This is a genomic window from Microcoleus sp. bin48.metabat.b7b8b9.023, from assembly GCF_013299185.1.
GTDB lineage: Bacteria > Cyanobacteriota > Cyanobacteriia > Cyanobacteriales > Microcoleaceae > Microcoleus.
The window spans coordinates 57672-114780 of record NZ_JAAFKG010000010.1; the positions used below are offsets into that span (position 1 = coordinate 57672).

The window sequence follows — 57109 nt, forward strand, 5'->3', positions numbered from 1 at the left end:
GAGTTTACTGAAGAGGAGTCTCAAGTTCTGGTGATTGTATCAGATTGGTTAATGCCCGGGATGAAGGGGGACGATCTGCTGATTTACATCCACCAAAAATTCCCGAAAATCGTGAAAGTTATGCTAACAGGTCAAGCTGATGAAGCTGCTATTGCCAGGGTAAAAAAGGAAGCAAACCTTCATTCGTGCTTGTATAAACCTTGGTTGGAATCGGAATTAATTGAGATCATTAAATCCGGCCTGAAAAAAACTTGAACCCACAATTCAGTTGACAGTTGACAGTTGACAATTGACAACGAAATCTACCTAGAAGGAAGAGGATTGGAGTAATGAATCGTCTGATTTTAATTTATTCTTAAAAGGGAGAGGCTTTCAACCAATTATTTCTGGTAATTATAGGAGGTTATGGCAAGCAAACTACGATCGCAAGTCTGAATTAATATTCCGGGGAAGTATTACTACTTTGCGATCGCACGTCACATCCAAGTCTGGGTCAAACATTTAGATGAGGAAGGACTAAAGTCCTCACTACGAACCTTTTTAGAAGGACTAAAGTCCTCACTACGAACCTTTTTAGAAGGACTAAAGTCCTCACTACGAACCTTTTTAGAAGGACTAAAGTCCTCACTACGAACCTTTTTAGAAGGACTAAAGTCCTCACTACGAACCTTTTTAGAAGTACTAAAGTCCTCACTACGAACCTTTTTAGAAGTACTAAAGTCCTCACTACGAATCATAGCTCAAAACTTCGCTGTCCATTGCCAACAATGAAGTTTCGAGCAATCTCCTGCAACCGCAACAGCCCCCACGATATCTGAACAGGGCATTAATTCAATTAAAGACCATTTCGATGATTCTTCGGGGTTTTGTTCAACATTTAATAGTGCTGCGGGTTCTCCTGGTGCGAGGGTCACATCAAACTGATTCAGGGGAATAGATAGTCCTTTGCCGACTGCTTTGATGTAGGCTTCTTTCCGAGTCCAGCAGGTGAAAAAAGCAGGGTTTTGGAGATGTTCGGAGAGAGAACGCAGCACGGTGTTTTCTAATGGTGAGAAAAACTTTTCAGCAATCTCTAGACATGGAAAGTTGGGATTTATGCGTTCAATATCGACGCCAATATCTCGATTTTTGGTAATGGCAATTAGCCCAAGTTCGTGAGAGTGAGACAAATTGAAACGCAGGGTATCTCCACTTTGGGCGACGATGAGAGAGGGTTTGCCGTAGGGGTTGTATTCAAAGCTTAAATGGCTGGGATTTATGTGCAGGTAGCGACTCAGAATTTCTCTCAGCGCACCGCGAGTCACAATAAATTGCGATCGATCTTTTGGAAAGTGAAAACGCTCTGCTTTTGTCTGTTCGTCGGTAGAGAGAGTCTCTGCTAAAGTCCGCACGCAAGATGCCGCTTGAGCCAGAGAGACGCGCCAAACATGAATTTCGTTGATGTCTAATGTCAGGTTTTCTGGTGGGGAATTCCACGAAGGAACAACAGCAGTCATGTATTTGCGCTTTTTTTGGGCTTGGTGGGTCAAAATATCGTCTCTGGCGATGAGACTATCGATCGAACTATGGGGGCTTTGGGCGGTGGGAGTTGTTTGCTTGAGGGATGTGTTTCTCGACGTGAAATCGCCAATTACAAAGGATTGTAGCATGAGAGGTGCTAATTTTTTGCTTGAGTCTGGCGATCGCACTTGCACGATCGCACGAGTCTCGATATTATTTTGTATTAGGTAGATTTCACCCCAGAGCGATCGCACTTTTTTGTTGTCAGCGACCTGAAGAAGGAAAATTTAAGCCAATTGGCTTAAACAATTAAGACAAATTGCTAATGTATGTGTTCCGAAAGACGAATATCTTTATTTCAGCTATCAGGTAAAAAATCCGGAATATTTAGTGTTTGTTTTGCACTCAAAATCCGGATATCCGCTCCCAAGTTCCCTTTTACATAATTACGTTTTTCTGGTTTTTATAGCAAAAATTGCAGCTTTAGGGGGGGGGAAGGATATATTTATTTTTCCTGCGAGCCATCGGGGGCAAAGCTGCCGATAGGCTCGTATTTACAATTTAATAACTTAGGACTCAGCCTAAAAAGTGATTTTACACGCTACTGATAGCCGCAAGTAAGGTGATGCACGGCACACCCTACATCTAGAAGTTCTGCGTCTAGGACTGGAACTGCAACAAATTCCCAAATAATCCGGATATTCACTCTATTTGGTTGTAAAATTAATTACAGTTGTTTTCCTTTGATTCGTTTTGTCAAATAAACTGCGATCGTGATAGCAAATCTAAAGGATGTCTGCTTTTTTCTGTATGCGCGATCGCCAGGATAACTGCCTGCGTATTTACAGCATCATTTTTTTGACAGCACTGAGGAAAAAGGAAATACTGTCTGGCGATGCTTGCGAGTAGGCATCCAAATTTTTAAGGTGGATGTCGGCCACCTACAGTAGTACCTGTAACTAAAGTCAATCAAGAAGTATTAGATGGGGCGATCGCTGTTGCCGGACGATTTGCTTGCTATAATACAGCAAAAATCGCTTGCGTGCACTACAGCAAGGCCAAATTCACAATCAGGGTGCTGGGATAACAAATCATAACTTGTTGGGTGCAACTAATTAAATCCAGAAAGTGTTTTCTAAGCAACAAGTTTTTCCAAGCATGACTACTCCTTCAAACATCAAATTTTTACAACCAACCAAATCTGCTGGCAGATTAGTGGTAAAAGCAGTTCGCTCCCTCCCTTTGCGAACAGTTCTGGTAGTTCCATTCGTGGTGCAAATATTCGCAGCAGTCGGAGTTGTGGGGTATTTGTCATTTCGCAACGGACAGCAAGCTGTTAACGAAGTTGCTACCAAATTACAGGAAGAAATTAGCGATCGCATCTCCGAAAGAATCCAAGCATACATGGCATTTCCCCACCAACTAAATCAATTCAAAGCCAATGCTTTTGAACTGGGGGATCTCAACTTGCAAAACATTCCGCAAATACAGCGCCACTTCTGGAAGCAACTGCAAACTTTTGACACAGTAAGCGTTACATATATTGCCACTCCAGGCGGAGATTTTATTGCCGCGAGGCGCACTAATGAAGGAAATTTTTTATTGCAAGAACGCACCGAACTTACAGACGGCAACATGAATTATTATGCTGCTAACAACCGCGGCGAACCAACGAACTTAGTTAAAGTAAAACCTAAATTTGACCCGCGAGTTCGTCCCTGGTACACAGCAGCAACCGAAGCACAAACGGCAACTTGGAGCAAAATTTACGCCGACTTTACCAGCAAAGGATTGGGAATTACAGCGGCGCAACCGTTATACGACGAATCGGGGCAGTTGCAGGCAATTTTAGGCACTGACTTACTATTTTCGCGAGTTAACGAGTTCCTCCAAAAGTTAAAAATTGGCAAATCTGGGCAAACGTTTATTATCGAGCGATCGGGTGAATTAATTACGACATCAACGCAAGATCCAGTATATTTAATCAAGGGTGAAGAGACAGAAAGAATTCAGGCAACTGCCAGCCAAAACGCCACCATCAGCCTCACTACTAAATACCTGCAAGAACACTTTGGCAACCTCAACAACATTCAGCAAGCCCAACAGCTTAGGTTAAAGATTAAAGACCAGCTACAATTCATGCAAGTTACGCCCCTAAAAGATGACAAAGGTTTGAACTGGCTGATTGTAGTAATTATTCCCGAATCAGATTTCTTGGAACAAATTAATGCCAACAACAAAACTACTGTTCTGCTGTGTATTGCAGCTTTGGCAGCAGCTATAATTGTCGGTATACTAACAGCTAGATGGGTGACAAAACCAATTTTATACTTGAATGAAGCAGCAAAAAATATTACCAAAGGTCAGTGGGGCAAAACTGTAGAAATAAACCGGAATGATGAAGTTGGCGAACTTGCTAACTCATTTCAAACTATGGCACAACAACTGCAATTTTCTTTTGAGGAAATGCAAAGTTTGAATGCTGAATTATCCGAGAGTAAAAGCCGACTCAACCAAATTTTAGAAGCCGTGCCGGTGGGGATATTTGTAGCAGAACCCAGCGGTAAACCTTATTACGTTAATTCTCGAGCTCAATCTTTGCTTGGTAAAGACATGGTTGACGATATGAAATCTGCTGAAATTGGAGAGGTATATCAAATTTATCTCGCCGATAGCGGGGAAATATATCCTCAAGAAAAAGACCCGATAGTGTGTGCTTTTCGAGGGGCAAGTGTCAATGCTGACGATATAGAAATTCACCAGGAAAACAGGACTATTCCGCTGGAAGTTTGGGGAACGCCAATTTATGATGACAAAGGAAAGGTGAATTATGCAATCGCAGCTTTTACCGACATTACCCAACGCAAAGAATCCGAAAAATTAGTAGCCGAATACAACCGCACTCTGGAAGTTCAAGTTACCGAAAGAACCCAAGAACTTAGAACAGCATTAGAAGACCTACAAACCACCCAACAAGAGTTAGTTCATTCAGAAAAAATGGCTGCTTTAGGACAATTAGTAGCGGGAGTTGCCCACGAACTAAATACTCCGCTGGGTGCGATCCGTTCGAGTGCCGGAAATATGAGCAAATTCTTGGGACAAACCCTCTCCAACTTGCCCGAACTTTTTCAATCGTTTTCTCCCGAAGAAGCCGATAACTTCTTCATGTTATTAAATCAATCGCTGCAAAAAGATATAACTTTGACAGCCAAAGAAGAAAGGAAATTAAAGCGAACTTTGGTCGGTCAACTAGAAGATGAAAATATTGACGAAGCCGATGATATCGCGGACACCTTAGTAGATATGGGGATTTATGAAGCGGATGACTTTATGTCTTTGTTGCAAAAACCCGATCGCGAGCTAATCTTAGACATGGCTTACAAACTCACCGAAATCCAGCGAGGTACCCAAACAATTAATACCGCAACGGATCGAGCATCAAAAGTCGTCTTTGCTCTAAAAAATTATGCGAGGCATGACTCTTCAGAAGTGATGATTCAATCGGATTTAGTTGAAGGCATAGAAACCGTACTTACCCTTTATCAAAACAACTTGAAACACGGGGTAGAAGTATTGCGAAACTTCCAAGAAATTGAACCTGTACTCTGCTACCCCGATCAACTAAATCAGGTGTGGACAAATCTCATCCACAATGCCCTGCAAGCGATGGATAATAAAGGTACATTAACTCTGGATGTTTTTCAAGAAAGCAATCGTGTCAAAGTGGCTGTCACGGATAGCGGTAAGGGAATTCCTGAAGAAGTTATCTCGAAAATATTCCAGCCTTTCTTCACAACTAAGCCACCGGGAGAAGGCACAGGTTTAGGGCTTGATATTGTCAGAAAAATCATTGAAAAACATCGCGGTACAATCGAAGTTGCATCGGTTCCTGGCAAAACGACTTTTACCGTTTCTATACCCGTCAATCCCGGATAACCTCTTCGAGGGTAGGCATTGCTCTTATCGCTTCTGCAACTTGCGTTATGCGTTTTTTTGGGGACAGTGCCTGCCCAACAAACTAGAGGATACACTCAATGGCAAACAAAGAACGGCTGAGAATAAAAAAGTATGTCTAAACCTGTTATCCTGTGCGTTGACGACGAAAAAGTAGTTTTGAAAAGTCTCAAAACTCAACTCAAATCAGCCTTTGGCAATACCTACGTTTATGAATTAGCGGAAAATCCCGCCGATGCTTTAGAATTGATAGATGAATTTAATGACGATGATACAGCGATTATCTTGATTGTTTCTGATTGGTTGATGCCGGGAATGAAAGGAGATGAATTCCTAATTCGCGTCCATCAAAAGTTTCCGAAGATAGTTAAAGTGATGCTGACAGGTCAAGCAGATGAAGATGCTGTTCAAAGAGCATTTGACGAAGCTGATTTGCACCGTTGTTTGCACAAACCTTGGTCGGAAGAAGAGTTAATTGAAACCATTAAAACGGCTTTATCGCTATGAGCAAACAAGTGATTATTTGCGTCGATGACGAAACTACGGTTCTGAAAAGCCTCAAAGCTGAATTAAAAGATGCTTTAGGCAATACTTACCGGATTGAAATTGCGGAAGGAGGTGAGGATGCTCTAGAGTTAGTTGCCGAACTTATGGAAGACGGAGAAGAGATTCCTTTAATTATCTCCGACTACGTGATGCCTGATATGAAAGGAGATGAATTATTGAGGCGGGTTCACGAAATTTCTCCCAAAACTCTCAAGGTGATGCTAACAGGGCAGGCGACAATTGAAGCTGTGGGAAGTGCGATCAAGCACGCGAAACTCTACCGCTATATCGGCAAGCCTTGGCAAACTGAAGACTTGAAATTGACCGTGACAGAAGCCGTTCACAGCTACAGTCAGGATAAAAAACTAGCAGCACAAAATGCCGAACTGCGAAAAGTGAATGAGAGGTTAGAAATAGCCTTGGAACTGCAATCACAATTAACTAAGGCTGCCAGACGGTTTGTGCCGAATGAATTTGTCTCGCTACTAAGCCGTGAAAGCTTGGTTGATATCAAACTCGGCGACAGCGTGGAAAAGGAAATGTCTGTCTTGTTTTCTGATATTCGGGATTTTACGACTCTTTCTGAGGGAATGACTCCTCAGGAAAATTTCAAGTTTATTAATTCTTATTTGAGCCGCATGGAGCCAACGATTATTGAAAATAACGGTTTTATTGATAAATACATTGGCGATGCAATTATGGCTTTGTTCGGTCACAGTGCCAGCGATGCTGTGAATGCTGGAATTTCTATGCTACATCGTCTCGACGATTACAATCAACACCGCGTTAATGAGGGCTTTGCACCGATTAAAATTGGGATCGGTATCAATACGGGCAACCTGATGCTGGGAACTGTTGGGGGAACAACGAGGATGGATAGTACGGTGATTAGCGATGCGGTGAATTTAGCTTCCCGCGTGGAAACGATGACGAAAAGTTACGGGGTATCGATGTTAATTACTAACAATACTTTTTTACAGTTAAATGTAAGTGAATACCAAAAATATGCAATCAGAAATATTGGTAGAGTTAGAGTTAAAGGCAAATCTGAGTTGGTGACGATTCATGAAGTATTTGATGCCGATCCGCCGGAAGTTAAAGATGGCAAGTTAGCAACTTTTAATATATTTATAGAGGCTTTGTGGAACTATAGTGCGAGCAAACATAAGGAAGCGGCACAACTGTTTGCTGAGTGCGTTCGCAAAAATCCGCTCGATCGCGTAGCACAGAATTACCTGAAACGTTCTCAGGAAATGCAGTCACTATTAACTGAGGGTAGGTCGGATTTTTTTTGATTGTTTATTAGTCCTATCAGATGCGGTTTGATCGTTCGGAGTTTAGTCTTTAAATCCCAATACGCTTGAGATTATAAAGTCCGATCGGCAAAATGAGAGTGAAAAACAGATACTGTGATTGCTTCGTTCCTCTCTTCGGACAAATCCTAAGCCAAGCGTATTGCCCTTAAACCCAAGTTTGTAGAACTTTTCCGGCTATTTGCTGTCCCAACCAAGGCGTGTTTGCCGATCGCGATTTCAGACTGTGCCCCTCAACCGTCCAAGTCATGAGCGGGTCGAACAAAATTAGCTCAGCAGAGACTCCCGGCGCCACCTTCGCGGGGGTTTGACCGAGACAAACAGAGGGGCCTGTACTCAACACTCGCCACAGTTCTAAAGCGGAAAATTCACCAGTTTCTACGAGTCCGTGCCATAACAGAGGTAGCGCTAATTCCAAGCCGATCGCCCCTGGGGGACTATCCGCAAAAGCCACGGTTTTTTCTTCGTAAGTACGCGGATTGTGGTCGATCGCGATCGCATCAATCACCCCATCTTTCACAGCTTGAATTAAGGCTAATTGGTCGCTCAGATTGCCTAACGGCGGTTCGAGGTGTAAATTCGGATCGTAGGCAAACGAAGCAGTTAAAGCGTTCTTCCCGCCTGCGCCATCTTTGGTATTTCCTGAAATTGCGCCAACATTTAACAGCAAGTGCATCCAAGTCACACTCGCAGTCACCGGCAAACCGCGCGCTTTGGCATCTCGAATCAATTCCACGCTGCGGGCGGTTGAAACGCGCATGATGTGTACCGGAGTTCCCCCAGATGCCACTAACTCCAGGATTGTCGCCAAAGCCGATGTTTCTGCACTGGCGGGAATTCCTGGTAAACCCAAGCGCACGGAGACTGCACCTTCCCGCGCGGCGCCATTTCCGGCTAAAGTGCGATCGCACGGCCACAATGCCACGGACTTATTCAAAGGCTGGATATACTCAAGCAAACGCCTCACCAGAGCCGGATTAGACAGCGGGAAACCGTCGGCAAACCCCACCACCGGAGAGGAGGCCAGCTCCCCCAACTCGGCCATCTGCTGCCCTTTAATGCCCGCTGTCAGCGCGCCCCAAAAATACAAGCGCGGTAGGGAGGGCGACAAATTGCGGATATGTTGTTGCAACAAGGCTAAACCGGCCAAGTTGTCCACAGGTGGGGATGTATCGGGCAAAATTGCCACTCGCGTAAAACCGCCAGCCGCCGCAGCCTGCATTAAGGATTCGAGGGTTTCTCGTTCCTCAAAACCTGGTTCTCCGCTATGACTGTAGATGTCGGCTAATCCTGGCCCTAAAATTAGGCCTCGGCAATCCCGGACTTCTGTGTCGGCGGGAATTTCGGTGATGTTTTCTTCTATTGCTTGGATCTGATTTTCGGTAATTAGAATGTCAGCGGTGCGATCGATCTTTGAAACTGGATCGATTACTCTTATGTTTTGTAGCAGTTCGCGAGTCATATAGAGGGAAGTTCGGCAACGGATTTTTTAACGGATGTAACGGATGGATGGAGGATGGAACCGCGAAGACGCTAAGGACACGAAGGAAGAGGGGGGAAGGAAGAGGAATAAAAGCAAGGGTTTAAGCAGTTAAGAATGCTTGGTGGTTGCTATTAAAATTCAGATTTTTCTGCGGCGAAGCGTGGCCGAGGGTATTGGTATTGGTGTTAACTTAAGCTTTAAACGTGCGATCGATCTACTGTTTGATAATTAGGCCGGCCGATCCCCCCTTAGCTTGCCCCCTACTCCCCCTTAAGAAGGGGGGAACCGGAAGCAGTCAAAGTTCCCATGTTCTTAAAGAAGGTTAGGAATATTCTCAAAGTCCCCCTTTTTAAGGGGGATTTAGGGGGATCTAGACTACGCTAACAGCGAGATTGATCGAGGATTTTAGACTTAAGTTAACACCTGAAAAATTACAGTGCTCCGGCTGCTGTTTGGTCAAATACGCCGCCGCTTAAATGAGTTGTGATATTCATCGCCTGCAATACTGGCAAACCATCGGGGCCGTGGGGATAATCTATTACGCTAACGGCGCCGTTTCCTTGTTTGAATTTCCAGAAATGTTCGGGTTCTAAGTTGAATAGGTGGCAGAGAAGGGCTTTGTTGACGGCATCGTGAGCTACTACAATCCCGGTACCGCTAACTGATTTTACAATTTCTCGCCAAGCTGCGATTGCCCTTGTCCAAACTTGCTCTAAATTTTCTCCTTCTGGCATTTGCACTTTTTCGGGAGATGTTTTCCATTCTTCGAGCAAACCTGGATAGGATGCTTCTATTTCTGATTCAAATTTTCCTTCCCAAAGTCCGTGGCTAATTTCGCGCAATTCGTCGCGGAGTTCCAGTTGCAAATCGCCGTGATATTTCAGAATAATTTCGGCAGTTTCTTTCGGGCGCACCATGGAACTGCTGATGGCAAAATCTAATTTTACATCTTTCAGAAATTCTGCGGCTTGCCGAGCTTGTTCGCGGCCGTTATCGTTGAGAGGTACGTCTATTTGTCCTTGAAATTTACCTGCTCTATTCCAGTCTGTTTCGCCGTGACGCACTAGCAACAAGCGGGGGCCGCTGTGTCCGTCCCTCGGTTTGGGGAAGATTTCTCCGGTATGGGCGGTTAAATTTAGCGATTCTAATTGAACTGCAATTTTTGGTTTTGGCTCTGTTTGTTCATCGGCAGAGCCCAAATTGATGACACTAATTCCGCAATTTGATTGTTGAATTGATTGATAGTAATCTGGGGCGATTTCTGAAGCTGTGGCGATGAGGGCGCGGTTGATTCCGTTGTGACCTACTACTAGAATTGTACCTGAACTGTGGCGCGATATCAGCTCTTGCCAAAAATTGCGGGCGTTAGCAAAAATTGCCAATACTGGAAAGTGCTCGATTTCTCCTTCGGCTGAAGGTAGTTTCATCGAAAATTTGTCTGGCTGTTGTTGCCATTGCTGATATGCTTCGGGGAATTGGTCGATCGCCTCTTGACGCAGCATTCCTTCCCACAATGGCAAATCGATTTCCATCAATTTATCAGTTGGTTGGAGTTGTGGCGGATTTGTCAAGCGCGACAGGATGATTTCGGCGGTTTCTTTGGCTCGTTGCAGGGGACTTGTATACGCAGCATCAAAGGTGATACTGCTGAGGATGTCGCCTACTTGTTTTGCGCCGGCGCGGCCTGCTTCTGTCAAAATTGATTTATCAAGGCGGCCTTGGATGCGACGTTCTTGATTGTATGTGCTTTTGCCGTGACGGACTAAGATAATGCGGGTCATTCGATTTTAGATTTTAGATTTTAGATTTTAGCTAGGCAGACGGGAATCCCCACACTATACCGATCGAAGGTTAGTGTGGGATTCTCATGCGCGTGAGACGAGGATTCCACCTGTTCACAATCTCAAAGCTATGCTTTGAACCCTGGGCAGGTGGATGACGAGACGAACAAACTCTTATTCTACAGGTCTATCTTGCTCCTCAATGTATTTCTTTAATTGCTCAACCGTCACGCTGCCACAGGTCGCAATAAAATATCCATTTGTCCAAAAAACATCTTTCCAGTAAACTTTTTCAACTTCATCTACAAACTCTTTCCGCAAATAACGACTAGATACAGTCTTAAGATTGTTGATCAGCTTACTTGGTTCAGTTTGCGGTGTATATTGAAGCAACAAATGTACGTGGTCACGCTCACCATTAAATTCTACCAATCTTCCTTCCCATTTTTCCATCAAGTTCTTGAAAATATCCTCAAGCCTGGACAACATTGGATCGGTCAGAACTTTCCGCCGATATTTGGTTGTCAACACTAAGTGACACTTGAGATCGGAAACCCCTCTGGCTTTATGGATAAAATCTTTACTCACAGACTTGACACTAAACAACATCCTCTGATAAATTAACACTAATCGATGCCTATCGGCTGTGATGTAATGAAAGCAACCTACCAGTACCAATTCTATCCCGACACCAATCAAAAGTTAACACTTAACCAATGGATCAGAATTTGCCGTTATTGGTACAATCGCCAATTAGGAGATAGATTCGATTGGTGGGAAAGAAACCGTACTCCCATAAATGCTTGTCCATTAATTGCTAGTATCTCTGCGCCCCGCGCGCAGCCCAACTACTACTCCCAAAAACAACAATTACCCGTCATCAAAAAAGACCTAGTAAAAGTCTTTCACAGTGGTGAACTATTGGACTTTAAGCAGGTAGATTCAACTATTCTGCAAGATGTCTCTAAGCGAGTAGATAAAGCCTTTGAGCGGTTTATCGTAGGAGACAGTAAAGGCGGGCGATCGGGTAAACCCCGATTCAAAACTGAAGCGAATTACCGAACGATGACTTTTTGTACGGCTAACAGCGATTGGATTAAGTTAGTTCGCAAGAACTGGTTTTACATCCGACTGCCAAAGTTGGGCATCGTAAAAGTTCGGATGCACCGTCCAATTCCTGATGGGTTTATCGTTAAGCAAATTAGTGTAACTAGAAAAGCTGACGGTTGGTTCGTCCAGATAATGCTTGAAGATGTTTCGGTACCCCAATTTATTTCTGATAAAGTTACCCCAAACTGGGATAACTCGATCGGGCTGGATGCGGTACTTCATGAAGATGTTTACCTGGCAACATCATCAGGCGAAAAGCTACCTTCGTTAAAACCGCTTCGCAGAAACCAAGCTAAATTAGACCACATCTCAAAAAAGCGGAACAAACGGAAGCGCGGTTCTAAGTCCCGACGGAAATTAGCGAAAAAAGAAGCGAGACAGCACCAAAAAATAGCGCGTTCTCGCCAAGACTTTCATTACAAAACAGCCCACAAACTTGTCAGGTCAGGAGCTAAATTCTTTTTTCATGAGGATCTGAACTTAAAGGGCTTAACTAAACGGAATAAAGTCAAGCAAGATGATGAGGGTACTTACCTTCCAAACGGTCAATCAGCAAAATCAGGATTGAATAAATCTTGGTTGGATGCTGCATTCGGTCAATTTTTCAAGACACTGGAATACATAGCCGAAAAAGCTGGGTCAGTTGTCGTTCCGCAAAAACCTGCTTATACCTCAATGATTCTGTGCTATCGGAATGAAATCGTTTTCACCGATTGCGGTATGCGGAATTATTGGGATGAGCAGCATTCTTTAATAGTTGATCGTGATATTAATGCCGCGATTAATTTAAAGAGACTTGGGTTGGACATTTTTCCAAGTATAAAACGCCGTAGCGGGAATCTTTCTGTAGTAGGAACTATGGATGACAGTACCGTAAAGGAAATTTTGCATACCCTCGATCGGGCTGCAAAGATGCCCACGTCAAACTGAGTACAGTTATGACGTGGGAGTATGTCACCCTGTTACTGAGTCCGTGGGTGCTGGTGCGTACCTTACCCAGTCTTCGGGTGCGAGGCGAGTCAAAAAGATTAGCCAGTGAGATTTTACCAGTTGGCGGGATACTCTCGGCTGCAAAAGCCTATGATTAAAGATGGGAAAGACTTAGACACAGATTTGCGCGGGACGGAAAACTAGGAATGACACTGAAGCGGATAATTTTAGGTATTTTAACGGCGATCGCGATCGCCCTGGTCGGTTTATCTTTACTTGCTAGTTGGAGTGAACCCCAAATCCAAAGCCGATTGGAACTCTACCAGACTAATTTGCTGCTGCACGCCTCGGAGTGGCAGGGTGAAAATAATCAGAGTGCTAATTTAAGTTCGGCGCGCCAGAATATTATCGGTTCGGATCCTTTAAATACAGCTTTGACGCAGTATCAAGACGCGCGAGATTCGACTCAAAAAACTCTCGAAACAACTCAATCACAATTAAAACAAACTCCGCCGGCTCTCGTCTCAAAGTCGGAAAATCTGGCTCTCAAATCGGCACAAGAAAAGGCTGTGCAAGAGTCAATTAAGCAACAATCAGCGCTGCTAAACGAACTTGACTTGCGATTGGGAATTTTGCAGGCAAGCAGCGGAAAAACTAAGGCGGCGATCGAAACTTGGAAAAATTTAGTTGAGCGCTACAAAACTGAAATTGATGGCGATCCTTTAGCGACAACCGCTCAAGTTTTAACGGGAATTTGGAGCAATCCGCCTCAACTGCTGCCGGATGCTGAGCCGCGCATTCAAAAGTCTTTGGATGGGTGGTTTCGCTATCGCGCTCTAGCACAACTTTACAAGCTGCAAGAACGTTCTAAAGAGCTGGTAGCGCTGCAAGCAGCAGAGCAAGTAACGGCCCAGCAAGCTATAGAAAAGTTGGCAATTGTTGTTGGCGTTCCGGCTATATCTCTTTGTATCGGCACGGTTTTGCTGGTTGGTTTGAGCGTGCAGTGGCTGTTGCAGCGCCAGCAGTTAGATAAGGCAGGTTCGGGGCCGCTGTTGGCGCGCAATGCCAGCTTGACTTGGGATGTGCCTTGGGATGGCGAGATTGTTTGGCAGGTGCTGGTAGTCGGCTTTTTCTTTGTCGGGCAAATCTTGATTCCGTATTTGTTGCTGCCTGCTTCTCTAGCTGTTCTCAAACTGAGTCCTGCTACTTTTGACCCGCGCGAAAAGGCTTTTTATATCTTTGCTACTTATTTGTTGCTGTCGGCTGGCGGGCTGTCGGTACTGTATTTTTCGGTCAAGTCTTTTTTACCTTTACCTGATGGTTGGTTTCGGATTGATTGGCAGGGAAATTGGTTTTTGTGGGGGTTGGGTGGCTATTTTGTGGCTTTGCCTTTGGTGGTTGTGGTGTCGCTGATCAATCAACAATTATGGCAGGGACAAGGTGGCAGCAATCCGATTTTGCCGATCGTCCTTGAAGGTAGGGACAACGTGGCTCTGGCGGTGTTTTTCGGCACTGCTGCGATCGCCGCTCCGGTTTTTGAGGAAATCGTGTTTCGGGGCTTTCTACTGCCTTCTCTGACTCGCTATTTGCCTGTTTCCGGGGCGATCGCAGCTTCGGCTTTTTTGTTTGCGGTGGCTCACTTGAGTGTCTCTGAGATTCTGCCTTTGGCGACTTTGGGCGCGGTGTTGGGGTTTGTGTACACGCGATCGCGCAATCTCCTCGCCCCCATGCTTCTCCACAGTCTTTGGAATAGCGGAACTCTCTTGAGTCTGTTTCTTTTGGGCGGCGGCGCAGGTTAATTGGGGCGGTTGTTAATAATTGTTAATTAACCGGGCTTTTGTGACATCTACCGGCATTGTCTGCTGAGGTGAAATTTGGCGATCGCCCGGTTGCTGACTTTAACGGAAAAACTTGTTTTAACATGGAAGTAATATCTTGTAGGTCGATCGATGTCAGGTTAGCCCGGGCGATCGCACCCAACCGAGCGTGACCATTCTGCTAATTTTTATGTTAAATTTAAGTAAGGATGAGGTTTCAAACCCAATGAGCAATTTCAACAGCCACAAGTTAGAGAGAACGCCAAGTTGGATGCGTTTCGCACCCTACGCAGCCCTAGGCATTTTAATATTTTCTTTCAATTCCGGTAGCGAACTCAATTATTTCTTGAGAGGCTACTCGGTCATTCTACAGGCTCAAGCCGGTATAGTTCTGCTGTATTTTGCGATGTCCAAGTTTCGCAAAAACCCAAATAAATGAGTAAAAATTAGTAATATTGCTTGCCTCGATCGCATTCGTTGTCGATCGCGTTCGTTAAAGTAAAAAACTGGGGAAAGGGAAAAATGGTAAAAGATAAAACCGTAGCAGTTGTGTTAGCTTTCTTTATCGGAGGTTTCGGAGGTCACAAATTTTATTTGGGCAACAATGTAGCAGGAGTATTTTATTTGCTCTTTTCCTGGACATTAATTCCCTCACTGATCGCATTTTTCGATTTTATCGGTCTGCTGCTGATGTCGGAACAAGCTTTTCAGCTACAGTACAATGGCGGAATGTTGCCGTCTGGGTATGCCCTCAGAGGTGCAAAAGATGTCACAGGGGCGATCGCAGAATTGAAAGGACTTTACGATATGGGCGCAATTACCGCCGAAGAATATGAAGAAAAACGCCAAAAACTGCTGCGGGAATTGTAATTTAGAAGTTCGGCCACGGATTGTGTAACCGATTTAACAGATTTAACGTATCTAAGCAAGAATGGAAGCCACTATCAAAAGGCTGGGATTTAAACAAGAGTCAAAGATAAACCAATACGCTTCAGTTAAGCCCGGAGATCCCCCCTAACCCCCCTTACAAAGGGGGGGACAAGATATTCTCAAAGTCCCCCGACTATCAGGGGGATTTAGGGGGATCTCCGGGGAAGAAACATTTTTAAGTGAACCGTATTGAAATCTAAAGTCGAGCGAGGATAGAAATAAAGTGTCTCAAGAGTTATACTGGCTGCGTCAAACTCCAAACTGGGTGTGGTATTCTTTTATTCCCTACTTCGGCGGATTGGCGATCGCCTATGCAGGGCAAAAAACAAATATTCGCAGTTGGATGGGATGGGGTGTTTGCTTTACTTTAGCAGCACTAGCGCTATCTTCTTCAGCTAATTTCGGCACCCTCGTTTGGATAGCTCAAATTGTCACAGCCTTTTCTTTGAAAAAACGCTATCTGATCAAAACCGCACCCAGAGGCTTGCTGGTTCCTGCAACTGCGACAAATGCCGAAGAACTAGCCAACGTGCGCGGCAAAATAGATATTAACGAGTGCACCAAAGATGATATGGTCAAAATCTTGGGTTTGCCGATCGTCTACGCTAACGATATTGAATCTTTGCAAAACGAAGGCTACCTTTTTACCCACGCCGAAGAGTTATCGGAAATCGCCGGAGTTCCCGAAAGTCACGTCAGACGCATCGCCCCGATGATTTGCTTTAGCTACAATTATCAAAAAGAATCCCAATTTACTTGGAAACGGTTAAATATTCTTTCGCCCGAAGAGTTGATCCAAAGCGGTTTAGATCGGGTTGTGGCTGAAACCATAGTTAGAGAAAGGCAGATCAAAGGCGCATACAAATCAGTTGTTGATGTCAAGCGGCGGACGGGACTGCCTTTTGATTCATACCGCCATATTTGTTAGTTTGCAGTTTTCCTAATATAGCTAGTCGTAGGGTGTGTCGCTATCACAATTTTTAGGAAAAACAGACAATCTCAATAGCAACGCACCTCGGATATTGAATGAACCTAGAGTCGTAGGGTGTGTCGCTATCGATTATCTTTAAAAAAAACCGACAATCTCAATAGAGACACACCTCGGAACTTGAATGAACCTATCAGTGTGTGAGGTGCGTCGCCATGAGATTCGCAATTAAATCCGAGAGATTAAAAATGGCGACACACCCTACGAAGACTTAATGTTATGCGGATGCAGTAGAACAAGCAAGTGCTGAAACTGAATTGTCGATAGAGACGTTTCCGCAATTGTCCGTTTATACTTCTACTGAGGTTCTAGATTCCAACTTTTTGCCAGATGAAATAATCTCAAAGTAGCATAGTGTGAAAACCCGATCGCCAGATCGTAATTAATCCCATATCAAAAAATATAATACCCAGATTTCCGACAACTTCTCCCAAGTCAGGGATCTAAAAAATTGTGGACTAGACAATGCTTGGAATATTGGTGCTATTCTACAGAATTATTAAAATGCAAAACGACACAACAGCAGATTACCCCTAAAATCACACTTATGTCTGACTCTCCTCCATCCCAAACTCCCCCAGAAACCGCAGCAGACAGTCCTCAAGCAGACAGCCGCAGTGCCAAAACTCGGCAAATGTTGGGTATGAAAGGGGCTGCTAGCGGGGAAACTTCCATCTGGAAGATTCGCTTGCAACTGATGAAACCGATTACCTGGATTCCCCTGATGTGGGGCGTGGTGTGCGGGGCGGCTTCTTCGGGAAACTATGTTTGGAATTTAGAGAATTTTGCGATCGCCTCCGCTTGTATGTTGATGTCAGGGCCTTTGCTGGCTGGCTACACTCAAACTTTAAACGATTTTTACGATCGCGACATCGACGCCATTAACGAGCCCTACCGTCCAATTCCGTCGGGGATTATCTCGATTCCCCAAGTAGTTACCCAAATTTTGGTATTATTAGCCGCAGGCATTGCGGTGGCCTATGCTCTAGACTTGTGGGCTGGTCATGAATTCCCCATCATGACTGTTTTGACTCTCGGCGGTGCATTTTTGGCTTACATCTACTCTGCACCACCGCTGAAACTCAAGCAGAATGGCTGGTTGGGAAATTATGCCCTAGGTGCTAGCTACATTGCTCTGCCTTGGTGGGCAGGTCAAGCTTTGTTTGGTACACTAGATCCCACCATTATGGTTTTGACGCTGTTTTACAGTTTGGCAGGACTGGGAATTGCGATCGTAAATGATTTCAAAAGTGTCGAGGGCGATCGCCAATTAGGGTTAAAATCTTTGCCAGTGATGTTTGGCATCGGCACCGCAGCCTGGATTTGCGTGTTGATGATCGACATATTTCAAGCAGGCATTGCAGGCTACCTGATCGGCATTCACCAAAACCTTTACGCTGTCATTCTCCTGCTGTTGATCGTTCCCCAAATCACTTTTCAGGATATGTACTTTTTGCGTAATCCCCTGGAAAATGATGTTAAATATCAGGCAAGTGCTCAGCCTTTCCTGGTACTGGGTATGCTGGTAGCGGGTTTGGCACTGGGCCATGCTGGTTGAGAAAAATTTTGAGTTGGCAATTTTGAGTTAAATATTTTTAACCAAAAATAAAAAACTCAAGATTATGCACAGTTTTCTTGAAGAAAAAATGTCAAATTAAAAATTAAAAATTGAAGGGGGTTAGCCTTTTTAATTTTTAATTTTTAATTTAAATTGATGAGGTTTGAAGGTCTGAACGTGTCAGAATTTTTCTCAAATATCAAGGATAAATTGAGTAAAGTCACTAAGGGAGTAGGCGATAATTCCGATCTAGAATCGCCAAATGCTGCCAATAGCACCGGGCTAAACTCATCGCAATCCCCGCCTGAATTGTCGGGGCGGATAACTGGTGAGCGATCGGAGTATGTGATATCAGAAGATGCTGAACCTCCAGAAGAGTCAGAATTAGCATCAGAATATTCCGACTCAGAACAGGATGAATTTCCCATAGTCAAGCGCGATTGGGAAGGCTTGAGGCGCTTAATAGTTTGGTTGGAAATTGAACCTCAAGTTAGCAGCTTGCAAGAAAAAGGCAAGAGATTGTTGGGGCCGGGCTTGAGTTTGCTGGGAACTAAATTACCAGAACAATCTCATAGTAGCGAGTTGCCGGAAAGTATTGCACCGCCGAATACCAAACTGCAAATAAATACCGAACTACAGGAAAGTATTGCACCGCCAAATACCGAACTGCAAATAAATACCGAACTACAGGAAAGTATTGCACCGCCAAATACCGAACTGCAAATAAATACCGAACTACAGGAAAATAGCGCACCGACAAATACCGAACTACAGGAAAGTATTGCACCGCAGGAAGATAGCGCACCGCAGAAAAATACTAAAAAATGGATCTCCCGCCGCCCGAGATTTTGGATAGGTTTAGGTATTCTCAGTATAGGAAGTGGCGCTTTAATCTACGGTTTGTGGATTTTATATACCTTAGACAAAGGTTTGCCGGATGTTAACGATTTGTCGGCTTTTAACCGCGACGGGACGCTGACAATTAAGGCTGCTGACAATACGATTTTGTTGCAGTCGGGGCCGGCAACTAGAGATAAGCTGAAACTGAAGGAAATTCCCGAACTGTTGACTAAAGCTTTTATTTCGATAGAAGACCGCCGTTTTTACGAACATCGCGGGGTGGATTATCAAGGTATTGTGCGATCGATCGCTTCAAATGTGATAGCCAGAGATTTGGTGCAGGGCGGCAGTACAATTACCCAACAATTGGCCCGCGTGGTTTTTCTCAATCAGGAAAGAAGCCTTAAGCGGAAGGTTCGGGAAGCTCTTTTAGCTCAAAAAATAGAGCGGGAGTTGACCAAAGAACAAGTCTTAGAAAGATATTTAAATCTGGTTTATTTGGGCTCAGATGCTTATGGAGTGGCGGATGCAGCTTGGGTTTTCTTTAGCAAACCAGTCGATAAATTAACTTTGGCAGAGATGGCAACTTTGGCGGGTTTGCCGCCGGCCCCGAGTGAATATTCGCCTTTGGTAAATCCGAATATTGCTAAGGAACGCCGCAATATTGTGCTGCAACAAATGCAGGAAGCGAAGGTAATTACAGAGGCTCAGGCGAAGGAAGCCCAGGCGGAACCGATAAAAGTAAAACAAAGTCAGCCGAAACGATTTAAAGTAGTCGCGCCTTATTTTGCTAGTTACATTCGCAAGGAATTGCCGCGCTATGTTTCTAAGGATGCTTTGGAATCGGGCGGCTTGACTGTCGAGACGACGGTGGATTTGAAGTGGCAGAAAATAGCGGAAAAAGTTGTTAAAGATGCGATCGAGGTTGATGGCCGCCGTCAGGGTTTTGAACAGGCGGCTTTGGTTTCAATAGAGGCTAAAACAGGGGAAGTTAAGGCTTTAGTCGGTGGCGGAAGTTTTAAGGAAAGTCAGTTTAATCGCGCTACCCAGGCTTTGCGCCAGCCCGGATCGACGTTTAAAGGGTTGGTTTATGCGGCGGCTATGGGGGCGGGTTTTTCGCCTTACGACAGCTATGAAGATGCGCCAATTATTATCGACGGCTATCAACCGAATAATTACGGGAAAAAGTTTAGCGGTTGGCGATCGATCTCTGATGCTTTGACGAGTTCGGTAAATGTCGTAGCTGTCAGGGTGTTGATGGATGTCGGGTTTGAACCGGCAATCAAATTAGCCCACGATATGGGAATTAAGTCTAAATTAAGTCCGATTTATTCCCTGGCTTTGGGTTCGTCTGAGGTGAATTTGCTGGAGTTAACTAATGCTTACGGTACTTTAGCGTCGGAAGGTAATTTTATTGAAGCGCACGGAATTACTAAGGTGATTAATCAGCGGGGAGATGTGATTTATAAGGCTGATTTTAAACCGAAGCGGGTTTTGGATAAGGATAGTGCGGCAATTACTACTTGGATGTTGGAGGGTGTCGTGACTGGTGGTACGGGCGGGCCTGCTTCTTTGGGCGATCGCGCTGTAGCTGGTAAAACTGGTACTTCGGAAAAGGTGCGGGATTTGTGGTTTATCGGTTACATTCCGCAGGTGGTGACTGGGGTTTGGCTGGGGAATGATGACAATTATCCGACGGGGGGAACTAGCGGTACTGCTGCTTACAATTGGCGAGATTTTATGAATCAAGCTGTGAAGGGAATGCCGGTTCAGGAGTTTCCGAAGTTACCTAAGTTGGAGGGCCGCAAAGGCAGTATTAAGGCGAAACCCGTCGAACCGAAGGAGATTATTCGAGGGATGATTATGAATGACGATGGTGCGATCGTGCCTTACAATCCCAATCCCGAGCCCAAACACCGGGAACCGGCGTATCAAGAACCAGCTTATCAAGAACCAGCTTATCAAGAACCAGCCTATAAAGAGCCTGCTTATCAAGAACCAGCTTATCAAGAACCGGAACGTTATCAAGAACCGAGATATTAAACTCTTAAAGAAGACGGCGGTTGAAACCGCGTCTATACAAACAAAACCCGCCTCCGCGGGTTGAATTCTTCTTAATCTCGCTTGAGTTTCACCATAAAAATCCATAAGAAGACGGCGGTTGAAACCGCGTCTATACAAACAAAACCCGCCTCCGCGGGTTGAATTCTTCTTAATCTCGCTTGAGTTTCACCATAAAAATCCATAAGAAGACGGCGGTTGAAACCGCGTCTATACAAACAAAACCCGCCTCCGCGGGTTGAATTCTTCTTAATCTCGCTTGAGTTTCACCATAAAAATCCATAAGAAGACGGCGGTTGAAACCGCGTCTATACAAACAAAACCCGCCTCCGCGGGTTGAATTCTTCTTAATCTCGCTTGAGTTTCACCATAAAAATCCATAAGAAGACGGCGGTTGAAACCGCGTCTATACAAACAAAACCCGCCTCCGCGGGTTGAATTCTTCTTAATCTCGCTTGAGTTTCACCATAAAAATCCATAAGAAGACGGCGGTTGAAACCGCGTCTATACAAACAAAACCCGCCTCCGCGGGTTGAATTCTTCTTAATCTCGCTTGAGTTTCACCATAAAAAAGCCATCCATTTGATGCTTGTGCGGCCAAACTTTCACCCATCCTTCCGGTGACGGCTGAACGGGTAAATCAATAGTTGGCGGTTCGATTTGCCAGTTAGGATTGCTATCTAAGAACGATCGCACAACCTGTTCATTTTCCAAAGGATGAATCGTGCAAGTTGCGTAAACTAAGACGCCGCCGGACTTGACAAATGTCGCTGCATTTGCTACTAATTCCGATTGCAGTTGGGATTGTTGTTGAATATTTTCGGGAGTGTGCCGCCACCGGGCGTCAGCGCGTCGGTGTAGGGTTCCGAGGCCCGAACAAGGTGCGTCTAATAATACTCTGTCTGCTAGGTTGATAAATTCTGGGAAGTGGCGGCTGTCTCCGGTATGAATTTTAATAGATTTCATCTGGAGTCGATCGGCATTTTCAGCAAGTTTTTTTAGTCTGCTAGCGGTTTTATCGCAGGCGTAAATAGTGCCTGTATCCTGCATTAATTCGGCGCTGTGGGTGGTTTTCCCTCCCGGTGCGGCGCAGGCATCGATGATGGTTTCCCCCGGCTGTGGATCGAGTAAATGGGTGACTAATTGAGCGCTGCTGTCTTGGATTGTCCACCAACCTTCGCTATATCCGGGCAGGTTTTGAATTGCGCCGGTGCTGCCATTTAGTCTTAATGCTTGGGGTAAATGGGGGATTCTGCTGGTTGAGATGTTTTGGGATTTGAAGGCGGTTTCGATTTGGGCGATCGAGCTTTTTAAGGGATTGATTCTGAGGTCAATTGTGGGGGATTGGTTGAACCATTCGCAGAGTTGTTCGGTTTCGGTTTCGCCTATTTGTTCGTTCCACAATTCTACTAACCAGTCGGGAAAGCTGTGGAGAATTCCGAGGCGTTGGACTGGGTTTTCTGGTAATTTTAGGGGATTCAAACCCCCCCTAGCCCCCCCTTGGTAAGGGGGGGGATTAGAAGTGGTTTGAGTGTCTGGTTGTTGAGGGGAATTAGGACTACTCTTAGCCCCCCCTTGGTAAGGGGGGGTTGGGGGGGTTAAACGGATATATTGCCGCAGCAAGCCGTTAACAAAACTGCTGAGTCCTGATAATTTGTTTTCTTTTGCTAATTGAACAGTGGTGTTGACGGCGGCGGAGGGGGGAATGTGGTTGAGATATTGGAGTTGATATAGGCCTAAATGTAGGATTGTACGCAGATCTGGCGGTTGTTGGGAGGATTTTTTGGTGGCTAGTTTGTCGATGATAAAGTCGATCGATCGCATTCTCCTGACGCTACCATAGACTAATTCTGTGACTAAACGGCGATCGAGGTCGTTGAGTTGAGAGTTGCGTAAAGTGCGATCGAGCGCAGCATCTGCAAATGCACCGCGGCGGTGGACTTCCCGGAGTGCGATAAAGGCTATTTGGCGAGGATTTTGCATAGTTAAGATATGGGGGCCGAGAAACCGGGTTTTTTACGATAATACTTGGTTACAGCCCGCAAATTCGATAAAAACCCGGTTTCTGACTACTCGCTACAAAAGTCTCAAATGTCCTCTGGATTTATGCCCATTTCTCGGAGTTTTTCAGAAAGGCGATCGGCTTTTTGCTGTACCAACTCTTTCTCCTGTCTTTCTTGTTCCATTTGTCTCGACAACTCCACATAAGACAAAAACTTCAATCCGTCAGGACGATAAATTTCCAAGTCTCCTGATGCAGTTTCAAAACGGATTTCCAAACGCGGACTTACCCAACCCTCGATTGATTCAATATAGTTGAGTTTTCCCTCACTTCGCAGCCAACCTATTAACTCATTATCCTCTGGACTGTAGACATAATATTCTTCGACTCCATAATCCTCGTAGAACTTAAACAGCTTAAACATGGCTCCCATGCGGTTTCCAGGGGAGAGGATTTCAAAGACAACTTGCGGCGCAATATTATCTTCCAGCCACTGTTGGTAGGAACCTCTGTAACCTTTTGGTCTACCAAAGACTACCATCGTATCAGGTGCTTGGCGGGTTTTGTTATCTCCTTCGACGGGATACCACAGCAAATCACCTGCTACAAAGACATTTTCGTTGTCTTTGAATAAGGCATCTATGCCGCCTTGAATGGTTACGATTAATTGGAACTGTTTGGTATTGTCAGACATGGGTTTTCCGTCGCTGTCTGGGTAGATGATTGCTGGCAAAGTTTGAGTGGGAATTGTTGCTGTCATGGGGATGACTCCATTGCTAGTAGCATCAATTTCTATTTTATACCTATTTCAACAAAACCCGGCGGTTGAAACCGCGTCTACACAGACAAAACCCGCCTTCGCGGGTTGATAAAACCCGGCGGTTGAAACCGCGTCTACACAGACAAAACCCGCCTTCGCGGGTTGATAAAATCCGGCGGTTGAAACCGCGTCTACACAGACAAAACCCGCCTTCGCGGGTTGATAAAACCCGGCGGTTGAAACCGCGTCTACACAGACAAAACCCGCCTTCGCGGGTTGAATTTCATTTCTTCCGTCCGCGGAGGCGGACATCGTTTGTGTAGCCGCGATTTCCAATCGCCGGGGCCTCAATCGTCACCGTAATTTCTAATCGCCTATTCTACTTTTCCTGACACCAACGGTTCCAATAAATTGCGTTCTTCAATGGGAAGTTCTAGCAAAACTCGTCTGTCGCCCTTGGTTTGCTTATAGCGGACAGCGGCATTCAGCAGGCGCATGGGAATTTGGAATTGTTCGTAGTTGCTGGTTGTTTCTTGCCACAATTCTAACCAAGTGCGTGCGGCTTTGTCGCTGACCATTTCTGACATTAGCGCGGGGATATTTCGCACGATTCCCTGTCCTAAGATTGAGAGATGGTTGTGTTTTTCGTAAACTGTGATTAGGCTGGTGATGCGAGTTTGAGATATGGTTGTATCGTGGGTGTTCGCGAATAGGTTACGGATAATTAACTCGGCATCTTTAGAACTAACTTCATCGTCTGATTCGAGGCGTTGGAATGCGTCATCTAAGGCGGCAATCCCTTCATCCCAACGATTTAATCCGAGAATGGCAATGGCGCGATTGAAGAAGACAGGTGAATCTTGATAATTGAGTTCGATCGCTCGATCGCAAGATATTAAAGCTTCTTCATATCGCTTGAGGTTGTTGAGTAGATAGCCTCGTATAACCCAAACAAGCCGATCGTCATACTTAAGTTCGATCGCCCGATCGTAAGATGCTAAGGCTTCATCATAGCGTTTGAGATTGTAGAGTACATTGCCTCGGTTAGCCCAAGCCCAAGCATCATTAGCATCAAGTTCGATCGCGCAATCTAAGGATGCTAAAGCTTCATCATAGCATTTGAGATTATTGAGTACATTGCCTCGGTTAGCCCAAGCCGACTGATAATTGGCATCAAGTTCGATCGCCCAATCTAAGGCTATTAAAGCTTCATGGTAGCGTTTGAGGCTTTTGAGTACATTGCTTTGTAAAACCCAAATATGTTGATTATTATCGTCAAATTCGATCGCCCGATCTAAGGATGCTAAAGCTTCATGATCGCGTTTGAGGCTGTTGAGTACAATACCTCTTATAGCCCAAGCCAACTGATTATTGGCATCAAGTTCTATCGTTCTATCTAAGGATGCTAAAGCTTCTTCATAGCGTCCGAGGTTGTTGAGTACATTGCCTCGTAAAACCCAAAGTTCCTGATAATTAGCACCAAGTTCTATCGCTCTATCTAAGGATGATAAAGCTTCTTCATAGTGTTTGAGGTTATCGAGTGCATACCCTCGTAAAGCCCAAACAGAATGATAAGTTGCACCAAGTTTTATCGCCTTATCGAAAGATACTAAAGCTTCTTCATATCGTTCGAGGTGGTTGAGGACATTGCCTCGTAAAACCCAAACAGAATGATAAGTTGCACCAAGTTTTATCGCCTTATCGAAAGATACTAAAGCTTCTTCATATCGTTCGAGGTGGTTAAGTACATTGCCTTGTAAAGCCCAAGCAGGGTGATAATTAGCATTAAGATCTATCGCCCGATCGTAACATTCTAATGCTTCATCATAACGTTCGAGATTGTGCAAGCAACGTCCTTTTTCTAACCAATCTCGTGCCTTACCGCGAATTGCAACCAGTTTATTTGCTAAATTCAAAGCGGAAAAATAGTCTTTCTTCTCTTTGAAATTTTCAATTTCCCTCACGCAAGCCGCCACGCGAGAGTCTTCACAATCATCTGTTTTTCGTGGCTGAAGCGCGCGCAGCAAATATTCTCGCTCAGCTAAAGCATTAGGCGGTAGTGTTTCCAGACTTAGCTGATAATTCAACTGACTTTTTTCATAGCTACGATCGACTAGCTCTTTCCCGATTGCACTAAATCTTACTCCCAAGCGATCCAATCGCTGTTTTAACTCTTCTTGCGTGTACCACAACCGCAAAAAATCCACAATTAAACTAATCGGCTCACCGCGATGCTTCTTCACATCCATGCAAAAGCGCATCAGCACTTCTCGAATTTCATAATACGATTCGCGCCCGATCGACTCACTCGTTACATAACCCATTCCCGATAGTTGCTTAAGTTGGCTGGATGCTGTTTGATGCGTCATAAAACAGCGTCGGGCAATGTCTTTAACCATGACAGCCCCGCGCCGATTGCACAAAAATTCAATTATCTTTCGTTGCTGCGGCGAAAGCCACGCCATCCGCGCCTGATAGTATGGCGTCAATTCATCCAAGGTTTGCAAAAACGGTTTTACCAGTAGATCGAGCGAGTCGCGAGTCAAAAATTCCGCAAAAATCATATAAACGCGGTGGTTCCCTCCAGCCAAGTGATGGATTGCTTCAATTCGAGAACGTCCCTTTGCGGTTTCTATGAATAGCTCTAGTTCTTTGTTGTCCTCTAATTTAGCGATATTTTTCAACAAGCAGACAACTTGATCTAAATTTAGGTTTTCTAAATCGTGGCGATTGAAAAAATTATAGAATGGTGCTTTTTTATTGTCAATTCCTTTGAATAAATGCTGAGATGTCGCGAAAATCGTACAGAAATGAGTATTTTCTAAATAGTCTCGGAATTGCTGTTGCCCGCTGTCGCCCAATCCTTCAAATAAATCATCCAGATTTTCTACCAGTAAAAACAGAGTGCGATCGCCCGCAAAATCTTTCAGCAATTCTGCTGCTGTCTGTTGGGCAGTATCGGGCGATTCATTGTAAAGCGATTCTACGCGATCGAACAATTTAGCATTGTATTCATCCCGATATTCTGATTGGAGCGATCGCAAAATTCGCAGCAGCAAATCGAGAAACGACGTGACGCCCCACTCTTCCTCCCGCAACCAAGCAATCAGCACTTTTTCCCGCAAATCCTCCATTTTGGAAACGCGGTAATACATTAGCGAGACTAAGTGCGTCTTCCCAATACCTCGCATCCCAATTAATAGGTGATGCTGCTCGCTCTGCTTGAGGATGCTTTGGCGGATTGACTCGACTAGCTCGTTTGCAAAATCGTGACGCTGCACTAACATCTCCTCTAAATCTTCGTGCTTCATCAGACTGGGCGTGAAGCGAGAGAGAAGTGTACCTTTCATACCGTCAACCCCCTGGATAATAACTGGGCAGGAGAAATTCTTGTTGGTTGGTTTTGCATGAAATGCTCGCTATACAAGGTTTTGATAAATTATACGTCTAATTTATCATAGGTTTGAAAAATATACGTTATTTTTGTTGTATATTTTTTAAAGCAGTGCTAAACTGCCTTTAACAAGCAAACAAGCGCCCCTAGGTGGTACTAGAGACGCTTTCGCTTATCAGTTTTTGGGCGCCACTGGCTGCAACCAGTAGCACTCTCATGTTGTTTATGGTCTATACAGACCAAGGATTTCTCATGACTAATTATAACAGCGAACAGTTAAATCTGTTCACCCAGCCGATCGCAGTTTCGGTAGAACTTGGCTGCACTGTTGAACGTGCCGCCGAATTAGTAAAATGCTCAAAAAGTTCAATCTACTTCCCGCTAAGACAAAATAAACCGTATCTGCGGGAGGTTCCCACAGGTACGTGGCAAGTTTACTCAACAGGCAAAAAAGACAAATCAATTCTTGTGAATGTTGCCTTCATTTATTCTCCAAAAGATAAGAATTGGGGACTTGCTTGAACTCAAACCTCAAGGCTGCGTTAGTCCAAGATTAACGCAGCCTTCTGCCTCGCAAGTCTCAGCCTGACGCGAGGCAGAGCCTCCGGATCTACCTCCCCAGGCAGAGCCGGAGAATGAGAAAAAAGGATATAAAAATCTGCAAAATCTTCTTGACGTTTTGTTACAATACGCAAAACTTGATATTTTAAACCATACTGAATGACCTTCTTCAACCCCTGTGAACCTCTAATCCGCTCCAAACAAGAACATCTCGACGTACAAGACCTCGCAGGCCTGTTACGCCTCCGCTGGCAAGTCGGAAATATTACTCTTTTCTCGGGATTTTATACCCGCATTGACCAAACTTTTCTGCTTTGGGCTTTGGTGACGGCGGGGATTTTTTTCACGGCTCAGTTTGTCCCGCTTAGTTGGAGCTTTCAGGCGATTCTGTGGTCAACTGTGACTCTAATTGGCACTGCGATCATGGCTGTTTTGACTTTGTTTTGGGTAAGAGTCGAGCGGGTTAGCTGGATTCTTTACTCTTGGGCGATTTTGATGATTGCTGGTTTGATTTTGACGGATTGCAGTATTTTTGCGGGTTGGGGATTTTGGTTGCTGCATCTGTGCGAGTTGTGGTTAGCGTTGAGCGCGATCGGCTATTTTTGTACTGGACTCGGTTTGCGATCGCGCACTTTTATCCTGATTGGACTAACTCATTTATTGAGCATTCCTCTATTAACATTCGTTGCCCCTTGGCAATATCTAACCACAGGCATAATTATGGCGGGTTGTTTGCTGTTACTCTCAGAGTTGCAGTGGGATATGCGATCGCCGATCGACAATACGTTGCTGTGCGAAGAACAGAAAGAGTTCAACCGAATTCAACAACAACGGCGGCAGTTCGGCGCCAATGCAGCCAAATAACTCAAAAATCTTAACAGTCCGCAATCTTATAATTCGCTGAAAACTCACTTAAGCTGCGATCCCCGAACCTAAGTCTGAGGGAGGATTCCAAAAGTGCGATCGATCTCTTAATCAAAACAAAAACAGCATCTTTTAGATCGAAAAAGTGTAAAGAATTCTGTACAACAGGTCACAATTTAGAGAAATCGCAGAGAATAGAAATATACAGCATAAATAAAAAATCAACCTTACCCAGAACAGGAGTTTTGTTATTTTACCTGTGAATCGCCAACCTAAGGAGAACGGTGTCCGGGAGGCGACTGGCGAAAAATGCTGTACTTACCACGATAAAAGTTAATTCTGGTTGACAGTAGTTGTCAAAACCAAAAAGTGGTGCAGGGTTTTTACCGTTTCCCCTGCTTTGCAGTCTCTGAGGAGAGGCTAAACCCTCTACTAGAACAGCCTGAGGAGATTGGCACACAATTTGACAGGTGGTCAGGCGGATGTTTGAGTCACCTTGTTTAATAAAATTGAGGAAATGCTCGCTTAGCAGCATTGCAGGACTTAGGATTAAATAAGTCCTGCTTTATCATAGGTTCGTAGTAAGGACTTTAGTCCTCCCTCTTGAATTTAGAAAGAAAGGACTGAAGTCCTTACTACAAACTTGTAGGTTATGTTTTACTCGCTACGTGTCTTGTCGCAAAATCTCTCGCACTTCCATTAAAATCTGTCCCAACATATTTTTGCCACTGCCATCTTTCCCACAACCCCAATAGTAATCTCCGGGTGCATTTTCGACTATTTCTTCATCTGCGGTAGCGAGTAAAATTTCGCGGATATCGGCATGAGTTTCAAATTTGCGTAATACGCATTTTCGCATGATATCATCTTTGACTTGTTCCCAATCTTGGCGCAGGGGACGAGAGCGTTCGCGCCCCATTTTTGCTGCATCTTTCGGTGTTTTTGCTTGGCGAATTTGCTTGCAGTGTTCCGTTTCGGGAAACTTTTGTGCTTGAAAATAATGTTCGGTAGTCGGCCAGTATTCTCCGTCTAACTCGAATCCGTGACGAGAGAAATTAGAGAAACTGCCGTATTCGCCGAGAGTGCTGTAAAAGTAGATAGTCATATTATATCAGTTGACAGTTGACAGTTTGACTGTTTCTGGTGAGGGGTTTGGGGATATATTCACGAGCTGAATTATGTCAATACCAATGTGGTGTTTGCTATAAGTTCGATGAATTACGGATCCATTCTATTCGGGCATTGGGCATTGGGTATTGGTTATTATAACGAACAACTCACAACCAGCAAATAACAACCAACTAAAAACTTTCGTTCCTTCCTTTAGTGGCAGTCAATTTTACGTCTCTTTCATCCACTATTTTGAACTGCAAATCAATATCTTCGAGATAGGAACCGATGTAAGATAGCAGCGCATAGATGAATACAATTACCCCCACCATTTCCAAAATTTCCTCAACCGAAGCCAGCAAACCGTAGATTAAAGTTCGCTGACCTACCGCATCTGCATAATAACCGCAAACCATTTCCATGCCAAGCGCTCCACCTACATATATACTACCTGCCAGTAGAAATAAATCCCTGGTTTTTCGGGGTAAGTGCCAGAGAAACTTGAGATAAGTCAGTCCAGTAACCGCAACAAAAATCGCCCCCGGAATTACCCAAATGAAGTAAAAAAATCCTCCTAAATTCAGTGACTCTCGCAAGTCGTTAATAATTAATATTTCATGCAGGCTCAAGATTTCATCTAAAGAGAAGAATACAAAGATGAACCCTAGTGCTTTCCAATGCCGAAAATATCGATCGCCCTGTTTCTGCTTGGCAGCACCGATAACACCGAGCAAAATCCCGCAAAATAGCAAAGTAAATGACGAGTACCACGAAGGATAATTTATTTCTCTGTCTAAATTAAACAAATGAATCCAGCGTTCGCGATAGTTAAAACCGTAGCGCAGGACTTGTACGGTGAAACCAGCAACAGCAAAGAAGAGCACCCAAATGCTAAGAGAGAAGGCAACTCTCTTTGGCGAAACAGAAATAATGAATTTCATCGACTTTTTGGTAAACTAGAACAAGCAAAATAAAACTATAAAGTAAAAAATAAAAAATGCAAAGATCCGCCCTATCCGTCTCTGCCGATTGTTCTGTATAAAAAAATACTAATAGCTGAAAATGCGCGTTCAAATTCACACCTTCACTGTTCGCAAGCGGTTTGCGCTTACCATCAGCCGCGGTACAACAGCTCAAACAACGAATTTGTGGGTAAAATTAACACACGAAGGTATCGAAGGTTGGGGAGAAGCATCGCCCTTTTCCACAGGTTCTAAGCCCCAAAGTACGGAGAGTTTGCTAGCAGCATTGCAGGAAGTTGCACCGCTACTAGAAAAGTTTACTCCGTGCGATCGCCAAAAAGTCGAACAAATCTTTACAGAAATCGAGTTACCCTCGGCCGCCCGCGCCGGCATCGACATGGCAATGCACGACTGGCTGGGCAAAAAAGCAGGCTTCCCGCTGTGGAAAATGTGGGGATTAGATCGATCGCGCATTGTCCCCACATCCGTCACCATCGGCATAAATTCGCCGTCGGGTGCGAGAGACAGAGTTCGCGATTGGTTTGGCACAGATGCGACAGATCCCGCAAGCATCAAATACCGGGCTGTCAAAATCAAGTTGGGCAATCCCGAAGGAATTGAAGCCGACAAAGCTATGTTAATCGCAGTATTAGACGAAGCGCCGGCTAACATTCAAATCAGTGTAGATGCTAACGGTGGTTGGAATTTGAAAGAAGCAGTAGAAATGTGTCGCTGGCTGGAAAAATATAACATAAATTATGTCGAACAACCGCTTTCACCTGTCGCGGATATAGCTGAATTCTCGGAACTTTACCGTCAATCGCCGCTGCCAATTTTTGCTGATGAAAGTTGCTTTAATAGTTCTGATATACCCAAGTTAGCGCACTGCGTCCACGGCATCAATATCAAAATGATGAAATCCGGCGGATTGAGCGAAGCTATGCGGATGATTCACACCGCAAAAGCCTGCAATCTGCAAGTAATGTTCGGCTGCTATTCCGATAGTGCGATCGCAAATACGGCCGCCGCACAACTTTCTCCCCTAGCTGATTATTTGGATTTGGACAGTCACTTGAATTTACTAGACGATCCTTTCACGGGTGCAAGCATCGAAAATGGGTGTTTGCTGCCAAACGGGCGATCGGGATTGGGAGTGCGGCGAATTAACATTGTAGAATAGAAATATCGCTCACAACTAATCGGGAGATGCTATGATATCACCTACAGTGAACCAATGACTAAAAACTATCCTATCAAAAATGGCAAAGTTGCTATCTTGCTGCACGAGGGAATTCTCGGTGCTTCCGGCAAAACAGGCTTAGCTTTTTTGCGCTACAGCGAAGCACAAATTGTGGCAGTAATTGACCGCCAATGTCCGGGACAATCTTTGTCTGAATTAACTGGCATTCCCCAACAAGTACCGATCGTTGCTTCCGTTGCAGAAGCACTGCAATTTGCACCGGATATTCTGCTAATTGGTATTGCTCCATCCGGCGGTATTTTGCCGCCGGATTGGCTGCCAGAAATCAATGAAGCGGTAGCAGCAGGTTTGTCAGTTGTCAATGGTTTGCACGCGAAACTTGCACCTTTGATAACGGTTCCGTTAACCGAAAATCAATGGATTTGGGACGTGCGTCAGGAACCGAAGTCTGTTGGGGCGATCGCCTGTGCCGCCGCTGCTAAATTAAGCTGTCGCCGCGTGTTAACCGTCGGCACAGATATGAGCATTGGCAAAATGTCAACAAGTTTGGAACTCAATCGCACTTGTTTGCAGCGCGGTTTGCGTTCCAAATTTTTAGCAACCGGACAAACGGGTTTAATGATTGGAAATGAAGGCATTGCTTTGGATGCAGTGCGAGTTGATTTTGCTGCCGGTGCTGTAGAACAAGCGGTGATAAAATTGGGTTCTGAATGCGATATTCTGCACGTAGAAGGGCAAGGTTCGCTATTGCATCCGGGTTCGACGGCGACTCTGCCACTGTTGCGGGGCGCGCAGCCAACTCACTTAATTTTAGCGCACCGAGCCGGACAAACTCACATTTGCAATCACCCTCACGTATCGATTCCTAGTTTGTTGAAAGTGGTTGAATTGTACGAAATGGTGGCCGCTGCTGCGGGTGCTTTTGTTGGGGCAAAAGTCAGCGCGATCGCTCTGAATACTCATCACTTAAATGAAGCTGAAGCACAATTAGCAATAGCTGAAGTTCAAGGGGAAACGGGATTGCTTTGTACCGATCCGGTACGGTTTGGTGCGGAGGTGTTGTTAAGGGCGATCGACAATTAGTATGCTACAATAAATTTCAATTGAAGATGCAAAGCCATGACACAATCAATTCAAGCAAAAACATTGACCCTCAACGATGTCAAAACAAAATTTAACTTCGAGTTTTGTGAAGACGAGCAATTCTTCCGGGAGTGGATTGACAATTTACCAGAAATTACTGAGGTCGAAAAGCGATATCTTGATAAAGTAAAGGCAGGCTATACTAACAGTGCCGACCACTCCATGATAGAAGATACTGTAAAAATGGTGGTACTTGCTCCCTTGCTATTTTTAGCAGATTTATACCTCAATCCCTTTCACATAGAGGCAGAAAAATCGGTGGAACTTGTCACCGTGGATGAAGGTATGCTTGTCAGGGGAAGTATAGATGTTCTGCTTTTAATTGAATCTTTTTGGGTGGTGGCGATCGAAGCCAAGCGATCGCAATATTCCGTTGAAGCTGGACTTCCTCAATTGCTATTTTATATGCTGAATGACCCAAATTCAGAACAACCAACGTTTGGGCTTCTGACAAATGGCAGCAGTTTCCGATTCATTAAAGTGACTAAACAAGATACACCGCAGTATGCCGTCTCTAAGCTTTTCGATATTGCGAATCCCGGCAACGAAATTTACGAAGTATTTCGCGTTTTGAAACGGCTAGCTAGTATAATTTCCAGCAATACCTCTTCTACTTAAATACATAATATGGAACTAGATTCTGAAAGTAACAATAACTTCACTAAAGCTCACTTTGACTTTGACAAGTTACCCCAACTCACTAACCCTTGGCGAGAGCTAAAGCTGCAAGGAGTAGCTTTAGGTTTGATTCGCTTGCCTGCGGGAGATGGCTACACATTTACTCACAGCCACGCAGAACAAGAAGAAGTTTATATTGTAGTTGAAGGCCAAGGCCTGATGGTTGTAGATGGTGAACTATTGACACTTGAGGGCGGCGATATTGTGAGAGTTTCTCCGTCAGCGAAGAGAGCATTAAAAGCGGGTGAAAATACAGCCTTGTTTGTTATCTGTACTGGAGGATTGGCCGCTGGTTATCCCAAGCAGCCCAACGCGCGCTATCTGATAGATGATGGCATTCCCGATTATGACGATGTTCCGCCTTGGTATGAGGGAAATCCCGAAATTGTCGAGAGAAATGCGCGGTTAAAAGAAAGGATGTTGAAAGCTCAAGCCAAACGAGATAGCCAGCAGGAATCATCATGATTGCAAGTTCTGTTTCCTTACCCCCAGAATGCACAATCCGCCAAGCGTCGGAGCAAGATATCAAATCAATTAGAAAGTTAGTTTGGAGCGCCAAACTCGATCCGACTCAGTTGCGCTGGGAGCAATTTTGGGCGATCGAATGTGATGGGAAATTGGTTGCTTGCGGACAATTGCGGAAGTTTGCGGGCGCGCAAGAGTTGGGTAGTTTGGTGGTGGCGAAGGATTGGCGCGATCGCGGTTTGGGCATTTATCTGACAAAACATTTAATTCAACAGGCTACAGAACCGCTATACTTAGAATGTTTGGGAAAGCGACTCGCATCATTTTATACTCGCTTTGGCTTTGTAGAAGTTTCTGTGGAAGATTTGCCACAGTCCCTGAAATTCAAGTTCGGTTTGTCTCAGTTAGGTAAAACTTTATTCAGAATTCCGGTAACAATTATGCAGTATCAAGCAGGTTCTTGATAATTATGACTTTTATGAATTTGAGATTCTGAATTTATGAATTGATTTTAAGTTCGACTTGTTAAATAATTGGGATTACAGGCTCGGTTCGTAGTGAGGACTTCAGTCCTCATCAGACGAGAGAGGACTGAAGTCCTCACTACGAACTTAAAATCGGTTCGTAGTGAGGACTTCAGTCCTCATCAGACGAGAGAGGACTGAAGTCCTCACTACGAACCTCTGACTCACGCACTAGATATGTATGGATGTTCCGGATTGCCCGATCGACTTTGCGTAAACTCAGGATTCACAGCCTGCGGTAGTCCAGTTGCCTAAATTGGCACAGCTACCAGTCAGATGAGTAGGCTGAAACTATTGATAAATCGTTGTTTCCAGACCGAGAAGTGTCCTGTGCCAGTACCAGACGATAAAAGTGTCAGGGCGATCGCACCAAACACATTCGATTCCTGGGAAATTAGTAAGTGTCAAGCAAACGAGTCACAACCGAGTCAAAAAATCAAGCCCAAAAATAAAACATCTTCACAGCAGCAGTAATGCGGAATCACCCAAGCGCTAGTGTAGATAACCACATCTACCCTTGAGGTAAATCCCACCCACGGCTCAACCACTAAATCGTTAATTCAATACCTCGGAATTACCGAATTTAAACTCCCGCAACCGCTTCTCAAATCCCTCTTACATTTTAAAAATTCTTGGACTTCGATCCGGATAAAACGACTGAAGACAAGAACAATGAAATATCAGGGCAATCAATCAATCTCAATCGAGGAAATGCAGCCTGTCAAATAGCACAAACCGACAATTACACACCCATATATTGTAAGACAACAGGAGTAAATATTATGTTCAACGCAATCAAAGCTTTCGGCTCTCTCTTCTCCACTCAAGGATACAGCACAGCCAACAATCTGTTAATCAAAAATTACGTCAACACCAACTTTAACTATTTCAACGAAGAAGCAATCGTCGATGAATCGATTTATCCGAATCAAACAGGTCGCGTCCGCTTCCAAGGTAGCTGGTGGCCCGCACGGTGCGATCGCCAAATCACCCTCACACCCGGAGACACGGTTTATGTGATCGGCGTTGACAGCATCACTCTATTAGTTTCCCTCGTTCCCGCAGACTAAAACTAAATCAGAGCATTAACAACCAGGAAATGCAGCCTCTCAAATAGCAGAAACAGGCGATTAAACTTCCATATATTGTAACAAAACAGGAGTAAATATTATGTTCAACGCAATCAAAGCTTTCGGCTCTCTCTTCTCCACTCAAGGATACAGCACAGCCAACAATCTGTTAATCAAAAATTACGTCAACACCAACTTTAACTATTTCAACGAAGAAGCAATCGTCGATGAATCGATTTATCCGAATCAAACAGGTCGCGTCCGCTTCCAAGGTAGCTGGTGGCCCGCACGGTGCGATCGCCAAATCACCCTCACACCCGGAGACACGGTTTATGTGATCGGCGTTGACAGCATCACTCTATTAGTTTCCCTCGTTCCCGCAGACTAAAACTAAATCAGAGCATTAACAACCAGGAAATGCAGCCTCTCAAATAGCAGAAACAGGCGATTAAACTTCCATATATTGTAACAAAACAGGAGTAAATATTATGTTCAACGCAATCAAAGCTTTCGGCTCTCTCTTCTCCACTCAAGGATACAGCACAGCCAACAATCTGTTAATCAAAAATTACGTCAACACCAACTTTAACTATTTCAACGAAGAAGCAATCGTCGATGAATCGATTTATCCGAATCAAACAGGTCGCGTCCGCTTCCAAGGTAGCTGGTGGCCCGCACGGTGCGATCGCCAAATCACTCTCACACCCGGAGACACGGTTTATGTCATCGGCGTTGACAGCATCACTCTGTTAGTTTCCCTCACTCCCGCAGACTAAATCAGAGCTTCAAAAATCAGGAAATGCAACCTTTCAAATAGCATACACAGGCGATAAAACTTCGATATTTTAACACAACAGGAGTCAGGGAAATGTTTAACTTAGCAAAAGCTTTCGGTTCGATTTTTTCTGTTCACACCCACAGCACAGAAAACAATATGTTAGTGGACAACTACATCAATACCAATTTTATCTATTTCAACGAAGAAGCAGTCGTCGATGAATCGATTTACCCGAATCAAACAGGTCGCGTCCGCTTCCAAGGTAGCTGGTGGCCCGCACGGTGCGATCGCCAAATCACCCTCACACCCGGAGATACTGTTTATGTCATCGGCGTTGACAAAATCACTCTTTTAGTTTCCCTCACTCCCGCCGACTAAACCAGAAAGTAATCTAAACCTTTTCACGGTTAGAGCCCGGACTTCTTTAAGAAGTCGGGGCTCTAACTATTCTGTTGTTTATAAGACTTACGCATTATGCCTAGGGCTAGGGGCAACCACGGGGGGATTGCCCCTACAATATCCTTGCAATTTAGCTTAAATACCCCTTTTATTTCTTAGCCCGCGGAGGCGGGCTTTGTTTCTGTAGTAGCGGTTTCAACCGCCGAATTCTAAAGGAGGTAAGCTGTTGTGCGCTACAATAAAATGGCATTTTTGAGAGCTTGTTTGTTAGGGCGATCGCCAATTTTAGATTCGCTACTTTCTGGACTGACTGCTGCTGTTTCTGATGCTTTAGCGATCGGCGGTAGCGGTTCCAGCAGTTTGGATTGAGCTTCCCCAATTGAAGGGTAATTTGCAGCCCAGGATGAAAGCGCTTCTGAAAGGACATCGCTCTCATCAGCTAAGGGTTCAATTAGCTGCGCTAGTTCAGTTAATTGTGCCGCCGAAAAGAGCGATCGCTGCTGGGTTAACAGTTCGATAAACGAGTCGATCTGTTGTTCGGGGACTGACATCGATTCGCGTTGGATTTTGTGAATTGTTTGCTGCACAAATTCTACGGACAAATCTAATAATTGTGCGATCGTCTCTAAATTTATCCCCAACCCGATCGTGCGACGAATGGCTTCTAACTTCGCCTGCTGCTCACCTTGTTCGATCCCTTCTTCTAAACCTTCTTGCTTGACTTCTTGGTAAAAACGAGTGTTTCTGAGTTCGCTTAAATTTAGCATGATGGCAATTTCCTCGCGGCTTTTTTGGGGGAGTTTGTAGACAATGATTGTTTCGATGAGGTTGATTAAATCGCGTAGAACGATCGGATCGGATAACTGTTGGCGGGCAAGAGCGATCGATTCCCTTGCTTGTTCTGCTGCTGTCTCTGCTGGCTCGATTACCAGTTTAACAACTTTCACTCCCAGGGAGCGATCGGCGGCTTCTGGCAATTCATCAAGGTAAATCCGTTGGACACGCTGACTGGTTAAGAGTTCCTGAAATTGCAGCATCTGTTCGTGTTCGATGCGACGATTGGGATAGATGACAACGACGCGCCAAGGATTGACGGGTTTGTATTGTCGCAAGTAGAGAAAGAGTTCGCCAAAGATGCGGTAGTACAAGTCGGCATCGGGTTGAAACTGAACTTCCGCCAAGTAAAATGGTTTTTCCGGTGCTTCGGTTGTGGGCAGAAATAACCCATCCATGCGGAATGCCAGTTGTTTGATTTCGCGGGAGGTGAATTCATAGGCGGCGGCTTCTTCTGGAGGGCGATCGATTAGTTCAAAGAAGAACCTGGGGAATTCTTGAAACAGGCTGTAGAAAATGGTGTCTGTTTTCATGAGTTGTCGATGGGAATCGAAGATGGCTACTATACCATGCCAAAAGAGAACTATGACACAAGAACCCACGATCGGGGAAATCGATTTTTAGGCTGGGCAACATTTTATGCTATTGTCTAACTTTGTTTTTACAGGAAATTTCGGATAAAATGGTCGATAACAAAGATACTATAGAAGTGCCTTTACGACCTCTTGTTTGGATGGGAGACTCTCGCAAAAATATCCGCGAGTTTCCTGAAGAGGTACAAAAAGCGGTAGGTTATGCCCTACAACTGGTGCAAGCTGGGGAAACACCTTTGTCAGCCAAGGCTTTTAAAGGGGTGGAAAGCGGTGTGTATGAAATCGTCAAACGTTACGATACCGATACTTACAGGGCGGTTTATGCTGTAAAAATTGGTGAAACAATCTATGTGTTGCACGCTTTTCAAAAGAAATCAAAGCAAGGGATTAAAACCCCACAGGCTGATGTTGACTTAATTAAAAAACGCTATCAAGACGCACTAGCGAGGGAGAAAAAATTATGACAGAAGAAACCATTTTTGAAGAAAGCAGCGGGAATGTATTTGCTGACCTTGGATTGGCAGATGCTGATGAACTTTTTGCGCGAGGTAAAATCGGAATTTACGTGCTTCGTCTGTTGAAAAATCGCAACTTGGAACAGCGTGAAATGAGCGAATTACTGGGCATTCCACAGCCAGAAGTCTCTCATTTAATGAACGGAGAGTTTCAGCGGTTCAGCGAAGGAAAACTACTGATTTTCCTGAAACGACTCGATACGGAAATCACCTTACATCTTCGCCCTCGTAATGCGGGAAATCAATCTGCTGAAACTGTGATATTGCTATAGGACTTTGGGGAACCGATCGCCTTTTTGAATTTTTTCGCAAAGGCGATCGGGATTTCTAGCTTTTATCTATTTCACTCGTCTCTCTCATCTTTCTGCAAGGCTGTCAGGATTTGAAAGCACAGCTTGAGCAGAAACAGCAGCAATCCTGCGTGGGGATTGAGGCAAGTGGCAACGCCCACCACTGCAAACTCGGTTACTTTCAGCAGTTTCTTCTTATTTGAAATCTTCATCTTGGTCATCTTTGTTGAAACTCTCAACAATCTGCCAAATGCAAGACAGGAGGCTGGTTTTAGATCCGATCGCCTAACGCTCAGGTTCTGTACAAGTTTGTCCAAGTTACGATCGCCTCGCTATAATTGGAGAAACCTGAAACCACTACATGACGGAACCTAGCGGGCGATCTCTGAGACTATCGCCACCTCAACTCAAAAACGCGGACATCGCATTAGCAAAATTTGGTAGCAAATCCGATTTGGCTGCTGAATTACAAATGTCGCGTAACACCATCAACAAATTTTTCAAAGGTGAAGCTGTTCAGCGCAAGCAGTTTCTTTGCATCTGCAAAAAGCTCAAACTGAAATGGGAACCCGACGATGAAAAGGTTCAGGACAAAGGTAAACCACCGAATTCACTGTCAGATCCGCCTGCGGAGAGCCTGAAAGATGATATTGATGTCTTAGTTCAGCAAGTACGATCGCGCCTTCACGATGACATCCAACGGTTGCACGGCACCATGCCACTTTGGGGGGTCGATCGTTGGGTGCTGTTGGGTGAGTTGTTTGTGGATGTCAACATTCTGGAGGAACTCAGTAGTAGTCGTAAATCGGAATACGATGATTTGTGCGAAGATTTCAGGAAAAATCCCAGCCATCAAGGTTTCGATCGCATGGGCTTGGGCAAGGAACAGAAACGAGTGCCGGGGTTAGAAGTGCTGGCGAAGAATACAAACCTAATGGTTGTGGGCAAACCGGGTTCGGGGAAAACCACGTATTTGCAACGAGTGGTGACGGAGTGCAATGCAGGGAATTTACAAGCGCACCGGATTCCGGTTTTGATTAGGCTGCGGGATTTTGTCGAGGATGGGCGTGAGGTTGCCTATTCGCTAGAGCGTTATCTAAAGGAATGCTGGCGGTTATTGGATGCAGAAACTCAATTGATATTCGATCGAGGTCGATCGCTGGTATTGCTGGATGGGTTGGATGAGGTGACGGGAGAAGATGGGAAGAACATCGCCAAGGAAATCAAGCGGTTTGCTCGTACTTATCCACAGGCGCAGGTAATTGTAACTTGTCGGACGCAGAGTCACGAATCGCAGTTTGAGCGGTTTGATTATGTGGAGGTAGCGGATTTTAATGAGCCACAGGTGCGATCGTTTGCGGAACATTGGTTTAAGGCGGTAATGAGAGATGAGTCAGGAGGATTGCCGAAAGCGCGAGAGTTTTTAGAACAACTATGTGTAGAGGCAAATAAGCCGATTCGGGAGTTAACGATTACGCCGATTTTGCTGAGTTTGACTTGTGCGGTGTTTCACCAGACGGGGAAGTTTTACTCGAAGCGTTCCAAGCTTTATGAAGAAGGGTTGGAGTTATTGCTAGAGCAGTGGGACAAGTCGCGGGAGATCGATCGGGATGAGATTTATCGTGATTTGTCGCTAGAGCGAAAGCTGGAGTTATTAAGCTTTCTGGCAGTGAAGAAGTTTGAGCAAGAGCAATATGTGTTGTTTAAGCAGGCAGAAATTGAGGGATATATTGCGGAGTTTTTGGGGATTGGGCAGCGGGATAGTCGGACAGTGTTGAGGGCAATGGAAGCGCAGCATGGGTTGTTAATTGAGAGGGCACAGAAGGTTTGGTCGTTTTCGCACCTTACTTTTCAAGAGTATTTGGTGGCGAAGTGGTTTTGCAGAATTCAGAAAGAATCTGGGTTCCTTAATAAGCTATTGACACATATAACAGAAAAACGGTGGCGAGAAGTTTTTTTGCTAACCACCAGCATGATGAAAGATGCAGATGCTTTTCTATACTTGATGAAAATAAAAGTTGACTCAGTTATAGATTCTGATTTAAAGCTACAACGATTTATTGGATGGGTGAATCAAAAATGTAGTACCATTCAAGCTAGACATAAGTCATCAGCAGTTCGTGCGTTCTACTTCGATCTTGGCTGTGAATTTGACTTGAAAGAAAAAGATATTGCATTATATATTGAGCCGAACTTCTTCTCTGATCCTCAAATAGCAATCGACGATCGGAAAGTGTCTAAATTTTATTCTGAAACTGAATATACTTTTGCTCTTGAAGTGGCTCTTTGCAGCACTATTCGCTTTTATAGCTCATCCTTTCTTCAGCATCCTTCTACTGGCAATCTCGACCTTGCCTTAAAACTTACTCCTGATTCTTCTCCATTAAAAAGAATACTTTGGAGATTCAAAGATAATTTACAGCGGTCTTATAAAAATAAAGATCAATTTAGCGCATTGTGGATGGCTTATGGAATAGGATGGACGAAGGATCTGAGAGAGCTAATAATAAAACATCAGAATATTTGTCATGCTTGGGAATTCAGTAGTCAGCAAAAAGAGCTGTTGCATAAATATCATTATGTCAATATGTTGTTGCTAGAATGTCTCAACATTTGTACAGTCTGTAAAGATATAAAAAGAGAAATTGAGGAATCTTTGCTGTTACCGATCGCCGAAATCGAAAAACGCAAACGTGAAAAAGCCGAGTAGGGCGATTCCACTCAAACTATCGATCGCCCTTTTGTTACAATCACAGTAAGTCCCATCCTCACATTACCGAAGTATGCAAATTATCCTAGAAGTCCCCGATCGCCTCGGCGAAAAACTACACGCATTGGGCGATCGCCTCCCAGAAGCCCTCGATCGCGCACTCCAGGAACTCATCTCCCCAGAAACCATCACCTACCAAGACGATCGCCAAATCGTCGAACTGCTTGCGAGTCAACCCAGCCCAGAAGTTATTCTCGCCATCCGCCCCACGCCTGCATTACAAGCCCGGATGAGCGAATTGCTCGATCGCAATAAATCGGGTACTCTCTCGCGATCGGAAGAAGTCGAACTCGATCGATATTTGCTCTTAGAACATTGGGTGCGCTTAGCCAAAGCTCACGCTTACAAACACTTGTCGATATAGAAAACATTGCTATTATTGATGCCATAACTCGATCGATACAAGATACCGGAAAAAAAACTTAAATATCTACCGATACTTTCGGCATCTCTTATCTAATTTCGGCAGGGTTTATTTAAATCAACCCTGCCTTCAGTATGCTTAAATAAGCTTAGACACTCACCAACCAGATTTAAACCAGTGAACTTTCAATCAGTCATTGCCACCTTAAACAAATTCTGGAGCGATCGAGGATGCCTGATCGCCCAATCCTACGACACAGAAAAAGGGGCGGGAACCATGAATCCCCACACCTTTCTCAGGGCGATCGGGCCGGAACCTTGGTCAGTCGCTTACGTCGAACCCTGTCGCCGCCCCACCGACGGACGTTACGGCGAAAATCCGAATCGATTTCAACATTACTATCAATATCAAGTTCTAATTAAGCCATCTCCTCCTAATATCCAAGAAATCTATTTAGACTCGCTGAGAGCTTTGGGAATTAAACCAGAAGACCACGACATTCGCTTCGTAGAAGATAACTGGGAAGCGCCCACATTAGGTGCTTGGGGCGTTGGTTGGGAAGTTTGGCTTGATGGGATGGAAATTACCCAATTTACCTATTTTCAACAGTGCGGTGGCATTGATTGTCGCCCGGTTTCGATTGAGATTACCTACGGGCTAGAACGCCTCGCAATGTATCTCCAAGAAGTTGATGCGATGACTAAAATTCAGTGGAAAGATGGCGTCACTTACGGCGATGTTCACCTGCAAGGGGAAATAGAACAGTGTACTTATAACTTTGAAGCTTCTAATCCTGAATTGCTGTTTACGCTGTTTGGATTGTACGAGCAAGAGGCGGAACAATTGACTAAGAAAGGATTGGTTCTGCCGAGTCTTGATTATGTGTTAAAATGTTCCCATACTTTCAATTTGCTGGATGCTAGAGGTGTGATTTCGGTGACGGAAAGAACTCGCTACATTACCAAGATTCGGAATTTGGCGCGGCGGGTGGCTCAGCTTTATTTGGAACAGCGCGAACAGTTGGGTTTTCCATTGGAAAAAGCTGTGAAGGTTTGAGTTTGAATTTGATTGTGGGGCGGGCATCTTGCCTGCTTTAAGAACGGGCAAGATGCCCGTTCCACAAAGAATGTGATAATTTTAATTAATTAAATGCTTAATTATTCTGAAAATCCTACGGAAACCACTCCTCAATTGCGAGTTGATAATGTAAGTTTGAAAACTCCGATCGCCTCTAGCTACTTATTGGACAATATCTCGTTTGAGGTACAAAAGGGCGATCGCGTGGCAATTGTCGGCCCTTCGGGGGCTGGGAAGACTACCCTGTTGCGGTTGTTAAACCGACTCAGCAGCCCCACAAGTGGCTCGATTTATCTGGAAAATACAGATTACCGGCAAATTGGGGCGATCGAACTACGGCGACAAATTACCCTGATTCTACAGGAATCGAAGCTGTTGGGGATGTCGGTGCGGGAAGCTTTGGCTTATCCTTTGAAGCTGCGGGGTGTGAGTGCATCAAACATTGCTGAGAGAATTAGCGGGGCGATCGCACAACTGCGGATACCCCAAGAATTACTCGATCGCACGGAATTGCAGCTTTCTACTGGCCAAAAGCAGTTAGTGGCGATCGCCCGAGGCATAATTCTACAACCAAAAATCTTGCTTTTAGACGAACCAACATCCGCCCTAGATGTAGGAAAAGCCGCCAATCTTTTGGAAGTATTGACACAGCTAACTAACGGCAAAACTACAATTTTAATGGTCAATCACCAATTAGAATTATCCGAGCAATTTAGCACCAGAATTTTGCATTTACAGCGCGGAAAACTCATCGACGACTTGCCATCTAATCAAATAGATTGGGCGCAACTACGACAAAATTTAATCCAAGCAGAAGCAGAAGCCCAACAAGAATGGTGAATAAATTAAAAAACATTTCTTGAGGTACGTTGTTGCGCTTCAGCGCTTTTTTATATAGAAGAAAGCGCTGAATCTCAATGAGCTCCCCCACCACCAGCACCCAGTTTCACCTCTTCAGGTACGTTGTTGCGCTTCAGCGCTTTTTTATATAGAAGAAAGCGCTGAATCTCAATGAGCACCGCCACCACCAGCACCCGGTTTTACCTTTTGAAAGCCCAAAATCGCAATTCCACTTAACAACAAAGCAATTCCCACAAAGTAAAAACAATCATTAAAAGCCATCACATAAGCTTCCCGACGAACCAAACCATCAATCGCCTTAATTGCCTGTTCTTTCGCCACACTCAAATCAGCACCGCGACTCACAAAATACTGAGTCATTTGATTGAGTCTTTCCTGCGTTGCTGGATTGTACAACGAAACAGATTCCCCCAAGCGATTTGAGTGAAATTGCTCGCGCTGCGTCACCAAAGTTGCTAGCGCCGCAATCCCCATCGAACCTCCCATATTTCTCATCATATTAAACAAACCCGAAGCTGAACCAGCCTCGTGTTTCTCCATACCAGCAGTGGCAATAGTTGACAGCGGTATCATAATTAAAGGCTGCCCCAAAGCGCGCACTAATTGCGACCAACGCAACTGATCGATACCCGTTTGATTAGTCATGCTAGCATTCATAAAACAACTCACTGCAAACAAACTCACACCGATCGCAATTAGCAACCGCATATCGATTCGCTGCATCAATTTCGGTACCACCGGCACGATGAATAACTGCGGTACTCCCGCCCACATAATTACCTCGCCAATTTGCATGGCATTGTACTGCTGGATCTGACCTAAATACAGTGGTAGAATGAACACCGAACCGTACAATCCTACACCTAACGAAACATTGACAATAGTTGCTAAGGCGAAATTGCGGCGAGTTAGCAGTCGTAGATTAATAAACGGGTTTTTTCGAGTTAGTTCAATCCAGAAAAAAGCGCCGAGAAATATAGCAGCAACTATGCTTAAACGCACAATAAAATCCGAACTAAACCAGTCTTTGCGGCTGCCTTCTTCTAACACAACTTGCAGGGAACCCAGGCCGATCGCCATTGAGGCAATTCCCCACCAGTCGCCCCCTTTGAGCAATTCCAGCCGCAACGGTGCAGGGGCGACGGCATACCACACAGCAGCTAGCAGCATCAGCCCCGGCAACAAGTTCAAATAAAAGACATATTGCCAGCCGTAATTCTCCGTCAGCCAACCTCCCAATGTCGGGCCGATGGATGGTGCAAAAGTCGCTGTCAGGGCAAACATCGCCATACCAATCGGCTGCTTTTTGGGCGGCAAATTGGTCAGCAGAAACGTAAAAGCCATCGGAATTAAAATCCCACCGCTCAATCCTTGTAATGCCCTAAATACAATCATTGAATTCAAATTCCACGCCCAAGCGCAGCACATGGAAAAGAAGACAAAGAATGCGGCATTTACCAAGATGTAGCGGCGCACTGAGAATACCTGCGACAGCCAACCTGTAATCGGAATGACGACTATTTCTGCGACTAGATAGGCGGTGGAAATCCAAGAGCCTTCTTCTAAGGTTGCGCCTAATGCTGCTTGGATATCTCGGAGAGAAGCGTTGGTGATTTGGATGTCCAAAACTGCCATGAATGCGCCGAGGATTGTTCCCATGACGCCGATCCAGGTTTTTAAGGGAACGCGATCGTCGCTCTGCTGTTGGGGAATTGCACTGGTATTTGCCATTGGTTTTACCTCTGGTGTAATGAATTTGGATTTTTTAACCGCAGAGGGCGCAGAGGGCGCGGAGTAAGAGAGAGAAAGATGGTATTTTACAAGTTGTTTGGGAATTTATGCCTTTTTTTTGAATTTGGATTTTTTAACCGCAGAGGGCGCAGAGGGCGCAGAGTAAGAGAGGGTTTGAGAGGGTTTGAAAGCAAGAGGGTATTTTACAAGTTGTTTAGGAAATTATGCCCATTTTTTGATAGATTGGGATAACTAAATGTTTTAATGCGGGCAGTTGTTTGGTGAATATTGCTGAACCTAAAATACAAATTATACCACCAAGTATGACTGTATTGGGAGAGCCGATATAATTGGCAAGTCCACCAGCTACTAAGTTGCCAAACGGTGTGACTCCAAAAAATGCCATCGTGTAAATACTCATGACTCTGCCGCGTTTGTCGTCTTCTACTATTGTTTGCAAAAATGTGTTTCCTCCGGCAAATTGGATGATGAAACCAAATCCTACAAACAACATCATGATTAATGACAGCCACAAGATGCGGGACAAACCAAAACCAATCAGTCCAACTCCCATGATTGCTGGGGAAATTGCAATCAGTTTGCCGATGCCGACGACACTTTTGCGTCCGATTAAATAAATCGCGCCTGCAAATGCTCCAACTCCAGAAGCTGCCATCAAAAATCCGAGGGTTTGCGGGCCGCCGTTGAGAATTTTTGTGGCAAAAATTGGCACTAATACTGTGTGCGACATTCCGGCGAAGCTGACTAATGCTAATAGCAGTAAGATGGCTCTAATCGGGGGAAATCCGAAGGCATAATCGAATCCTTCTTTTAGTCTTTGTAAGGGTTTGGTATTGGTTGCTGCTATTTTACGGGGTTTGATCTGCATTGCTAATAAGCCTGCAATGACAGCGATGTAGCTGATTCCGTCCAGGAGAAAACAATAACTCGGGCCGACTGTACCTATCACTAATCCGGCAATTGCTGGGCCGATGAGTCGGGCTCCGTTGAACATGGAAGCGTTGAGGGCGATCGCATTTGCTAAGTCTTCTTTCTTTTCTACGAGTTCGGGGACAAATGCTTGCCGTGCGGGCGCGTCAAAGGCGTTAATTGCCCCTTGACACAAACTCAGTACAATTATCTGCCAAATGTTGATGACTCCTGTTAGCGCTAAAAATGCTAGGGCTAAGGATTGAACCATCGCTAAGATTTGAGTGGCAATTATCACTCGGTGCCGATTCCAGCGATCGATTAAAACTCCGGCAAAAGGCAGTAAGATTAATGTGGGAATTTGACTGGTAAATCCGACTACGCCTAGCATCCAAGGTGAATCGCTTAAATTGTAGACTAGCCACACTGTCGCAACTTGGGTCATCCAACTGCCAATCAGCGAGATGCCTTGTCCCGCAAAAAACAGGCGGTAATTGTGCGATCGCAGTGCTGGCGGAAGTTTGATTTTTTTGATTTTTGCTTGTAAATTCATGTATCAGTTTCGTCAATATTTTTTATAGTAGCGCCCCGGGGCATACGTCTAATTAGTTAGGGGCAACCATCGGGGAATTACCATAGACTTATTTTACGAATCAAATACAATTGCGGTATGAGCCTCTGGTTCGATTTTTTGAGCATTCAGGCTTTATGCACTCCTGGCAAAGAAACCGGGTTTTTTGCCTGTTTTAGGGCTGCAACCGAGTATTTTGGAGAAAAAACCCGGTTTCTCGCCGTGGGTGCGATCGCGAACTATCTCATTATTTTTTTCCATATCAAAAAGATCGCCACAGTTAAATTTTTCTGTCGCGATCGCCACTCTTGCTAAAATTTGCTTCCCCAAACCTCAGTCAATGCTTAACAGCCAAGTCCCTAAATAACGCATCAATGGAACGTCCCCAGGAGTGCGGATGCGGACGTTGAAATGGTACATTCCGCCCGGAATTGGGTTTCTGACGTTGGAGAGGACAACTTCAACGTTGTTGCCGGCAGGAATTGGCTCTGCGGGATAAATTTCTATGAATCGGTTTTCTTTGTCCCAGATTACTTCTTGCAATGCTATTGTTTTGTCTTTGACGCGCACCTTAATGTCTTTTTGGTCGAATTCGCCTTTGTAATAGTCTGGATAAGTAATGTTGAGTTGGGCGATCGCCAAACTTACTTTTTTGGAAGGAATTCGCAGCCGGTATCTGTCGCCAACCATTCCGGCTTTGCCGTAATCCAAGCGATAGTTTAGCTGGTTGCCGCGTTCTGGGCCGCCGAAAATCGTGAATCCCGGCATCGACTGGGCTAAACTGAGGGCTGGCAAGCCTGTCAGCAAGCAACCTGTAACTGCTAGTGCTGAAAATAATCGTTTCATAATCACTCCTCTCATCAAATTTACAATGGAACCTTAAATATTTACTGCGGGCAATTTGCGATGAATGCCTTTAATATATCGAATGTCTCAACAATTTGATGAGTGCGATCGGCCGCCCTCGGTCAATTATTTTTGGCGTAATACTGACAACTGACATTCAAACTACAGAATTAGGCAGCGTTTTATTGTATCATGGCATGCTGCAAATTTAAGACTTTAGCAAAATTGAATCTATAAGACAAGTTAAAGAAGCGAGTGTAATTTTGGGGATCGGCTTTAGTATCAACGTGAGAAGCCAGCAGAATCGATTTCAACCGCCACGCCAGCCAGCGATTGAAATCGCGCTTACACAAACGATGTCCGCCTCCGCGGACTGTCCAAGCCAGCCAGCGATTAAATCGCGCCTACACAAACGATGTCCGCCTCTGGGCGGACTAGGAAATTTGAATTTCAACCTGCGGAGGCAGGTTTTGTCTGTGTAGACGCGGTTTCAACCGCCCTGTCTGTGTCTGTGTCTAGAGTATAAGGAGAGTCCATGAAATTAGCGATCGCCAAAGAAGTCGAAGCAGGGGAACGCCGGGTAGCCTTAGTACCCGACGCTGTAGCCCGATTAGTCAAACAAGGCGTCGAAGTTTGGGTTGAGGCGGGTGCGGGTGCAAAATCCTTTTTCTCGGATCTTGCTTACGAAGAAGCCGGAGCTCGTGTTGTCGCCGATACCGCTACGCTGTGGGGCGAAGCCGATGTCGTCGTCAAAATTGGGGAGCTCAAAGAATCAGAAGTTCACCAACTTCGCGAAGGAGGAGTTTTCATCGGATTTTTGAATCCCTTGGGAAATCCGGCGTTAGTACAGCGGTTGGCCGATCGCAAAATAACAGCATTCAGCATGGAAATGATTCCGCGCACCAGCCGCGCCCAAAGCATGGACGCGCTGTCATCCCAGGCCAACGTTGCGGGTTACAAAGCCGTACTGATCGCAGCCTGTGCATTACCGAAATATTTCCCGATGTTGACAACGGCGGCGGGTACAATTCGCCCCGCGAAAATATTGGTGATGGGCGTGGGCGTTGCGGGCTTACAGGCGATCGCCACGGCGCGCCGTTTGGGCGCAGTCGTCGAAGCATTTGACATCCGCCCGGAAACAAAAGAACAAGTACAAAGTTTGGGCGCAAAATTTATTGATGTCGAACTTAAGGAAGAAACTGTAGCAGCAGGCGGCTATGCTAAAGAATTATCAGAAGCAGCTAAAGAACACACTCGCCAAGTGCTCACCCAGCACGTCGGCGCTTCTGATGCAGTAATTACAACCGCTCAAGTTCCTGGTAGAAAAGCCCCGATTTTAGTTACCAGAGAAATGGTTTCTCAGATGAAACCGGGAGCAATAATTGTTGACCTCGCGGCAGAACAAGGTGGCAATTGTGAGTGTACAGAAGCAGGCAAAGATGTTGAATGGAACGGAGTTAATGTCATCGGCCCGATTAATTTACCGTCGTCGATGCCAGTACACGCTAGCGAAACTTACTCGAAGAATGTCTCGGCTTTGCTTCAGTTGATGTTGAAAGATAAGGAACTCAATTTAAATTTTGAAGATGATATCATTGCTGGTTCTTGTGTGGCTCGCGATGGCGAGATTAGCAATCAGCGGGTGCGGGATGCTTTGGCTGCTCAGGCTTCAGTAGTTAGTTAGATAATGATGGTTCGTAGTAAGGACTTCAGTCCTTAAAGGTTCGTAGTAAGGACTTCAGTCCTCAAGGTTCGTAGTAAGGACTTCAGTCCTTAAAGGTTCGTAGTAAGGACTTCAGTCCTCAAGGTTCGTAGTAAGGACTTCAGTCCTTAAAGGTTCGTATTAAAGACTGAAGTCCTCAAGGTTCGTAGTAAGGACTTCAGTCCTCAAGGCTCGTAGTAAGGACTTCAGTCCTTAAAGGTTCGTATTAAAGACTTTAGTCTTTAAAATGAATAAAGAAGGACTAAAGTCCTCACTACGAACCTGTAGTAAGGACTTTAGTCTGAAAAATTCGTATTAAAGACTAAAGTCTGAAATCTGAATAAAGAAGGACTAAAGTCCTCACTACGAACCTAATTACAAATTACCAAATTACCAATTGTTATGGCAGAAGGATTGATTGCAGGTTTAGTGGTGTTTACCCTAGCGTCGTTTGTGGGATTTGAAGTAATTAACAAAGTCCCACCGACGCTACATACACCTTTGATGTCGGGTTCCAATGCGATTTCGGGAATTGCCGTTTTAGGCGCAATTCTAATTTCAGGACAAGGTAATGTGACAGTTACTTCTATTTTAGGGACGATCGCGATCGCCCTTGCCACAATTAACGTTGTCGCTGGTTTCTTAGTCACCGATCGAATGTTGCAAATGTTCAAGAAAAAAGAGGTTAAAGCGTGAGCGATTTTCTGCCAAGTGGCATTCAACTAGGTTATTTAGTTGCCGCATCTTTGTTTATTATCGGTTTGAAACAGTTGGGATCGCCCGCAACCGCGCGTCAAGGGAATGTGTTAGCTGCGATCGGGATGTTAATTGCGATCGTTGGTACGTTACTGGAAAAACAAGTAGTCAGCTACGAATTGATTGCAGTCGGAATTATCGTCGGTTCCATTTTGGGAACAATTATGGCGAAAACCGTCGCGATGACGGATATGCCGCAGATGGTGGGTTTGCTTAACGGTTTCGGGGGTGCGGCTTCTGCACTCGTGGCTGTGGGCGAATTCTGGCGCTATCTCAGCATCCCCCAATCGCCAACTCCCGACGCGACAATCACGATCCTTTTGGGCGTGTTGATTGGCGGGATTACTTTCACAGGTAGCCTTGTGGCGTTTGCGAAGCTGCAAGAATTGCTACCGGGTGCGCCGATGACGTTTCCGCTGCAACAGCCGTTTAATGCCATGCTGGCGATCGCACTTTTAGCCGGCAGCGGTTATATGCTGATGAATCCCGAAAATGTGCCGGTATTCCTCGGTTTGGTGGCGATTTCCAACATCCTGGGAATCATGTTTGTGCTACCGATTGGCGGCGGCGATATGCCCGTGGTGGTGTCGCTGCTTAACTCCTATTCGGGGATTGCGGCGAGTGTGGCTGGGTTCATTTTGATGAACAATATGCTGATTATCGCTGGTGCATTGGTGGGCGCGTCGGGGATTATTTTGACGCAAATCATGTGTAAGGGGATGAATCGATCGCTTTCTAGCGTGTTATTTAGTGCCTTTGGTAGCGGTGGTGCTAGTGCTGCGGCGGCTGGGGCTGCTGGTGGGGCGATCGACAAAACAGTCCGCAGCATCAATCTCGAAGAAAGTGCGATGATGTTAGGCTATGCGCGATCGGTTGTGATCATTCCCGGCTACGGGATGGCTGTAGCGCAAGCACAACACGCCGTGCGCGAGTTAGCCGACGGTTTGGAAAAAATGGGTGTTGACGTGAAATACGCGATTCACCCGGTGGCTGGGCGGATGCCTGGGCACATGAATGTGTTGCTAGCGGAAGCAAACGTGCCTTATCCGCAGTTGTACGATATGGACGATATCAACCCGCAATTTGAGGAAACCGATGTTGCTTTGGTAATCGGTGCGAATGATGTGGTGAATCCGGCGGCGCGTCACGATACGGCGAGCCCGATTTACGGGATGCCGATTTTGGAGGTTGATAAGGCTAAACATACGATCGTAATTAAGCGCGGGATGAGTGCTGGTTTTTCGGGTGTTGACAATGAGTTGTTTTATAAGGATAAGACGATGATGTTGTTTGGTAGCGCTAAGGATGTGGTTGCGAAGTTGGTTGCTGAGGTGAAGCAGTTGTAGGATTTTGCAACCGCTGATGAAGGCAGATTAACGCGGATTAACGCAGATGATTAAACCCGGTTTATCCAATAAACCGGGTTTTTGTTTTGGGCGATTTTTTTATGCAATGCTAGCTTGGTTCACATATTCACTGGAAATGGGTGTATGTGAAAATCCTTGTTCTCTGGCTGTTTGAAACCATTTTTCTGCTTCTGTGCGATCGGCTGATACACCATCAGCACCGCACAGATAAATTCCTGCTAAGTTGTTTGAGGCAACAGCGTAACCTTGATCTGCGGATTTGATGTACCATTTAATTGCTTCTAATATCATCTTTTCCCGACCTAATCCTAAATGGTACATACTAGCAATGATGCACTGGGATTCGGCATTTCCTTGTTCTGCTAGTGGTTTTAACAAGGTAAAGGCTTGGGTATAATCTTGGGTATTAAAAGCGGCTAGACCTTTTTCTAATTCAGACATTTTGGTTCTCCGTTTTTTAGGTTAACTTTTACGGCCCTGGAAAGTTTTCGTTAAAAGATTGAGGACAGGGGCGATCTTTGGGCCAAGGGAATGTTGCTAAAGCTGCGTAACCCTTGCATTTATAAGCGCAAATTTTATAGTCACTATTAGGATCGGCAGACAAGAATTCTCCACTATATTCGCATCTTTTGCGTGGCTGCTGGCTAGTAGATTCACTGCTATCACTGTTATCTGGTTGCATGGTAACAAAAGGCGATCAATTATAAGTTTGAACTCATACTATGATATCATTAAATGAATCGAATACTAATATTTTAACAGTCATTAATAAACTCTATCTAATTGTTGAGATTTCTGATTTTGCTCTTTAAGCTGACGCATTTTCAAGACAAAAGGTGATGGATTGCGATCGTATTCAGCTTCAGCTTTTAGGCAATATTCTAACCAATCTCCTACATATTTACCTACAGTTTTGGGATTTTCCAGATAGTAGAGAATCGTAGCATAAACTTGAGCCATAGTCACTGTCCGAAATTTTTGAGCTATGGCTTCAGGAGTTTGGCCGCGGTGGATGTATTCGTAGAGAATGTGTTCGATACCGACGCGGGTTCCTTTGATGCGGATATCTTCTGGTGTTAAAAATTCAAAGTAATCTTCTAATTGCATGATGGTTGATCATTTTCCCTGTGACTTTTGGGCGTATACTGAGTTTAGCACGTCAGTTACGGGAACTCCGCCTACTCCGGCAGGGAATTAATTCCCCAGCCGTTTTCGGGAATACGTTAGTTAGCTGATGTAGAAATTCTCAACTTATTTAGAACTTGCGCGTCGAGACCAAAGAAACCGGGTTTTTCGCAGTTTTTACGGTTTTAAACGAAGTATTATCGAAAAAAACCCGGTTTCTGACTCCCTGTAAGTCCTATTATTATCGCTGTTGTTGTCTATCAAAATTTAATCGAGGATTCAGTACCGTGAGCAATAATGGAAATTTCTTTAACGTCGCAAACCTGACTATCGGTGTACTAGGTTTGTTAGCTGCTGTTGGCGGTGCGGGAATTGCTGTTGTTCAAGGTTGGCCGCCTCTGTTGGTTGGACAAAATGCTCGTTTTTCCTGCCAACTTCAGCCAGATACTCAGCGGGGAGGTGATGTTTGGACTGTTATGTACCGTCACGATAAAGGTCAACAACCTTGGCTGAAAATGGTGACAACTTTAGGCGGTGATTATACGCCTCTAAAACGCTGCCAAATAATTTCTGAAACCTTGAATGATTATCGAAAAGATGGTTTAATTCGGTTAGCGTATAGAGACGAGCCTAAGACGCCGAATCAATACGTGATTTGTGCTAAAACTAAGTTGAATAATAGCGACGATGGTTGTCCGCTGGTGGTGACGTTGAAGCCCGGTAGCGATACGGAGGCTTATCAAGCAATGCGAGATATGACTGAAAATTTGTTGAATGGTGGTAATGCGGTTTATCAAAATAGCGATGGTAAGTTGGCCACTTCTAAGTTTTCTCCGTCTTCGCGAGAGATTGATTTAACTCCTTTTTTGGCAGAGGAGGATCGGATTGCTGGTTCTAATTCTGCTAAGTGATATTAAATTTATAGGAATTACGCATGGGGTTCAGAAACCGGGTTTTTTACGAAAATACTTCGTTACATCTCGCAGATTTGGAAAAAAACCCGGTTTCTTTGGTCGGAGTGCGTAAGTCCTGATTCATTGAAAAATTCGTTTTGGCTAATTGTTATAACCCTCAACTTGCTGGTAATATCCTGGCTGGTAAGTCGCAGTGCCAGGTATCGAAAACCCAGACACCGCATGACTTCGTGGATTTTATTTTCCTCACCATTTTTAATAAAAAATCGAAGCCTTTATAGGCTTAAATTATTTTTTAAAGTTTTTCTTCATCCACCCCAAACCAAAACCAAACTCCCCCATCTCCAACCTAAAATACTTCACCACCAACACCACACACACATAAATCCCCAAAACCCCCAAAACACCAAAATCCACTAACCACGACCAGAACGCCCAAACAACAGATATTATGATGTCTTTTAACGAATTTGCTTTAGCAACGGGTTGATTTAGCAAATCCGACTTATTTTCCTGTTTTTTATAATCTGCTTTAGGAGTCGGTTGATTTTCCCAAGATTGATTTGCCAGATAAGTTTTAATCGGAATTCCCCTCGGAACTTCATCTTTCAACAAACCGTGAACCGCGACCACTTTACCGCTAGTATCTAAAACAGGCGCACCACTTATCCCAACAGAAACTCCAGCTATATAATTAATTCCATAGCCCTCCGTCAAGAAAACATTAATCCTCGATACTGAACCTTCCAAAAATTCCGGCGCTAAATCTTCGTTTTGAAGAACAGGAAAACCAGAAATATAGATTTTATGTCCTACTTTCAGTTCGTTAGAATCACCAAAATTGACACTCGGATAAGGACAATTTTCCCCGGCAGACTTAAACGTCACCACTGCCAAATCGAAATTGGGACTTGTTTGAATACTGTCAGTTGTATGACTTTGTTTATCCTGATAAGTTTGCAGTTTCAAACTATAGCCTTTAACCACATGACCAGCCGTGAGAACAGTGCAAACTCCCTTTTTTCCCGGTATAATAAACCCGGTACCGTGTCCGGCTTGATTTTCGTAGTAAATCAGGACGAGGCTCTTGTTAACTGTTTCAGCAATTTCTTGAGATGACTTCGGCTGGGAGCAGCTTGTTAAGGATAGTCCGATGACGGTAAAAATTAGCCAGCAAGAGCGGAATTTCATGAATTTTGCTGATAGTTTTAGGGAATAAGGGAGTAAATGAATAATTTCTACAACAGTGATATGTTGTTTTCCAGGCAGGAGATTAATATGAAAGTATATCATTTTTTTGCGATCGTAGCTACGGGTAAGGAGATGGGAGCGATCGCCGATGATAAGTTAAGATTAAAAACCTCTCGATCTCTCGCTGGTAGCCAAGTCTAGATCCCCCTAAATCCCCCTTAAGAAGGGGGACTTTGAGCGCACTCTTGTCCAAGGGCGACTTTGACTCCACTCTTGTCCCCCCCTTCTTAAGGGGGGCTAGGGGGGATCTAGATTTTGTGGACTCACTTAATCTATCAACAGCAACGAAGTCTTTTCGTAAAAACCCGGTTTCTCGGCCCATGCTAAGTCCTATTCCGTTATAATCTAGATAGGATATTCTATCTGTAAAAATGGGATAGTAAATAATGACACTCACCGAATTAAAAATCGATATAGCATCCTTAAATTCAGCCGACAAAGCAGCGGCTATAGAAATTTTACTTCAAACCTTAAGCACTGGTGCTATAGGCATTAAAAAGACTCCCGGCGTGTGTGGCGGCGATGCTTGTGTTGGCAATACTCGCATACAAGTTTGGGTACTTGTCGGGTATCGCCGTCTCGGATGCAGTGATGCTGAACTTTTTAAGTGCTATCCCCATTTGACTGCGGCTGATTTAGTCAATGCTTGGGCTTATGCTGATGCTTACCCAGAAGAAATTGAACAAGCAATCGAAGAAAATGAGGAAGCCTAAAACATGGCAGGAATTTATCTAATAGAAGATTTTAAATATAATAAAATCCTAAAGAATTAATCGAACTGCAAAAATTGTACTAACCTTGGATATAAAGTCAATTAAATTACAACATTTTCAACTATGTCAGATCAACCTTTTAACATCCGCCAACTAGACGGCCTAGACTATGACGAAGCAGAACCGCTCCTGGATGATTATCAGGAAACGCTAATCGAGCTATTTGTCAATTCTCCCGAAGGAGAAGAATACTGTAAAGCTTATCCAGACGTTGGAGCTTGGATCTCGCACCTCATTTATTACGGTTTCGGCTATGAAGGTTGTACCCTACCTTCCATGAAAGTGGCAAATGTGGAAACTATAATCGAAGACTTATTTCCCAGGAAACTGACTTTGCTTTCGCCGGAAGATAGTGAAGATGCTATCCCAGAATTATTGGCTTTCTGGCATTTTTTGAAACGAGAATTTAAGCTGCAAAATGCCACTTCAATTATCAAACACCTGCGGGATATTGAGCCGGAATTTCAGGAAATTATGCAAGATTCCTCTAGATTCGGAATTGCCAAATCCTTTGTAACGATGGGTCATAAAGCAGGGTTTGACATGACTACGGAGGAAGGTCTAAAACAATTTCAGGAGATATATAATGCTGAGATTGCCCCTACGCTTGCAGCTAAAAACTCCGATATGTTTGGATGGTCAAGCCCACCGATAAGTGGTAGTGGTTTCCATCCCTCTAAAGTAAGTAAAGAAAAGCAAAAAAAAACAAAAAAAATGGCGGCTGAATCGAGAAAACGCAACCGTACTAAGAAAAAATAAGGGTTTAGCAAGTATCTACTACTTCCTGATTCTATTTCTCGCAGCCCTAGCCATCTTGTTCGCTTCTTCCCGCCCGCGAAACTTCCAAACTAACAAATAACATATCAAATAAAATCCGAATATCCCTAACACGATCGCACTTTCTTCCGGTGACATGGTGGTTCGATCGAACTTGCCACTATTCGGACTCGCTGGGATGTTATTTTTAGTTACATCATCCGTTTGCAGCTTCAAACTAAGTTCTGCGATCGGATTACTATGTTTCAATGTGCGATCGATTTCTGGAAATGACTGCGGCTGTCCGCAGCTTGTTAATGATAATCCAAGAAGGATAAAAATTAAGAAGTAACAGCGCAAT

The 57109-nt window shown here is 44.6% G+C and carries 56 protein-coding genes and 1 pseudogene (2 of these 57 only partly in view); 37 read left to right on the forward strand and 20 right to left on the reverse strand.

Annotation, left to right across the window (positions count from 1 at the left end; translation table 11 throughout):
- Positions 1-255, forward strand: partial view of a response regulator gene (locus tag QZW82_RS08360; protein WP_293146965.1) — the 3' portion only. 141 nt of this gene lie to the left of the window's left edge; 255 of the gene's 396 nt are visible here — the last part of the coding sequence; its start codon lies beyond the left edge, outside the window; its stop codon occupies positions 253-255.
- A 485-nt stretch (positions 256-740) separates the two neighbouring features.
- On the opposite strand, the gene QZW82_RS08365 is transcribed toward QZW82_RS08360, so the two are convergent.
- On the reverse strand, positions 741-1754 hold the full coding sequence (locus QZW82_RS08365) for a 4'-phosphopantetheinyl transferase superfamily protein (protein ID WP_293146967.1): 1014 nt from the start codon (positions 1752-1754) through the stop codon (positions 741-743).
- Positions 1755-2658: 904 nt separating this feature from the next.
- Between QZW82_RS08365 and QZW82_RS08370 the strand changes: the two genes are divergently transcribed.
- The 3 genes from QZW82_RS08370 (at position 2659) to QZW82_RS08380 (ending at position 7295) form a co-directional block, all read left to right on the forward strand.
- Positions 2659-5436, forward strand: a complete 2778-nt coding sequence (locus tag QZW82_RS08370; protein WP_293146969.1) for an ATP-binding protein — start codon at positions 2659-2661, stop codon at positions 5434-5436.
- 132 nt (positions 5437-5568) lie between these two features.
- Positions 5569-5961, forward strand: coding sequence for a response regulator (locus QZW82_RS08375; RefSeq protein WP_293146971.1), 393 nt, complete (start codon positions 5569-5571; stop codon positions 5959-5961).
- On the forward strand, positions 5958-7295 hold the full coding sequence (locus tag QZW82_RS08380; protein WP_293146973.1) for an adenylate/guanylate cyclase domain-containing protein: 1338 nt from the start codon (positions 5958-5960) through the stop codon (positions 7293-7295). Before QZW82_RS08375 ends, QZW82_RS08380 begins: the two co-directional genes overlap by 4 nt.
- Positions 7296-7461: 166 nt before the next feature.
- On the opposite strand, the gene QZW82_RS08385 is transcribed toward QZW82_RS08380, so the two are convergent.
- From QZW82_RS08385 to tnpA, 3 genes are all read right to left on the reverse strand, one after another.
- Positions 7462-8775: a dihydroorotase gene (locus QZW82_RS08385; RefSeq protein WP_293146975.1), complete on the reverse strand. Its 1314-nt coding sequence runs from the start codon at positions 8773-8775 to the stop codon at positions 7462-7464.
- A gap of 452 nt (positions 8776-9227) precedes the next feature.
- On the reverse strand, positions 9228-10577 hold the full coding sequence (locus QZW82_RS08390; protein WP_293146977.1) for a histidine phosphatase family protein: 1350 nt from the start codon (positions 10575-10577) through the stop codon (positions 9228-9230).
- A gap of 174 nt (positions 10578-10751) precedes the next feature.
- Positions 10752-11165, reverse strand: a complete 414-nt coding sequence (gene tnpA / locus QZW82_RS08395) for an IS200/IS605 family transposase (protein WP_293146979.1) — start codon at positions 11163-11165, stop codon at positions 10752-10754.
- 66 nt (positions 11166-11231) lie between these two features.
- Between tnpA and QZW82_RS08400 the strand changes: the two genes are divergently transcribed.
- From QZW82_RS08400 to QZW82_RS08440, 9 genes and pseudogenes are all read left to right on the forward strand, one after another.
- Complete coding sequence (locus QZW82_RS08400; RefSeq protein ID WP_366664987.1) at positions 11232-12617, forward strand: transposase; 1386 nt, start codon at positions 11232-11234, stop codon at positions 12615-12617.
- An 8-nt stretch (positions 12618-12625) separates the two neighbouring features.
- On the forward strand, positions 12626-12775 hold the full coding sequence (locus QZW82_RS08405; RefSeq protein ID WP_293146983.1) for a hypothetical protein: 150 nt from the start codon (positions 12626-12628) through the stop codon (positions 12773-12775).
- A gap of 48 nt (positions 12776-12823) precedes the next feature.
- On the forward strand, positions 12824-14416 hold the full coding sequence (locus QZW82_RS08410; protein WP_293146985.1) for a type II CAAX endopeptidase family protein: 1593 nt from the start codon (positions 12824-12826) through the stop codon (positions 14414-14416).
- Positions 14417-14660: 244 nt separating this feature from the next.
- Complete coding sequence (locus tag QZW82_RS08415; RefSeq protein WP_293146987.1) at positions 14661-14873, forward strand: hypothetical protein; 213 nt, start codon at positions 14661-14663, stop codon at positions 14871-14873.
- Between the two features lie 83 nt (positions 14874-14956).
- Positions 14957-15304 carry an NINE protein gene (locus QZW82_RS08420; RefSeq protein WP_293146989.1) on the forward strand — a complete coding sequence of 116 codons (348 nt, stop codon included), beginning with the start codon at positions 14957-14959 and terminating at the stop codon, positions 15302-15304.
- Between the two features lie 283 nt (positions 15305-15587).
- Positions 15588-16292 carry a helix-hairpin-helix domain-containing protein gene (locus tag QZW82_RS08425; RefSeq protein ID WP_293146991.1) on the forward strand — a complete coding sequence of 235 codons (705 nt, stop codon included), beginning with the start codon at positions 15588-15590 and terminating at the stop codon, positions 16290-16292.
- A gap of 287 nt (positions 16293-16579) precedes the next feature.
- A pseudogene (locus QZW82_RS08430) lies at positions 16580-16702 on the forward strand (DUF29 domain-containing protein); the annotation flags it as partial.
- 197 nt (positions 16703-16899) lie between these two features.
- Complete coding sequence (gene chlG / locus QZW82_RS08435; RefSeq protein ID WP_293146994.1) at positions 16900-17910, forward strand: chlorophyll synthase ChlG; 1011 nt, start codon at positions 16900-16902, stop codon at positions 17908-17910.
- Positions 17911-18066: 156 nt separating this feature from the next.
- Positions 18067-20793, forward strand: a complete 2727-nt coding sequence (locus QZW82_RS08440; RefSeq protein WP_293146996.1) for a transglycosylase domain-containing protein — start codon at positions 18067-18069, stop codon at positions 20791-20793.
- 561 nt (positions 20794-21354) lie between these two features.
- On the opposite strand, the gene QZW82_RS08445 is transcribed toward QZW82_RS08440, so the two are convergent.
- The 3 genes from QZW82_RS08445 to QZW82_RS08455 form a co-directional block, all read right to left on the reverse strand.
- Positions 21355-22794 carry a 16S rRNA (cytosine(967)-C(5))-methyltransferase gene (locus QZW82_RS08445; RefSeq protein WP_293146998.1) on the reverse strand — a complete coding sequence of 480 codons (1440 nt, stop codon included), beginning with the start codon at positions 22792-22794 and terminating at the stop codon, positions 21355-21357.
- A gap of 104 nt (positions 22795-22898) precedes the next feature.
- Positions 22899-23573 (reverse strand): Uma2 family endonuclease, encoded by a 675-nt coding sequence (locus QZW82_RS08450; RefSeq protein WP_293147000.1) that lies wholly within the window; start codon positions 23571-23573, stop codon positions 22899-22901.
- A gap of 374 nt (positions 23574-23947) precedes the next feature.
- Positions 23948-26923, reverse strand: a complete 2976-nt coding sequence (locus tag QZW82_RS08455) for a tetratricopeptide repeat protein (protein WP_293147002.1) — start codon at positions 26921-26923, stop codon at positions 23948-23950.
- A 296-nt stretch (positions 26924-27219) separates the two neighbouring features.
- Between QZW82_RS08455 and QZW82_RS08460 the strand changes: the two genes are divergently transcribed.
- On the forward strand, positions 27220-27489 hold the full coding sequence (locus tag QZW82_RS08460; RefSeq protein WP_293147004.1) for a hypothetical protein: 270 nt from the start codon (positions 27220-27222) through the stop codon (positions 27487-27489).
- 198 nt (positions 27490-27687) lie between these two features.
- Complete coding sequence (locus QZW82_RS08465; RefSeq protein WP_293147006.1) at positions 27688-28392, forward strand: hypothetical protein; 705 nt, start codon at positions 27688-27690, stop codon at positions 28390-28392.
- Between the two features lie 253 nt (positions 28393-28645).
- Here QZW82_RS08465 and QZW82_RS08470 read toward each other — a convergent pair whose 3' ends face one another.
- The 3 genes from QZW82_RS08470 to QZW82_RS08480 form a co-directional block, all read right to left on the reverse strand.
- Positions 28646-28927 carry a hypothetical protein gene (locus tag QZW82_RS08470; protein WP_293147008.1) on the reverse strand — a complete coding sequence of 94 codons (282 nt, stop codon included), beginning with the start codon at positions 28925-28927 and terminating at the stop codon, positions 28646-28648.
- A 129-nt stretch (positions 28928-29056) separates the two neighbouring features.
- Entirely contained in the window at positions 29057-29497 is a 441-nt protein-coding gene (locus tag QZW82_RS08475; RefSeq protein WP_293147010.1) for an NADAR family protein, read from the reverse strand.
- 196 nt (positions 29498-29693) lie between these two features.
- A complete protein-coding gene (locus QZW82_RS08480) occupies positions 29694-30443 on the reverse strand; it encodes a hypothetical protein (protein WP_293147012.1) in 750 nt (249 codons plus the stop codon).
- Positions 30444-30564: 121 nt separating this feature from the next.
- Here QZW82_RS08480 and QZW82_RS08485 point away from each other — a divergent pair, with 121 nt between their 5' ends.
- The 10 genes from QZW82_RS08485 (at position 30565) to QZW82_RS08530 (ending at position 36701) form a co-directional block, all read left to right on the forward strand.
- A complete protein-coding gene (locus tag QZW82_RS08485) occupies positions 30565-31644 on the forward strand; it encodes a dipeptide epimerase (protein WP_293147014.1) in 1080 nt (359 codons plus the stop codon).
- A 54-nt stretch (positions 31645-31698) separates the two neighbouring features.
- Positions 31699-32748 carry a DUF1611 domain-containing protein gene (locus tag QZW82_RS08490; RefSeq protein ID WP_293147015.1) on the forward strand — a complete coding sequence of 350 codons (1050 nt, stop codon included), beginning with the start codon at positions 31699-31701 and terminating at the stop codon, positions 32746-32748.
- Between the two features lie 36 nt (positions 32749-32784).
- On the forward strand, positions 32785-33426 hold the full coding sequence (locus tag QZW82_RS08495; protein ID WP_293147016.1) for a type I restriction endonuclease: 642 nt from the start codon (positions 32785-32787) through the stop codon (positions 33424-33426).
- A 9-nt stretch (positions 33427-33435) separates the two neighbouring features.
- Positions 33436-33951, forward strand: a complete 516-nt coding sequence (locus QZW82_RS08500; RefSeq protein ID WP_293147018.1) for a cupin domain-containing protein — start codon at positions 33436-33438, stop codon at positions 33949-33951.
- On the forward strand, positions 33948-34415 hold the full coding sequence (locus QZW82_RS08505) for a GNAT family N-acetyltransferase (RefSeq protein ID WP_293147020.1): 468 nt from the start codon (positions 33948-33950) through the stop codon (positions 34413-34415). The genes QZW82_RS08500 and QZW82_RS08505 overlap by 4 nt, the downstream gene beginning before the upstream one ends.
- 390 nt (positions 34416-34805) lie before the next feature.
- Complete coding sequence (locus QZW82_RS08510; protein ID WP_293147022.1) at positions 34806-34949, forward strand: hypothetical protein; 144 nt, start codon at positions 34806-34808, stop codon at positions 34947-34949.
- Between the two features lie 308 nt (positions 34950-35257).
- Positions 35258-35545 carry an NfeD family protein gene (locus QZW82_RS08515; RefSeq protein ID WP_293147024.1) on the forward strand — a complete coding sequence of 96 codons (288 nt, stop codon included), beginning with the start codon at positions 35258-35260 and terminating at the stop codon, positions 35543-35545.
- Between the two features lie 100 nt (positions 35546-35645).
- Entirely contained in the window at positions 35646-35933 is a 288-nt protein-coding gene (locus tag QZW82_RS08520; protein WP_293147024.1) for an NfeD family protein, read from the forward strand.
- A gap of 100 nt (positions 35934-36033) precedes the next feature.
- Positions 36034-36321, forward strand: coding sequence for an NfeD family protein (locus tag QZW82_RS08525; protein WP_293147026.1), 288 nt, complete (start codon positions 36034-36036; stop codon positions 36319-36321).
- Between the two features lie 92 nt (positions 36322-36413).
- A complete protein-coding gene (locus QZW82_RS08530) occupies positions 36414-36701 on the forward strand; it encodes an NfeD family protein (protein ID WP_293147028.1) in 288 nt (95 codons plus the stop codon).
- 254 nt (positions 36702-36955) lie between these two features.
- On the opposite strand, the gene QZW82_RS08535 is transcribed toward QZW82_RS08530, so the two are convergent.
- Positions 36956-38089, reverse strand: coding sequence for an Rpn family recombination-promoting nuclease/putative transposase (locus tag QZW82_RS08535; RefSeq protein WP_293147030.1), 1134 nt, complete (start codon positions 38087-38089; stop codon positions 36956-36958).
- A 149-nt stretch (positions 38090-38238) separates the two neighbouring features.
- Between QZW82_RS08535 and QZW82_RS08540 the strand changes: the two genes are divergently transcribed.
- Entirely contained in the window at positions 38239-38613 is a 375-nt protein-coding gene (locus tag QZW82_RS08540) for a type II toxin-antitoxin system RelE/ParE family toxin (RefSeq protein WP_293147032.1), read from the forward strand.
- Positions 38610-38936 carry an XRE family transcriptional regulator gene (locus QZW82_RS08545; protein WP_293147034.1) on the forward strand — a complete coding sequence of 109 codons (327 nt, stop codon included), beginning with the start codon at positions 38610-38612 and terminating at the stop codon, positions 38934-38936. The genes QZW82_RS08540 and QZW82_RS08545 overlap by 4 nt, the downstream gene beginning before the upstream one ends.
- 71 nt (positions 38937-39007) lie before the next feature.
- Here the strand turns inward: QZW82_RS08545 and QZW82_RS08550 are convergent, their stop codons facing one another.
- Positions 39008-39166, reverse strand: a complete 159-nt coding sequence (locus QZW82_RS08550; protein ID WP_293147036.1) for a hypothetical protein — start codon at positions 39164-39166, stop codon at positions 39008-39010.
- A 149-nt stretch (positions 39167-39315) separates the two neighbouring features.
- Here QZW82_RS08550 and QZW82_RS08555 point away from each other — a divergent pair, with 149 nt between their 5' ends.
- The 4 genes from QZW82_RS08555 (at position 39316) to QZW82_RS08570 (ending at position 44005) form a co-directional block, all read left to right on the forward strand.
- Positions 39316-41664 (forward strand): NACHT domain-containing NTPase, encoded by a 2349-nt coding sequence (locus tag QZW82_RS08555; protein ID WP_293147038.1) that lies wholly within the window; start codon positions 39316-39318, stop codon positions 41662-41664.
- A 73-nt stretch (positions 41665-41737) separates the two neighbouring features.
- Positions 41738-42088 carry a hypothetical protein gene (locus QZW82_RS08560; RefSeq protein ID WP_293147040.1) on the forward strand — a complete coding sequence of 117 codons (351 nt, stop codon included), beginning with the start codon at positions 41738-41740 and terminating at the stop codon, positions 42086-42088.
- A 177-nt stretch (positions 42089-42265) separates the two neighbouring features.
- Positions 42266-43144, forward strand: a complete 879-nt coding sequence (gene glyQ / locus QZW82_RS08565) for a glycine--tRNA ligase subunit alpha (RefSeq protein ID WP_293147042.1) — start codon at positions 42266-42268, stop codon at positions 43142-43144.
- A gap of 93 nt (positions 43145-43237) precedes the next feature.
- Positions 43238-44005 carry an ATP-binding cassette domain-containing protein gene (locus QZW82_RS08570; RefSeq protein WP_293147044.1) on the forward strand — a complete coding sequence of 256 codons (768 nt, stop codon included), beginning with the start codon at positions 43238-43240 and terminating at the stop codon, positions 44003-44005.
- A 168-nt stretch (positions 44006-44173) separates the two neighbouring features.
- Here the strand turns inward: QZW82_RS08570 and QZW82_RS08575 are convergent, their stop codons facing one another.
- From QZW82_RS08575 to QZW82_RS08590, 4 genes are all read right to left on the reverse strand, one after another.
- A complete protein-coding gene (locus tag QZW82_RS08575) occupies positions 44174-45757 on the reverse strand; it encodes a DHA2 family efflux MFS transporter permease subunit (RefSeq protein WP_293147046.1) in 1584 nt (527 codons plus the stop codon).
- Positions 45758-45971: 214 nt separating this feature from the next.
- On the reverse strand, positions 45972-47240 hold the full coding sequence (locus QZW82_RS08580) for an MFS transporter (RefSeq protein WP_293147048.1): 1269 nt from the start codon (positions 47238-47240) through the stop codon (positions 45972-45974).
- Between the two features lie 153 nt (positions 47241-47393).
- Positions 47394-47588 carry a hypothetical protein gene (locus QZW82_RS08585; protein ID WP_293147050.1) on the reverse strand — a complete coding sequence of 65 codons (195 nt, stop codon included), beginning with the start codon at positions 47586-47588 and terminating at the stop codon, positions 47394-47396.
- Positions 47589-47591: 3 nt separating this feature from the next.
- The gene (locus QZW82_RS08590) at positions 47592-48104 is read right to left on the reverse strand and encodes a DUF2808 domain-containing protein (RefSeq protein ID WP_293147052.1); all 513 of its coding nucleotides are present in this window, start codon (positions 48102-48104) and stop codon (positions 47592-47594) included.
- 535 nt (positions 48105-48639) lie between these two features.
- On the opposite strand from QZW82_RS08590, the gene QZW82_RS08595 reads away from it, so the two are divergent.
- The 3 genes from QZW82_RS08595 to QZW82_RS08605 all read left to right on the forward strand — a co-directional run bounded on the left by QZW82_RS08595 (position 48640) and on the right by QZW82_RS08605 (position 51908).
- A complete protein-coding gene (locus QZW82_RS08595; RefSeq protein WP_293147054.1) occupies positions 48640-49788 on the forward strand; it encodes a Re/Si-specific NAD(P)(+) transhydrogenase subunit alpha in 1149 nt (382 codons plus the stop codon).
- A gap of 420 nt (positions 49789-50208) precedes the next feature.
- On the forward strand, positions 50209-50502 hold the full coding sequence (locus QZW82_RS08600; RefSeq protein ID WP_106150865.1) for an NAD(P) transhydrogenase subunit alpha: 294 nt from the start codon (positions 50209-50211) through the stop codon (positions 50500-50502).
- Positions 50499-51908, forward strand: coding sequence for an NAD(P)(+) transhydrogenase (Re/Si-specific) subunit beta (locus QZW82_RS08605; RefSeq protein ID WP_293147056.1), 1410 nt, complete (start codon positions 50499-50501; stop codon positions 51906-51908). The genes QZW82_RS08600 and QZW82_RS08605 overlap by 4 nt, the downstream gene beginning before the upstream one ends.
- Positions 51909-52007: 99 nt before the next feature.
- Here QZW82_RS08605 and QZW82_RS08610 read toward each other — a convergent pair whose 3' ends face one another.
- Both QZW82_RS08610 and QZW82_RS08615 read right to left on the reverse strand, forming a co-directional pair.
- A complete protein-coding gene (locus QZW82_RS08610) occupies positions 52008-52370 on the reverse strand; it encodes a tetratricopeptide repeat protein (RefSeq protein ID WP_293147057.1) in 363 nt (120 codons plus the stop codon).
- A gap of 324 nt (positions 52371-52694) precedes the next feature.
- Positions 52695-53036, reverse strand: coding sequence for a DUF433 domain-containing protein (locus QZW82_RS08615; RefSeq protein ID WP_293147058.1), 342 nt, complete (start codon positions 53034-53036; stop codon positions 52695-52697).
- 305 nt (positions 53037-53341) lie between these two features.
- Between QZW82_RS08615 and QZW82_RS08620 the strand changes: the two genes are divergently transcribed.
- Positions 53342-53965 (forward strand): COP23 domain-containing protein, encoded by a 624-nt coding sequence (locus QZW82_RS08620; protein WP_293147059.1) that lies wholly within the window; start codon positions 53342-53344, stop codon positions 53963-53965.
- A 291-nt stretch (positions 53966-54256) separates the two neighbouring features.
- Here QZW82_RS08620 and QZW82_RS08625 read toward each other — a convergent pair whose 3' ends face one another.
- On the reverse strand, positions 54257-55159 hold the full coding sequence (locus QZW82_RS08625) for a serine protease (protein ID WP_293147061.1): 903 nt from the start codon (positions 55157-55159) through the stop codon (positions 54257-54259).
- A gap of 446 nt (positions 55160-55605) precedes the next feature.
- Here QZW82_RS08625 and QZW82_RS08630 point away from each other — a divergent pair, with 446 nt between their 5' ends.
- Both QZW82_RS08630 and QZW82_RS08635 read left to right on the forward strand, forming a co-directional pair.
- On the forward strand, positions 55606-55932 hold the full coding sequence (locus QZW82_RS08630) for a DUF433 domain-containing protein (protein ID WP_293147063.1): 327 nt from the start codon (positions 55606-55608) through the stop codon (positions 55930-55932).
- A gap of 123 nt (positions 55933-56055) precedes the next feature.
- Positions 56056-56751 (forward strand): hypothetical protein, encoded by a 696-nt coding sequence (locus tag QZW82_RS08635; RefSeq protein WP_293147065.1) that lies wholly within the window; start codon positions 56056-56058, stop codon positions 56749-56751.
- An 18-nt stretch (positions 56752-56769) separates the two neighbouring features.
- Here the strand turns inward: QZW82_RS08635 and QZW82_RS08640 are convergent, their stop codons facing one another.
- On the reverse strand, positions 56770-57109 hold the 3' portion of the coding sequence (locus tag QZW82_RS08640; RefSeq protein ID WP_293147067.1) for a hypothetical protein. The gene runs 5 nt beyond the window's last position; the window shows 340 of its 345 coding nt (coding positions 6-345); the start codon falls outside the window, past its right edge; the stop codon is at positions 56770-56772.

What these genes read in the sequence shown, in the direction of transcription:
- QZW82_RS08370 (WP_293146969.1), top strand. Translation starts at nt 2,659, where the DNA reads ATGACTACTCCTTCAAACATCAAATTTTTACAACCAACCAAATCTGCT.
- QZW82_RS08375 (WP_293146971.1), top strand. Translation starts at nt 5,569, where the DNA reads ATGTCTAAACCTGTTATCCTGTGCGTTGACGACGAAAAAGTAGTTTTG.
- QZW82_RS08380 (WP_293146973.1), top strand. Translation starts at nt 5,958, where the DNA reads ATGAGCAAACAAGTGATTATTTGCGTCGATGACGAAACTACGGTTCTG.
- QZW82_RS08385 (WP_293146975.1), bottom strand. Translation starts at nt 8,775, where the DNA reads ATGACTCGCGAACTGCTACAAAACATAAGAGTAATCGATCCAGTTTCA.
- QZW82_RS08390 (WP_293146977.1), bottom strand. Translation starts at nt 10,577, where the DNA reads ATGACCCGCATTATCTTAGTCCGTCACGGCAAAAGCACATACAATCAA.
- QZW82_RS08400 (WP_366664987.1), top strand. Translation starts at nt 11,232, where the DNA reads ATGAAAGCAACCTACCAGTACCAATTCTATCCCGACACCAATCAAAAG.
- QZW82_RS08405 (WP_293146983.1), top strand. Translation starts at nt 12,626, where the DNA reads ATGACGTGGGAGTATGTCACCCTGTTACTGAGTCCGTGGGTGCTGGTG.
- QZW82_RS08410 (WP_293146985.1), top strand. Translation starts at nt 12,824, where the DNA reads ATGACACTGAAGCGGATAATTTTAGGTATTTTAACGGCGATCGCGATC.
- QZW82_RS08415 (WP_293146987.1), top strand. Translation starts at nt 14,661, where the DNA reads ATGAGCAATTTCAACAGCCACAAGTTAGAGAGAACGCCAAGTTGGATG.
- QZW82_RS08420 (WP_293146989.1), top strand. Translation starts at nt 14,957, where the DNA reads ATGGTAAAAGATAAAACCGTAGCAGTTGTGTTAGCTTTCTTTATCGGA.
- chlG (WP_293146994.1), top strand. Translation starts at nt 16,900, where the DNA reads ATGTCTGACTCTCCTCCATCCCAAACTCCCCCAGAAACCGCAGCAGAC.
- QZW82_RS08440 (WP_293146996.1), top strand. Translation starts at nt 18,067, where the DNA reads ATGAGGTTTGAAGGTCTGAACGTGTCAGAATTTTTCTCAAATATCAAG.
- QZW82_RS08445 (WP_293146998.1), bottom strand. Translation starts at nt 22,794, where the DNA reads ATGCAAAATCCTCGCCAAATAGCCTTTATCGCACTCCGGGAAGTCCAC.
- QZW82_RS08450 (WP_293147000.1), bottom strand. Translation starts at nt 23,573, where the DNA reads ATGACAGCAACAATTCCCACTCAAACTTTGCCAGCAATCATCTACCCA.
- QZW82_RS08455 (WP_293147002.1), bottom strand. Translation starts at nt 26,923, where the DNA reads ATGAAAGGTACACTTCTCTCTCGCTTCACGCCCAGTCTGATGAAGCAC.
- QZW82_RS08460 (WP_293147004.1), top strand. Translation starts at nt 27,220, where the DNA reads ATGACTAATTATAACAGCGAACAGTTAAATCTGTTCACCCAGCCGATC.
- QZW82_RS08465 (WP_293147006.1), top strand. Translation starts at nt 27,688, where the DNA reads ATGACCTTCTTCAACCCCTGTGAACCTCTAATCCGCTCCAAACAAGAA.
- QZW82_RS08470 (WP_293147008.1), bottom strand. Translation starts at nt 28,927, where the DNA reads ATGCTGCTAAGCGAGCATTTCCTCAATTTTATTAAACAAGGTGACTCA.
- QZW82_RS08475 (WP_293147010.1), bottom strand. Translation starts at nt 29,497, where the DNA reads ATGACTATCTACTTTTACAGCACTCTCGGCGAATACGGCAGTTTCTCT.
- QZW82_RS08480 (WP_293147012.1), bottom strand. Translation starts at nt 30,443, where the DNA reads ATGAAATTCATTATTTCTGTTTCGCCAAAGAGAGTTGCCTTCTCTCTT.
- QZW82_RS08485 (WP_293147014.1), top strand. Translation starts at nt 30,565, where the DNA reads ATGCGCGTTCAAATTCACACCTTCACTGTTCGCAAGCGGTTTGCGCTT.
- QZW82_RS08490 (WP_293147015.1), top strand. Translation starts at nt 31,699, where the DNA reads ATGACTAAAAACTATCCTATCAAAAATGGCAAAGTTGCTATCTTGCTG.
- QZW82_RS08495 (WP_293147016.1), top strand. Translation starts at nt 32,785, where the DNA reads ATGACACAATCAATTCAAGCAAAAACATTGACCCTCAACGATGTCAAA.
- QZW82_RS08500 (WP_293147018.1), top strand. Translation starts at nt 33,436, where the DNA reads ATGGAACTAGATTCTGAAAGTAACAATAACTTCACTAAAGCTCACTTT.
- QZW82_RS08505 (WP_293147020.1), top strand. Translation starts at nt 33,948, where the DNA reads ATGATTGCAAGTTCTGTTTCCTTACCCCCAGAATGCACAATCCGCCAA.
- QZW82_RS08515 (WP_293147024.1), top strand. Translation starts at nt 35,258, where the DNA reads ATGTTCAACGCAATCAAAGCTTTCGGCTCTCTCTTCTCCACTCAAGGA.
- QZW82_RS08520 (WP_293147024.1), top strand. Translation starts at nt 35,646, where the DNA reads ATGTTCAACGCAATCAAAGCTTTCGGCTCTCTCTTCTCCACTCAAGGA.
- QZW82_RS08525 (WP_293147026.1), top strand. Translation starts at nt 36,034, where the DNA reads ATGTTCAACGCAATCAAAGCTTTCGGCTCTCTCTTCTCCACTCAAGGA.
- QZW82_RS08530 (WP_293147028.1), top strand. Translation starts at nt 36,414, where the DNA reads ATGTTTAACTTAGCAAAAGCTTTCGGTTCGATTTTTTCTGTTCACACC.
- QZW82_RS08535 (WP_293147030.1), bottom strand. Translation starts at nt 38,089, where the DNA reads ATGAAAACAGACACCATTTTCTACAGCCTGTTTCAAGAATTCCCCAGG.
- QZW82_RS08540 (WP_293147032.1), top strand. Translation starts at nt 38,239, where the DNA reads ATGGTCGATAACAAAGATACTATAGAAGTGCCTTTACGACCTCTTGTT.
- QZW82_RS08545 (WP_293147034.1), top strand. Translation starts at nt 38,610, where the DNA reads ATGACAGAAGAAACCATTTTTGAAGAAAGCAGCGGGAATGTATTTGCT.
- QZW82_RS08550 (WP_293147036.1), bottom strand. Translation starts at nt 39,166, where the DNA reads ATGAAGATTTCAAATAAGAAGAAACTGCTGAAAGTAACCGAGTTTGCA.
- QZW82_RS08555 (WP_293147038.1), top strand. Translation starts at nt 39,316, where the DNA reads ATGACGGAACCTAGCGGGCGATCTCTGAGACTATCGCCACCTCAACTC.
- QZW82_RS08560 (WP_293147040.1), top strand. Translation starts at nt 41,738, where the DNA reads ATGCAAATTATCCTAGAAGTCCCCGATCGCCTCGGCGAAAAACTACAC.
- QZW82_RS08570 (WP_293147044.1), top strand. Translation starts at nt 43,238, where the DNA reads ATGCTTAATTATTCTGAAAATCCTACGGAAACCACTCCTCAATTGCGA.
- QZW82_RS08575 (WP_293147046.1), bottom strand. Translation starts at nt 45,757, where the DNA reads ATGGCAAATACCAGTGCAATTCCCCAACAGCAGAGCGACGATCGCGTT.
- QZW82_RS08580 (WP_293147048.1), bottom strand. Translation starts at nt 47,240, where the DNA reads ATGAATTTACAAGCAAAAATCAAAAAAATCAAACTTCCGCCAGCACTG.
- QZW82_RS08590 (WP_293147052.1), bottom strand. Translation starts at nt 48,104, where the DNA reads ATGAAACGATTATTTTCAGCACTAGCAGTTACAGGTTGCTTGCTGACA.
- QZW82_RS08595 (WP_293147054.1), top strand. Translation starts at nt 48,640, where the DNA reads ATGAAATTAGCGATCGCCAAAGAAGTCGAAGCAGGGGAACGCCGGGTA.
- QZW82_RS08600 (WP_106150865.1), top strand. Translation starts at nt 50,209, where the DNA reads ATGGCAGAAGGATTGATTGCAGGTTTAGTGGTGTTTACCCTAGCGTCG.
- QZW82_RS08610 (WP_293147057.1), bottom strand. Translation starts at nt 52,370, where the DNA reads ATGTCTGAATTAGAAAAAGGTCTAGCCGCTTTTAATACCCAAGATTAT.
- QZW82_RS08615 (WP_293147058.1), bottom strand. Translation starts at nt 53,036, where the DNA reads ATGCAATTAGAAGATTACTTTGAATTTTTAACACCAGAAGATATCCGC.
- QZW82_RS08625 (WP_293147061.1), bottom strand. Translation starts at nt 55,159, where the DNA reads ATGAAATTCCGCTCTTGCTGGCTAATTTTTACCGTCATCGGACTATCC.
- QZW82_RS08630 (WP_293147063.1), top strand. Translation starts at nt 55,606, where the DNA reads ATGACACTCACCGAATTAAAAATCGATATAGCATCCTTAAATTCAGCC.
- QZW82_RS08635 (WP_293147065.1), top strand. Translation starts at nt 56,056, where the DNA reads ATGTCAGATCAACCTTTTAACATCCGCCAACTAGACGGCCTAGACTAT.